34 protein-coding genes (2 of these 34 cut by a window edge) are annotated in these 57,671 nt (G+C 62.2%); 20 read left to right on the top strand and 14 right to left on the bottom strand.

The window, feature by feature from the left end; translation table 11 throughout:
* The 11 genes from QOM08_RS00810 to tssA form a co-directional block, all read right to left on the bottom strand.
* Positions 1–1,292: the 5' portion of a type VI secretion system tip protein VgrG gene (locus tag QOM08_RS00810; protein ID WP_139048767.1), read on the bottom strand. It extends 640 nt beyond the left edge of the window; 1,292 of the gene's 1,932 nt are visible here — the first part of the coding sequence; the start codon lies at positions 1,290–1,292; its stop codon lies off the left edge, out of view.
* Positions 1,293–1,467: 175 nt separating this feature from the next.
* Positions 1,468–4,146 carry a type VI secretion system ATPase TssH gene (gene tssH / locus QOM08_RS00820; RefSeq protein WP_139048768.1) on the bottom strand — a complete coding sequence of 893 codons (2,679 nt, stop codon included), beginning with the start codon at positions 4,144–4,146 and terminating at the stop codon, positions 1,468–1,470.
* A complete protein-coding gene (tssG, locus tag QOM08_RS00825; protein WP_047226766.1) occupies positions 4,139–5,191 on the bottom strand; it encodes a type VI secretion system baseplate subunit TssG in 1,053 nt (350 codons plus the stop codon). Before tssG ends, tssH begins: the two co-directional genes overlap by 8 nt.
* The gene (gene tssF / locus QOM08_RS00830; RefSeq protein WP_047226767.1) at positions 5,155–7,014 is read right to left on the bottom strand and encodes a type VI secretion system baseplate subunit TssF; all 1,860 of its coding nucleotides are present in this window, start codon (positions 7,012–7,014) and stop codon (positions 5,155–5,157) included. Before tssF ends, tssG begins: the two co-directional genes overlap by 37 nt.
* A complete protein-coding gene (tssE, locus tag QOM08_RS00835) occupies positions 7,011–7,523 on the bottom strand; it encodes a type VI secretion system baseplate subunit TssE (RefSeq protein ID WP_076383105.1) in 513 nt (170 codons plus the stop codon). The genes tssF and tssE overlap by 4 nt, the downstream gene beginning before the upstream one ends.
* Positions 7,517–7,957: a hypothetical protein gene (locus QOM08_RS00840; protein ID WP_139048769.1), complete on the bottom strand. Its 441-nt coding sequence runs from the start codon at positions 7,955–7,957 to the stop codon at positions 7,517–7,519. Before QOM08_RS00840 ends, tssE begins: the two co-directional genes overlap by 7 nt.
* Entirely contained in the window at positions 7,954–8,394 is a 441-nt protein-coding gene (locus QOM08_RS00845) for a type VI secretion system amidase effector protein Tae4 (RefSeq protein WP_139048770.1), read from the bottom strand. The genes QOM08_RS00840 and QOM08_RS00845 overlap by 4 nt, the downstream gene beginning before the upstream one ends.
* Positions 8,395–8,475: 81 nt before the next feature.
* Positions 8,476–8,964, bottom strand: a complete 489-nt coding sequence (locus tag QOM08_RS00850; RefSeq protein WP_047226771.1) for an Hcp family type VI secretion system effector — start codon at positions 8,962–8,964, stop codon at positions 8,476–8,478.
* A 225-nt stretch (positions 8,965–9,189) separates the two neighbouring features.
* Entirely contained in the window at positions 9,190–10,686 is a 1,497-nt protein-coding gene (gene tssC, locus QOM08_RS00855) for a type VI secretion system contractile sheath large subunit (protein WP_047226772.1), read from the bottom strand.
* Positions 10,687–10,701: 15 nt separating this feature from the next.
* Positions 10,702–11,217 carry a type VI secretion system contractile sheath small subunit gene (gene tssB, locus QOM08_RS00860; RefSeq protein ID WP_047226773.1) on the bottom strand — a complete coding sequence of 172 codons (516 nt, stop codon included), beginning with the start codon at positions 11,215–11,217 and terminating at the stop codon, positions 10,702–10,704.
* Positions 11,218–11,297: 80 nt separating this feature from the next.
* Positions 11,298–12,332 carry a type VI secretion system protein TssA gene (gene tssA / locus QOM08_RS00865; protein ID WP_316912436.1) on the bottom strand — a complete coding sequence of 345 codons (1,035 nt, stop codon included), beginning with the start codon at positions 12,330–12,332 and terminating at the stop codon, positions 11,298–11,300.
* 405 nt (positions 12,333–12,737) lie between these two features.
* Between tssA and tagH the strand changes: the two genes are divergently transcribed.
* The 13 genes from tagH to QOM08_RS00930 all read left to right on the top strand — a co-directional run bounded on the left by tagH (position 12,738) and on the right by QOM08_RS00930 (position 31,255).
* The gene (tagH, locus tag QOM08_RS00870) at positions 12,738–14,195 is read left to right on the top strand and encodes a type VI secretion system-associated FHA domain protein TagH (RefSeq protein ID WP_316912437.1); all 1,458 of its coding nucleotides are present in this window, start codon (positions 12,738–12,740) and stop codon (positions 14,193–14,195) included.
* A 50-nt stretch (positions 14,196–14,245) separates the two neighbouring features.
* Entirely contained in the window at positions 14,246–14,746 is a 501-nt protein-coding gene (tssJ, locus tag QOM08_RS00875; protein WP_047226776.1) for a type VI secretion system lipoprotein TssJ, read from the top strand.
* 15 nt (positions 14,747–14,761) lie between these two features.
* Complete coding sequence (gene tssK, locus QOM08_RS00880; protein ID WP_188252445.1) at positions 14,762–16,096, top strand: type VI secretion system baseplate subunit TssK; 1,335 nt, start codon at positions 14,762–14,764, stop codon at positions 16,094–16,096.
* Between the two features lie 6 nt (positions 16,097–16,102).
* Positions 16,103–17,422 (top strand): DotU family type VI secretion system protein, encoded by a 1,320-nt coding sequence (locus QOM08_RS00885; protein WP_316912438.1) that lies wholly within the window; start codon positions 16,103–16,105, stop codon positions 17,420–17,422.
* A complete protein-coding gene (gene tssM, locus QOM08_RS00890; RefSeq protein WP_316912439.1) occupies positions 17,419–20,919 on the top strand; it encodes a type VI secretion system membrane subunit TssM in 3,501 nt (1,166 codons plus the stop codon). Before QOM08_RS00885 ends, tssM begins: the two co-directional genes overlap by 4 nt.
* The gene (gene tagF, locus QOM08_RS00895; RefSeq protein WP_107323114.1) at positions 20,916–21,569 is read left to right on the top strand and encodes a type VI secretion system-associated protein TagF; all 654 of its coding nucleotides are present in this window, start codon (positions 20,916–20,918) and stop codon (positions 21,567–21,569) included. The genes tssM and tagF overlap by 4 nt, the downstream gene beginning before the upstream one ends.
* The gene (locus QOM08_RS00900) at positions 21,570–22,301 is read left to right on the top strand and encodes a PP2C family protein-serine/threonine phosphatase (protein WP_047226781.1); all 732 of its coding nucleotides are present in this window, start codon (positions 21,570–21,572) and stop codon (positions 22,299–22,301) included. It abuts the gene before it with no gap.
* Positions 22,298–25,348 (top strand): serine/threonine-protein kinase, encoded by a 3,051-nt coding sequence (locus tag QOM08_RS00905; protein ID WP_316912440.1) that lies wholly within the window; start codon positions 22,298–22,300, stop codon positions 25,346–25,348. Before QOM08_RS00900 ends, QOM08_RS00905 begins: the two co-directional genes overlap by 4 nt.
* Positions 25,348–26,064, top strand: a complete 717-nt coding sequence (locus QOM08_RS00910) for an ABC transporter ATP-binding protein (RefSeq protein ID WP_316913209.1) — start codon at positions 25,348–25,350, stop codon at positions 26,062–26,064. Before QOM08_RS00905 ends, QOM08_RS00910 begins: the two co-directional genes overlap by 1 nt.
* Positions 26,064–27,260, top strand: coding sequence for an FtsX-like permease family protein (locus QOM08_RS00915; protein WP_139048775.1), 1,197 nt, complete (start codon positions 26,064–26,066; stop codon positions 27,258–27,260). The genes QOM08_RS00910 and QOM08_RS00915 overlap by 1 nt, the downstream gene beginning before the upstream one ends.
* Complete coding sequence (locus QOM08_RS00920) at positions 27,253–28,980, top strand: formylglycine-generating enzyme family protein (protein ID WP_316912441.1); 1,728 nt, start codon at positions 27,253–27,255, stop codon at positions 28,978–28,980. The genes QOM08_RS00915 and QOM08_RS00920 overlap by 8 nt, the downstream gene beginning before the upstream one ends.
* Before the next feature lie 85 nt (positions 28,981–29,065).
* A complete protein-coding gene (gene tagQ, locus QOM08_RS00925) occupies positions 29,066–29,995 on the top strand; it encodes a type VI secretion system-associated lipoprotein TagQ (protein WP_316912442.1) in 930 nt (309 codons plus the stop codon).
* 900 nt (positions 29,996–30,895) lie between these two features.
* On the top strand, positions 30,896–31,255 hold the full coding sequence (locus QOM08_RS00930; RefSeq protein WP_316912443.1) for a DUF6124 family protein: 360 nt from the start codon (positions 30,896–30,898) through the stop codon (positions 31,253–31,255).
* 287 nt (positions 31,256–31,542) lie between these two features.
* On the opposite strand, the gene QOM08_RS00935 is transcribed toward QOM08_RS00930, so the two are convergent.
* On the bottom strand, positions 31,543–31,881 hold the full coding sequence (locus tag QOM08_RS00935; protein ID WP_047230543.1) for a hypothetical protein: 339 nt from the start codon (positions 31,879–31,881) through the stop codon (positions 31,543–31,545).
* A 139-nt stretch (positions 31,882–32,020) separates the two neighbouring features.
* Positions 32,021–46,459, bottom strand: a complete 14,439-nt coding sequence (locus tag QOM08_RS00940) for an immunoglobulin-like domain-containing protein (protein WP_316912444.1) — start codon at positions 46,457–46,459, stop codon at positions 32,021–32,023.
* 358 nt (positions 46,460–46,817) lie between these two features.
* Here QOM08_RS00940 and QOM08_RS00945 point away from each other — a divergent pair, with 358 nt between their 5' ends.
* The 3 genes from QOM08_RS00945 to QOM08_RS00955 are packed head-to-tail and all read left to right on the top strand — an operon-like array spanning position 46,818 to position 51,719.
* Positions 46,818–48,167, top strand: coding sequence for a TolC family outer membrane protein (locus QOM08_RS00945; RefSeq protein WP_139048780.1), 1,350 nt, complete (start codon positions 46,818–46,820; stop codon positions 48,165–48,167).
* A 38-nt stretch (positions 48,168–48,205) separates the two neighbouring features.
* A complete protein-coding gene (locus tag QOM08_RS00950; RefSeq protein WP_188251736.1) occupies positions 48,206–50,362 on the top strand; it encodes a type I secretion system permease/ATPase in 2,157 nt (718 codons plus the stop codon).
* Positions 50,352–51,719 carry an HlyD family type I secretion periplasmic adaptor subunit gene (locus tag QOM08_RS00955; protein ID WP_047230443.1) on the top strand — a complete coding sequence of 456 codons (1,368 nt, stop codon included), beginning with the start codon at positions 50,352–50,354 and terminating at the stop codon, positions 51,717–51,719. The genes QOM08_RS00950 and QOM08_RS00955 overlap by 11 nt, the downstream gene beginning before the upstream one ends.
* 162 nt (positions 51,720–51,881) lie before the next feature.
* Here QOM08_RS00955 and QOM08_RS00960 read toward each other — a convergent pair whose 3' ends face one another.
* Positions 51,882–52,571, bottom strand: a complete 690-nt coding sequence (locus tag QOM08_RS00960; protein WP_188251737.1) for an NYN domain-containing protein — start codon at positions 52,569–52,571, stop codon at positions 51,882–51,884.
* Between the two features lie 465 nt (positions 52,572–53,036).
* Between QOM08_RS00960 and QOM08_RS00965 the strand changes: the two genes are divergently transcribed.
* The 4 genes in view from QOM08_RS00965 to QOM08_RS00980 are tightly spaced (at most 9 nt apart) and all read left to right on the top strand, a layout consistent with a single transcriptional unit that may run on beyond the window.
* Positions 53,037–53,816: an efflux RND transporter periplasmic adaptor subunit gene (locus tag QOM08_RS00965; protein WP_047230440.1), complete on the top strand. Its 780-nt coding sequence runs from the start codon at positions 53,037–53,039 to the stop codon at positions 53,814–53,816.
* A complete protein-coding gene (locus tag QOM08_RS00970) occupies positions 53,813–55,132 on the top strand; it encodes an efflux RND transporter periplasmic adaptor subunit (protein WP_047230439.1) in 1,320 nt (439 codons plus the stop codon). The genes QOM08_RS00965 and QOM08_RS00970 overlap by 4 nt, the downstream gene beginning before the upstream one ends.
* A 1-nt stretch (position 55,133) precedes the next feature.
* Complete coding sequence (locus QOM08_RS00975; RefSeq protein ID WP_188251739.1) at positions 55,134–57,230, top strand: biotin/lipoyl-binding protein; 2,097 nt, start codon at positions 55,134–55,136, stop codon at positions 57,228–57,230.
* Positions 57,231–57,239: 9 nt separating this feature from the next.
* On the top strand, positions 57,240–57,671 hold the 5' portion of the coding sequence (locus tag QOM08_RS00980) for a GNAT family N-acetyltransferase (RefSeq protein WP_139048781.1). Its footprint extends 60 nt past the window's final position; only the first 432 of its 492 coding nucleotides appear in the window; the start codon lies at positions 57,240–57,242; the stop codon falls past the right edge of the window.

Below are 57,671 nucleotides of genomic sequence, written 5' to 3' on the forward strand. Positions count from 1 at the left end.
CCAATGCGCGGGATCTGCATCGAGCCCCAGTTTTTCCCGGCCCAGGACTGTGACACGCGAATCCAGCACGAGCTGTTTTCGTTGGACTGGTCGTGACGGTCCCAGTAGAAATGCACCTTCACCCGGCCGAACTGATCGGTCCAGATTTCCTCGCCCTTGGGGCCGACCACCAACGCGGTCTGCGGGCCTTTGACGATGGGGCGATGGGTTGTGGGCAGCGGCCGGTAGCTTTGTTGGGCGACGATGCAGGTCAGGTTGCTTTCGAACTGGGCCGAAGGTGCGCCGCCGCCGGTTTCACCGCTTTCCTGGGACACGTAATAGCGGGCGCCGACGATCAGGTATTCGCGGTTCTGGTCCTGGCGGGTGAAGCCGGTGAGGCTGAACAGGTGGCCCGAGCCCAGGCCGCGAGCGTTGCCGGCCAGCTCCACTTGCTCGTGCAGGGTCTGCAAGGCTTCGATGCGGGTGCGGGCGTAGTGTTCGCCGTCTTGGCTCTGCACGTAGGTGCCGGGGTAGTCGTACAGCGGATAGTCGCCGGCGGTGTGCGGGCGCGGCATGGCCGAACGCACATCAATGCGCGCGCTGGGGCGCTGGAAGTCGTAGTCGTTGAGTTCCAGCGAGCCGGGCTGCACTTCCTGGGCCAGGTGCCAGTCGTGGATATGGTCGCGCTCGCGCTGCTGTTCGTTCTTGGGGTAGTAGGGCACCGAGCCGTAGCCGGGCACCGTGGTATGGGCGCCATAGGCGTCGGCCAGCACCAATACATGACGGCCCTGTTCGTGGCGGAAGAAGTAGTAGATCCCTTCCTGTTCCATCAGGCGGCTGACGAAATCGAAGCTGGTTTCGCGATACTGCACGCAGTATTCCCACTCGCGATAGGGGCGGCTGAGGGCGTCTTCGAAGTCGGAGAAACCCAGGTCGCGAAACACCTGCTTGATGATCTGCGGGATGGTCAGGTTCTGGAAAATCCGGCAATCGGAGGTACGGGTCAGCAGCCATAGCCAGGGCCGCAAGGTCGCCTGGTAACTGGCGAACTGTCCCTGGTCAACGTTCTGGCTGAAGCGCGAAACGATGCCGTGGAAATGCCGCTCGCCGCCGCCGTCCAGTTGCAGGCTCACGCACATGGGTTTGCCGAGCACCTGGTTGAGGTCGATGGCGTTGTCCAGCGAGTGCAACTGCAACTCGTAGTTGAACAGCCGCCCCAGCTCTTCGCCGCCGCCCATGTCCTTGAGCAACAGCACCTCAGGTCCCAGGGGGCTGGTGATTTTGGCCAGGCGTGAGGCTTGGTTGAATAACATCGAGTGTCCCGTGCAAGTTGTAATAGCTGAAGGAACGCAACCCCCACTGTGGAAGATGCCACTGTGGGAGCGAGCTTGCTCGCGATGGCGGCGTATCAGTCAACATTGATGTTGAATGTACTTGCGCTATCGCGAGCAAGCTCGCTCCCACAGGGTTTTACGGTGTTCCTTACCGTCAGGCCGCGTCGCTGAAATCGTACTGCAATTCGTTATCCCGGGCGCTGATCCGCACGCCGGCCAGCGCCTTGCCTTCGAGCATGCGGGTCAGGAACTCGCGGCTCATGTCCGGCAGCAGGCTGTTGGTCAGGAGGGCGTCGATCATGCGTCCGCCGCTTTCGGTTTCGGTGCAGCGCGAGACGATCAGGTCGATCACCGCGTCGTCGTAGTCGAAGGCGACTTTGTGGGTGTTCTCTACGCGCTTCTTGATGCGGTTGAGTTGCAGGCGGGTGATGGCCTTGAGCATCTCGTCGCTGAGCGGGTAGTACGGAATCGTCACCAGGCGACCCAGCAGGGCCGGCGGGAAAATCTCCAGCAGCGGCTGGCGCAGGGCCTTGGCGATGTCCTCGGGCTCGGGCACGTTCTGCGGGTCTTTGCAGACCTGGGCAATCAGTTCGGTACCGGCGTTGGTGGTCAACAGAATCAAGGTGTTCTTGAAGTCGATCACCCGGCCTTCACCGTCCTCCATCACACCTTTGTCGAACACCTGGAAGAAAATCTCATGCACGTCCGGGTGGGCTTTTTCCACCTCGTCCAGCAGCACCACGCTGTACGGTTTGCGCCGCACGGCTTCGGTCAGTACGCCGCCTTCGCCATAGCCGATGTAGCCCGGTGGCGCGCCCTTGAGGGTGGACACGGTGTGGGCTTCCTGGAACTCGCTCATGTTGATGGTGATGACGTTCTGCTCGCCGCCATACATGGCTTCGGCCAGGGCCAGGGCGGTTTCGGTCTTGCCCACGCCGGAGGTGCCGGCGAGCATGAACACGCCAATGGGTTTGCTCGGATTGTCCAGGCCGGCGCGGGAGGTCTGGATGCGCTTGGCGATCATCTGCAAGGCGTGGTCCTGGCCGATGATGCGTTTTTTCAGGTGCTGGTCGAGGTTGAGCACCGTTTCCAGTTCGTTGCGAGCCATGCGGCCCACCGGGATACCGGTCCAGTCGGCGACCACCGAGGCCACGGCCTGGTAGTCCACGGTCGGCAGAATCAATGGGGTTTCGCCTTGCAGCGCGGTCAGGCGCTGTTGCAGGTCCACCAGTTGCTCGCGCAGTTCGTGGCTAGTCTCGCTGCCATCCTCGCTGTCTACCACGCCGACGCGCTCGCGCAGGGTGGCGCGGGTGGCGAGCAACTCGTCCACCAGGGCTTTCTCTTCGGCCCAGCGGCCTTCCAGTTCGGCCAGGCGTTCGCGTTCGGCGCTCAGCAGGTTTTCGCTCTGGGTCTGACGGCTGCCAATGGCAATGCCGATGGCGTGTTCACGGGCGATGATTTGCAGCTCGGTTTCCAGCGCTTCGATGCGCCGACGGCTGTCGTCCACTTCGGCCGGCACCGCGTGCAGGCTGATAGCGACACGGGCGCAGGCGGTATCCAGCAGGCTCACGGATTTGTCCGGCAACTGGCGCGCCGGGATGTAGCGGTGGGACAGTTTGACCGAGGCTTCCAGAGCCTCGTCGAGGATCTGCACCTGATGGTGTTTTTCCATGGTCGAGGCCACGCCGCGCATCATCAGCAGCGCCTTGTCTTCGGACGGCTCGGCCACTTGCACCACTTGGAAACGCCGGGTCAGGGCCGGGTCTTTTTCGATGTGTTTCTTGTACTCGGCCCAGGTCGTGGCCGCTACCGTGCGCAGGGTGCCGCGGGCCAGGGCCGGCTTGAGCAGGTTGGCCGCGTCACCCGTGCCGGCAGCGCCACCGGCGCCCACCAGGGTGTGGGCTTCGTCGATGAACAAAATGATCGGTTTGGGCGACGCCTGGACATCTTCGATGACCTGACGCAGACGCTGTTCGAACTCGCCTTTCATGCTCGCGCCGGCCTGCAACAGGCCGACATCGAGGCTGCGCAGTTCCACGTCCTTGAGCGATGGCGGCACGTCGCCGGCGACGATGCGCAGGGCAAAGCCTTCGACCACGGCGGTCTTGCCCACGCCGGCTTCACCGGTGAGGATCGGGTTGTTCTGCCGGCGGCGCATGAGGATGTCCACCAGTTGGCGGATTTCTTCGTCGCGACCGACGATGGGGTCGAGCTTACCGCTACGCGCCTGTTCGGTGAGGTCGACGGTGAAGCGCTTGAGGGCTTCCAGTTTGCCCATGGCGCTGGGGGCCATGGCGCCGCTGGCTTCGCCCGGCACGGCGCCGGCGTTGAAACCGTCGCTGGCGGTCAGGGCGTTTTCCGGGGAGTCGCCGACGTATTCGTCAAAGCGCTCGCTCAAGGCCTCGACCTTGACCTTGTCGAACTCCGACGACAGCCCCAGCAACGCATGGCGCAGGCTTGGCGTCTTGAGAATGCCCAGCACCAGGTAACCGGTGCGCACCTGGCTTTCGCCAAACATCAGGCTGCCGTAGACCCAACCGCGTTCCACGGCTTCTTCAACGTGGGAAGACAGGTCGGTGATGGAGGTCGAGCCCCGTGGCAGGCGGTCCAGGGCTTCGGTCAGGTCGCGGGCCAGGCGTGCCGGCTCGATATTGAACTGGCGGATGATGCGGTGCAGGTCCGAGTCCTGCAGTTGCAGCAACTGATGAAACCAGTGGGCCAGTTCCACGTAGGGGTTACCGCGCAACTTGCAGAACACGGTGGCGGCTTCGATGGCTTTGTAGGCCACGCTGTTGAGTTTGCCGAACAACGCGGCGCGACTGATTTCACCCATGCTCATGGCTCCTTGAGGTCTGTGAGGTGTTGGCCTGTTCGGCGTAATGCCGGGCCAGTATTAAATCCTTGGCATCTGTTTCGGGGCGTCCCAACCAGGTGTTGAACCCCAGGCGCAAACTGCCGTTGAGTTGCAGCGCCGGTACTTCGGGTTGTTCCAGGATCAGGTTCAGGTCCCAGTCCAGTTCATGGCCCAGGTATTCGGCGACCCAGGCCACCAGCTCGTTGAAGGGTTGGCTGCCGGGCAACATGCCCATGTAGTCATCGAGCTTGAGTGGCCCCAGGCGAATGCGGAATTTGTGCTGGCGATCCCACACGTAGCGGCCCAGGCAAAAGTCCACGCCCAACTGATGGGCGCTGACGCCCACGCGGCTGCGTTCTGGCAGTTCCAGCCATTGGCCGACGTATTCTTCGATCTCCACCGGCAGGCCGAAGTACTCGCTGATGATGGCCTTCAAGCCGTCCGGGTAGCGGGTTTGCGCCGACAAGTGGCCGCTGTAATGCAGCTTCGCCGTGTCGGGGATCAGCCCCTGCTTGAGCAGGCTCGGCATGCCCCGACCACTGAGGGCGGCCAGGCGCGCCGACCAGTAGTCATCGTCCGGGCGATCATGGCTGACCGTTGGCCGCGCTTCGGCCCAGGCCCGGTAGAACAGGCTGAGCAGGCGATGGTGGAACACATCGAGGAAACGTTTGCTGGTGCTGTCGGCGTTGTTGCGCTGACGTTCGCGCACGTATTCGGTGATGTGCAGCGGCAGCGGGCCGTTGGGGCCGCCGAGGCCGAAGAAGAACTGCTCCAGGCGTGCCGGCGCACCGTCGAGGCCCGGTTGCACCGAGGCCAGGGTCGCCGGGGCGAAGGTGCATTCGGCCTGTTGCCCCAGGCGCAGCGGGTCGTCGGCCAGGCGCAATGAATGGCCCAGGCGCGGCAGCTCGGGGGATTCGCACTCGATACGGCGCAAGGCCTGGAAGAAGTCGTATTCCCAGGGCTCCTGGTGCATCGCGTCCAGGGTACTCAAAGGGTCGGACGACGTCCGGGCTTGGCTTTCCATCGCATGATCTCGCCGCGTTCGGTGGTACGGATCACCGTCTCGGTAAAACTGTTGATCGACACGTAGCGTGCCAGGAAGCGCTCGAACACCGCGCCGAGCAAAAACACCCCGGTGCCGCGAAACGCGTTTTCATCGAATTCCAGGGTGATTTCCAGGCCCCGACCAAACACGATCGGGCCGGGCATCGGCAAGCGTCGGGTGCAGGCCTTGCTGCTGACTTCGCGCAGGCCTTCGATTTGCAACTGCACCGCCGCATCGTTGCTGTCGCCGTACAGGCGCAGCAGTTCGCGCAGGGCGGCGGCGCCCTGGCCTTGCTCGCTCAGGGACAGGTAATTGAGCGAGAGCTGGCTGATCAAACGCCAGGCCTTGGCGTCGTGGGCATGGCTGGCCCGTGGTCGACTGGGGCCGGCGACGCAACGAATCGCGCCGACGGGCGCGCTGTCTGCCAACGTGAAATCAGTCTTGCCGTTGCCCACACTCATGAACAACGGCAGGTCGCGGTTGGTGCACAGCGCCGTCACGCCCAGTTGGCGCAGGTCGTGGCGATAGGGCGCCTGCTGGCTGTCCACCAGGCTGACGAAGGTTTCGCTGCCCACGTAGGTCGAGCGCGGGCCGTTGCGTCGTTGGTCGCTGGACAATACTCGTGGCTCACGCCGTATTGTGTAATAGGCCTGGTCGCGGCCATAACGGGACGGATCGCGCACGGCATAGAACGGCAGGAACGGCTGCTCCGGCCCGGTGCCGTGGCCGGTGAGGCCGGTCAGCGAATGCACTTCGAAATCCATCGGTCGGGTGCGGTCGGCGATGACGTGATGTTCGTTGACCCGCTCCGAGAGGTGGATGCGATCCAGGCGCTTGGGGAACAGGTTGATCGCCGGGGTGCAGAACGGCAGGAACTGCGCGGCGCCGACGCTGCCCTCCAGGCTCGGGTCGTGCCGGTCGAACAGCACGATCAGCTCCAGCTCCTGACCGTCGCAGCGCTTGACCGCGCGGCTCAATTGGGTGAAGTCGACGAACAGGAACCGATGGGGCAGGGCGAAGTATTCCTGCAACAGGCGATAACCCTGGAAGGCGCGCGAGACCACGGGCAGCGCGGCATCGGCATCGTCGAAACCCCGCGAGCACAGCGCGTCCTGAGGCAAGCGTTCAACCCAATCGCCGCCGGGCTTGCGGGCGAACACCGCGCAAGCATTGCTCAGCAGTTGTTCGTAGAGACGGAAGGGCTGTTCGTCGGCACCGCTGAGGTACAGCGGCAGGTTGTCCAGGGGCAGGCTATTGAACGGCAGTTCGGCGCCTGTACGCAGGGTCAGGCGCAGGCCGGCCTTGGCCTTCGGTTCGCTGGCGGCCAGGCGTCCGAGCACGGCGGACGGATTGCCGAAGTACTCGGCCTGGCTGACCTGCAACGGCCACAACGTCACCGCGTGGGCGGTGCGGTACTCGCAGCAGGTCTGGGTTTCACGCCCCAGGGCGGCGCGCAGGACGGTGTCCCGGGGCAGCGCAAAGCCGCCGCTCAGCGAGCCCTCATCGGGGTCGGTCTGCAGTTGCACCACGGTCATCGACGGCGTGGGCGCCAGATAGTGGGGGTAGGCGATTTCCAGCAGGTTATGGGTGAAGGTCGGGTACTCGGCATCGAGCTTGAGCTGCACCCGCGCCGTCAGGTAGGCGAAGCCTTCCAGCAAACGTTCGACGTACGGGTCGGCGCAGTCCATCCCGGACAACGTCAGCCGACTGGCGATCTTGGGGTATTCCTTGGCGAACTCCGCCGCGCTTTCGCGCACGTGGTGCAGTTCCTGGTTGTACAGCTCCAGCAGGCGCGGATTCATGGGCGTCTCCGCTGGTCGGCATGGACCACGCGCACGTGGCCGGTTTCCAGGTCCAGGTCGGTTTGCAGCATCAGGCGCAGCGGCACGGGCTGCGCCCAGAGGTCACCCTCGATCTCGAAACTCAAGGCGTTGTGGTTCATCTCGGCGGTTGCTCGGGCTCGCACCCTCAGGGTGTGGCGCAAGATGCGCGGTTCGAACGTGGCGATGGCTTGGTGGATCAACGCTTCCAAGGCCGGCAGATCGACGTTCGATGCGCTGTTGCCGGCCAGCGCCGGCAACCCGAAATTGACCACAGATGTGCCTGCCGGGGTGTGCAGCGTGGCGTCGGTATCGAGCAGCGATGTGGTGTTGAGCAACCACGCCAAGTCACGCAGCACCGAGGCTTTCAACTGGGTGAGCGACAACACGCGCTTGTCGGCGCTTTCCTTGGGGTTGCTCGGATCGTCGTCGGTCAACCGGTCCAACAGGGACGGTTGCAGGCGATCGCGGGTGGCGATTTCGGTTACCACGTAAAAAGGGCCACAAAGTTTTTCTGGTCAAGGGCGCCGGCCATGCAACGGCCACCACTGGCCACAATCGATGCCTCCAGAAGGCCTTCGATTTGTCTGATGGCTTGGTATTGAGAGCGACACTCAGTGCTTGGCGCAGGTTCTGGTTCGAAATGCTGCACGATGATGATCAAGGCGTTGTTAAAACTTTCGACGCGTGGCAAGCCTTTGCGGTCAACGCTTAAGTGGCAGGGCCACGGCATGTCCAGGGTGAATAGGCTTTGGTCCGGTTTGCGCAAGGCACAGCGTTGATTATGGTTTTCCAGGGTCAGGATCTGACCGGCGAGATCGACCTGAACGTTTTGTGCCGCCGGAGGGTCGGTTTGTTCGGCGCAGGCGTTCAGGCTTAGGAAAAGACAGCTCGACAACGCCAATAGCAGCGCTCGCTTGATCATGTCAGCTCCCAAAACCAGACTTGCTTTGAACGATGAGCCTGATCGGCGAAGTCGCCAGTGGCCCTGCCGCGATTCCATAGATCGATATGGTCACCGGTGCGCGCCTCCTCGGATTGCCCGAGCCGTGCAAAACAGTCCTTGAAGAAAATGATTCCTGTCTTCTGATTGAGTGTGCGGCGGTCCTCGGCGCTTCCCGTGAGAATCGTTGGACGACCTAGATGATGACGCCAAAGCCAGTTGGCCAACGACTCGGCACCCCGAGCATGTTCGTGCGCACACTTGGGTTCGCTATAAGTCGACTTGTTGACCTTGATCGTTTGTTCCGCATTGAGCGTGATGCTCATCCTGATCGCGCATTGATTATCCCAAGGCCCATCGCAGGGCGTTGACGTTGCGGGATAACTGTTCCACAAATTGATAAACGAAGGCTTGGCCATGACTCAGATACCGGGTGGGAAAGGATTGGATTCGAGCAAGCACCAAACACCCCCGGCGCCTGGCACCGGGGGCGTGTTCGATTACACCTTGACGTTCTGACGGATGTTCCAGCCGAACTTGACCGGGCCGCCTTCCTTGGTGCCGTCGGCTTTTTGCGGCTGATAGTCGACCATCACCTTGGCGAAGTTCAGGGTGACGTTTTCGGTCAGGCGATCATCGTTGCCCGAGCCACCGGTGCTCAGGGACGTGATCAGCACTTCTTCCAGGTTGATGATCATGTACTCGACCTGGCTTTCACCACCGGCCTTGCGCACGGTCAGCTTGACCTTGTCGATGTGCTTGCCGCTGGCGCAATGCATCATCAGGTTGGGCGATGCCTTGTCGACGAACTTGGTCAGCGACAGGTCCTGCACGTTGACCTTGCCCGCGCCACCGCCACTGCCCACGTGCATGTTGCCGGACTGGGACATGCCCCAGCTCCAGTTCAGGACATCGATCTCGTCCTTGTGGGCCTTGTCCATGGACTCGCCCTTGATGTCGCCGATCTTGATGAAAATATCAACAGCCATGTTTTCTCCCTGTGTGGTCTCTACCACATTGTTTGATTGACGCCGACCTTGCGAAATCTGTTCTGCTGAACGCTACGAAGGCGATCTCCAACCCACTGAAGATCCGCTGTGGGAGCGAGCCTGCTCGCGATGACGGCGTGTCAGGCAACGCAGGTGGCGACTGATCCACCGCTATCGCGAGCAGGCTCGCTCCCACATGTTTACCGCGTACCGTTCAACAGGTTTTTACGCACCCTTGGCCGAAGGCAGTTTCGATACCAGGCGCAGCGACACAGTCAGCCCTTCGAGCTGATAGTGCGGGCGCAGGTAGAACTTGGAGTTGTAGTACCCCGGGTTGCCTTCGACCTCCTCGACGATGACCTCGGCGGCGGCCAGTGGGTGCTGGGCCTTGGTGGTCTCGGTGGAGTGCGCCGGGTCACCGTCGACGTAGTTGAGGATCCAGTCCTGCAACCAGCGCTGCATCTCGTCCTTCTCTTTGAAGGAGCCGATCTTGTCGCGCACGATGCACTTGAGGTAATGGGCGAAACGGCAGGTGGCGAACAGGTACGGCAGGCGCGCGGCCAGGTTGGCGTTGGCGGTGGCGTCCGGGTCGTCGTATTCGGCCGGTTTCTGCAACGACTGGGCGCCGATGAACGCGGCGAAGTCGGTGTTTTTCTTGTGCAGCAGCGGCATGAAACCGTTCTTCGCCAGCTCCGCTTCACGGCGGTCCGAAATGGCGATTTCGGTCGGGCACTTCATGTCCACGCCACCGTCATCGGTAGGGAAGGTGTGGGCTGGCAGGTTTTCCACTTCACCGCCGGACTCCACGCCACGGATGCGCGAGCACCAGCCGAAGTGTTTGAACGAACGGTTGATGTTCACCGCCATCGCATAAGCGGCGTTGGCCCAGGTGTACTTGGAGCTGTCGGCGCCGTCGGTGTTTTCTTCGAAGGCGAAGGCTTCCACCGGGTCGGTCTTGGCGCCGTACGGCAGGCGCGCCAGGAAACGCGGCATGGTCAGGCCGATGTAACGCGAGTCTTCCGATTCACGCAGCGAACGCCAGCCGGCATATTCCGGTGTGGTGAAGATCTTGGTCAGGTCGCGCGGGTTCGACAGTTCCTGCCACGAGCCCATGCCCATCACGGTCGGCGATGCGGCGGCAATGAACGGCGAGTGCATGGCGGCGCAGACTTTCGACAGCTCGCCCAGCAGTTCCACGTCCGGTGGCGACTGGTCGAAGTAGTAGTCGCCCACCAGGCAACCGTACGGCTCACCGCCGAACTGGCCGTATTCTTCTTCGTACATCTTCTTGAAGATCGGGCTCTGGTCCCACGCGGTGCCCTTGAATTTCTTCAGGGTCTTGTGCAGGTCGGTCTTGGAGATGTTGAGCACGCGGATCTTGAGCTGCTCGTCACTCTCGGTGTTGTTGACCAGGTAGTGCAGGCCACGCCAGGCGCTTTCCAGCTGCTGGAAGTCGGGGTGGTGGATGACCTGGTTGACCTGGGCGGTGAGCTTGGCGTCGATGGCGGCGATGATCGATTCGATCGACTTGATGGCGTCGTTGGACACCAGGTCAGTCTGCGCCAGGGCCTGTTCGGCCAGCGTGCGCACGGCCGTTTCGACGGCTTCGCGAGCGCGCTCGGTCTTGGGCTTGAATTCTTGCATCAGCAGCGAGGCGAACTCGCTGGGTACTTCGGTGGTGCCCAGGGCCTGGGACTGATTTTCACGTGCTGATTCGTTCATGATCATTCGTCCTGATTAAGCCTTGGGCTCGTTGTCGGCGGGCTTGGGCGCGCTGGCCAGGGCCTGCAACAGGGCAGGGTCCTTGATCGCTTTCATGATGATTTCTTCGGCGCCGGTCTTGCCGTCCATGTAGGTCAGCAGGTTGGCCAGTTGGGTGCGCGCTTCGAGCAGCTTGTTCAGCGAGTCGACCTTGCGGGCCACGGCCGCCGGGCTGAAGTCGTCCATGCTTTCGAAAGTCAGGTCCAGGCTCAGGTTGCCTTCGCCGGTCAGTTCGTTGGGAACATGGAACGCCACGCGAGGCTGCATGGCCTTGAGGCGCGAGTCGAAATTGTCGACATCGATTTCAAGGAATTTGCGATCGGCCACAGGTGCCAGAGGCTCGGCGGGCTTGCCGGCCAGGTCCGCCATCACCCCCATGACAAAGGGCAACTGGACCTTTTTCTCGGCGCCGTAGAGCTCGACGTCGTACTCGATCTGCACTCGAGGCGCACGGTTGCGCGCGATGAATTTCTGAGAACTTTGCTTCGCCACGTTGCTGCTCCTGGTCGCTTGAGCGACGGTGTTGGCGTCATCGGGGGTGCCGGTGACGTGACTGCGTGATCCGTTCGCTTTTATTCGCTGTCTGGGCCGCGCAGGTTTTCAAATTGACTCATGCCGTCGGGAATCAGGTTGCGCACGATGGTCGCAAAGTCGGCGTTCACCAGAATCTTGGCCCGATTCAACAGCACCGGCAGGGGGCTGGAGGGCTCTTGACGGGCGTAGTACGCGAGAATCCGGTCCAGGCTGCGCAGCACGTCGTCGCGGCTGTTGATTTCGCCAGGGGCGGTGCTGCGTGGCGCGCCCGCGCTCGGCGCGGTGGCGTGTTCAACCGGCGCGGTGTTGTCGTCGCCGCTAATGACCTCGGGCAGGGCGCTGTCGCCGCTCTGTGGGGCGAACTGGCCGAGAATCTGCAGGGCCATCTTGAGCGGTTGCTTCAGCGGGCCAAGGTCCACGCCTTGGGCGGAACCGACTTGATCGCTGACGTGTTGCTCGATGGCTTCGGCGGCGCTGCGGGCTTCCAACAGGGCGGCGCGGGTGATTTCCAGCTGCTCGGGATCACTGTCGAGCAGGGCTCCGGCGAGCTGTTCGGCGCCGAGGCTTTCATTCGGGAAACTTTGCAGGCCGCTGGCATTGGCGGCGGCGCGCAAGCTCACGGCACCGAAGGTGCGCGAGCGGGCCAGAATGCTTTCGCGCAGCAGGCCAATGGTGATATCGGATGTCAGGCCGGCGAGGGCGTTGATGCGCACGGTGGGATCGTTGTCGTCCTCGGCGTCCAGGCGCGGATGCAGCTCGGCCCAGTACTGCTTGAGCAATTCGCTGGTCAGCGTCAACACACGGGCCAGGCCCGGTATGCCTTCCAGGGCCAGGGAACTTTGCAGCAGGAAATGGGTGATGCGCAGGTCTTTGCTGCGTTGCAGCAGGTCCAGGCTTTGCTGCTGGATGCTGCGCCACTCAGGGGGTTCGGCAGGCAATATCGAATCGCCCATGCTGCGCTCGGGCTGACCTTGGGAATCGCGTTCCAGGCGCAAGAAATCCGCGTCATATTCCAAATCTTCACCGCACGGCGAAGTCGCGGATACGGCGGCGAGCAGCAGAGGCACATCCACTTCGTTCGATCTCCCTATCGCCCGCTGAATAACTCGGGCAGTGCACACGCAAGTTCCGAATGGAACTCCACATGTTCCTTGAGGCTAATGGCTCTTTAGATGCTTAATGATCTTAAAGTGACATCACGTATATTCAAGAAGTTGTGCATTTTTGGTGTAGTACTTATGGCTTGTCAAGGTAAGCTATTTCCCCTGTGTGACAGTTGTGAGGCGCTTAACAACCTGCGCGACCAGTAGGTCAAGGCAGGCACTGATGCAGGTTTTTTGTCATGCAGGCGGGTTAATATCAGCAATCATGCTGGCAAAAAGCCGTTTCGCAGTCGGTTGCAAAGGTTTGTCGGCGAGTCGTTCGGGCGTAGATCCCGGCACTCGATCGCATGCGCAAGTGTTCAGCAAGGAGGCAAGATGGCGCTGTGTTTGACTATCACTAGTTATCACAAGATTACCCCGGGCCAGTGTTCTGAAAAGTCCATGGATCAGGGAGTGATGGCAATTGGCCGTAATTCCGATAATGACTGGGTATTACCGGACCCTGAGCGCCTGGTTTCCGGCAAACATTGCGTTATTCAATACAAAGATGGACGTTATTACTTAACCGATAACAGCACTAATGGTGTGGAATTGGTCAAGGCCGGTGTCCGTTTGCGCAAGGGCAACAGTGAGCCGCTGCAAGACGGCGAAGTTATCCGCATTGGCGATTATGAAATCCAGGCGCGGGTGGATTTCAACCTGCCAGTCTCCGACAGCAATCCGTTCGCTGAGGCGCCCAGCAGCTTCGAAGCCTTGATGGGGCATCAGGGGGCCGGCTTGAATACACCCACGTCGATGCCCGTGGCTCCCCCGGCCCATTTCCAGGGTGCCTCGGCCATGGACACCTTGCCCGACCTGTTCGATTTCCTGAGCCCGGGCAGTGTCCCGCCGGCCACCCAGCCTGACCATGTGCCGGCCCAACAGCATGATTTCCGTCCACCGACGCCCATTGCTCCTCTCAGCCCGCCGCCGGTGATCGAGCCTGTGGCGCAGGCCTCGGCCTCGGTGATACCGGAGGACTGGGACCCGTTCAGCGACAAGCCCGCGCCCGTGGCAGTTGCTCCGATTCCTGTCGCTTCGCCACCGGTTGCGCCACCGCCCGTTGTCGAGCGGCCTGTCGTAGAGCCGGTGCCGACACCCCCGCCTCAGGTCCACGCCACCGCCGAACCTGCGCCGCTGCGCGAGGCGCCGGTGACCAGCGTTCAAACCCCGGCCACGCCGCCCAAGCCGCTCGACGCCGCCCAACCCGACCTGTTGCAAGCCTTCCTGCGCGGCGCCGGGCTGGATCAGTTGCGCCTGGACCAGGCCCAGGCCGAGGCGCAAATGGAAAGCATCGGGCGCAGCTATCGGCTGATGGTCGAAGGCTTGATCGATGTCCTGCGTGCCCGCAGCAGCCTCAAGGGCGAGTTCCGCATTCAGCAAACGATGATCCAGCCGGTGGAAAACAACCCGCTGAAGTTCGCCCCCAATGTCGAGGAGGCCATGTTGTTGCTGCTGCGCCATGGCAACCAGGCGTTCATGGCGCCGGATGTGGCGGTGCGTGACAGCTTCGACGACCTGCGCGCTCACCAACTGGCAGTAATGGCCGGCGTGGAAGCGGCCATCAAGCATTTGCTGGCGCGCTTTGAGCCGGCGCAACTGGAAGAGCGCATGGGCAAACCCGCTGGCCTGTCGAGCATTTTCAACGGCTCGCGACAGGCTCAGTACTGGCAGCAATTCACCGAGCTCTACAGCAACATTTCCCGGGAAGCCCAGGAGGATTTCCAGGACCTGTTCGGACGCGAATTCAGTCGCGCCTACGAAGAGCACAGCGCGCGACAGCGCCGCCTATAACACTTTTAAAAGCAATCAACGGATAGCTCAAACGTCATTGAGGACGCAGGATGATTTTCAGGTTTTTACTCGCAGTCGCCACCGTGCTTCTGCTGACGGCATGCGCCAAGGATGCGGCCGATCCACAGTCCGAAGAGGCTGACACCGCCGCCGTCGAACTGCACTTTCACGCCATTGCCGGTCTCAACCCCGGCGCCACCGGCCATCCGGCGCCGGTCCGGGTGCGTATTTTCGAACTGAAAAATGCCGCCACCTTCGCCCGCTCCGATTATTTCGCCCTGGCCGAACGGGCCCAGGCGACCCTCGGTGCCGACCTGATCGATCAGGACGAAGTGCTGGTCCAGCCCGGTCAGCAGTTGAGCCTGCAACGCGATCTCGATCCGGCTACCCGCCATATCGGCGTGCTGGTGGGCTATCGCGAACTGGACCGGTCACTGTGGCGCACGGTGATGAATGTCCCACCGCGCCAATACACCGAATACCAGATCAGCCTCGACGTGCGCGCCGTGCGCAGCGCCGTCGTCGTTCCCCCATCCAGCCCTGCCCAATAAGCAATCGGAGCCCCCATGTCCTGGAACAATCGCGTGGTCTGGTCGGAAGGCATGTTCATTGGAACGCAGCACTTCCAGCAGCATGACCGTTACCTGGAAAACCTCATCGACGCCCGCAGCCGCCCGCTGTCGGCCGGCGCCTGGGGTTTTTCCCAATTGCTGATCGACCAGGGCCTGCTGGCCCAGGGCAAGCTGGCGATCGTTTCGGCGCGGGGCCTGCTGCCGGACGGCACACCGTTCAACATCCCCGAGGATGACTTGGCGCCGCCTGCGCTGAACGTCGATGACAACCTGCGCGATGGTCTGGTGTACCTGGCTTTGCCGCTCAAGCGTGCCGGTGCGCGTGACACCGTTGACGAAGGTGAAGCCCTCGGCGCTGCGCGCTACGTGAGCCAAGTGTGCGAAGTGCGTGACGATAACGCACCGTTCGAGAACCGTGCGCCGGTTGCCTTGGGTTCGCGGGCCTTGCGCCTGTTGACCGCGCAGGACGGCATCAGTGACTACGCCGCCATCGGCCTGGTACGCATCAAGGAGAAACGCGCCGACCGCGCCCTGGTGCTGGACGACAGCTACATCCCGCCGCTGCTGGATGTGGCCGCCTCCAAACCGTTGGCCGCGTTTCGCAGCGAACTGTTGGGCCTGCTCCATCAACGCGGCGAAGCCCTCGCCGGGCGGGTGGTGGCGTCCGGTGCCGGGGGCGCCTCGGAGATCGCCGATTTCATGCTGCTGCAATTGGTCAACCGCGCACAGCCGCTGATCCAGCACCTGAGCCAGTTGAGCCCGTTGCACCCCGAACGGTTCTACAGCGAGCTGCTCAGCCTGGCCGGTGAGTTCTCGACCTTCACCGCTTCGGGGCGTCGGCCGCAGGAGTATCCGCAATACCAGCACGATGACTTGGCGCTCAGCTACGCGCCGGTCATGCAAGCCCTGCGTGAGGCCCTGTCGATGCTGATCGACAGCAAGGCCACGCCGATTCCGATTGTCGAGAAAGCCTACGGCATCCACGTGGCGATGCTGGCCGACAAAACCCTGCTCGAGAGCGCCAGTTTCATCCTGGTGGTGCGTGCCGATGTCCCAGCCGAAACCCTGCGCGGTCGCTTCGGCCAGCAGAGCAAGGTCGGTTCGGTGGAGCACATTCGCGATCTGGTCAACCTGCAGTTGCCGGGCATCGGCCTGCTGCCGTTGCCGGTGGCGCCACGCCAGCTTCCGTATCACGCCGGCTCCACTTACTACGAACTCGACCGCGGTAGCGATCACTGGCAGCAATTGAGCAACTCCGGCGGGTTCGCGTTCCACATCGCCGGCCAGTTCCCGGGGCTGAATCTGGCTTTCTGGGCGATCCGAGGATAAACCGCGATGAGCAACGACGATCGTACTCAGTTCATGCCGACGCCCGGTGGCCGTGGCGCCGACCCATTCCGCCCGGACTCTGGCCGTCCGGACCCTGGTCGTCCACAGCCGGCGCCCGCACCGCTGTCGATGCCGGCCGCCCCGGTCCTGACCGGTAAGGCCCAAGGCCTCAACCCGCTGGAAAGCGCGGCCGGTCCGCTGCTGGCGCTGTTGACGCGCCTGCGCAACACCATTGCCCATCCGGCTCCGGCCAGCCTGCGGGCGCAGCTGTTGGCGTACCTGCGTCAATTCGAGGAGCGCGCCGAAGCCGCCGGCGTGGTGCGCAATGACGTGCTGCTGGCTCGTTACGCTCTGTGCACCGCCCTGGATGAAGCCGTGTTGAGTACCCCCTGGGGCGGCACCAGCGACTGGGGCAAACAGAGCCTGCTGATCACCGTGCACAACGAAGCCTGGGGCGGCGAGAAGGTGTTCCAGCTTCTGGAGCATTGCCTGCAAAGCCCACGGGAGCGCTTGTACCTGCTGGAGCTTCTGTACCTGTGCATGTGCCTGGGTTTCGAAGGGCGCTACCGGGTGATGAACGACGGGCGCAGCCAACTGGAAGCCTTGCGCGAGCGCACCAGCGCGCTGATCCGCAGCGCCCGTGGCGACTACGAACGTGAGCTGTCGCCGCACTGGCGCGGCGTTACCGTGGCCCGGGATCGGCTGGCGCAATTCATGCCGCCGTGGATCGCCGTGGCCATCGGCGCGGCCTTGTTGCTGGCGCTGCTGTTCGGTCTGCGCATGAAACTGGCTTCCGATGCCGAGCCGGTGTTCAAGAACATCCATGCCCTGGGAGAAATCCCGGTGCAGGCCATCGACCGCCCCGTGGTGCAGCCCAAAGTGATCGAACGACCACGCCTGGCCGGTTTCCTGGCCGATGAAATCCGGGCCGGTCGGGTCGCGGTGGAAGATGCCGTGGATCGCTCGGTGGTGACCATCCGTGGCGATGAACTGTTCGCCTCGGGCAGCGCCAGCATCTCCGATGATCTGGAGCCGCTGATGCTGCGCATCGCCGATGCCATTCGCAAGGTCAAGGGCCAGGTCCTGGTGACCGGCCACAGCGACAATCGCCCGATTGCCACCCTCAGGTTCCCATCCAACTGGGCGTTGTCCGAAGCGCGGGCCAAGTCGGTGCTGCAAATCCTTTCGGCCAAGACCGGCCAGGCCGAGCGCTTCAGCGCCGAAGGCCGCAGCGACACCGAGCCGTTGGCTTCCAACGCCACCACAGAGGGGCGTGCGCGCAATCGTCGGGTTGAAATCACAGTATTGGCGGAGGGGGTCGAGTGAAGGCGTTTTTCAGTTTTATGATCCGCTGGGTCATCCCGCTGCTGGGGCTGATCGCCCTGAGCCTGATCATCTGGTTCGTCGGCCCGTTGCTGGACTGGCTGGTGCCCGAAGGTCGCCGTTGGGCGTTGATCATCCTGGTGTTCGCGGTGTGGGTCGCCTACCGGGTGTTTCGCATCATCCAGGCGCGCCGGCAGGCCGCCGAAGTCATGCGCAGCCTGGCCGCGCAAACCCCGCCCGACCCTACCAGCATCGCGACGGCCGAAGAACTCGAAACCCTGCGCCAGCGCATGGACGAAGCCTTGGCGCTGTTGAAGAAAGCCAAGCTGGGTGGGGACGAGCGCCGCAACCTCTACGAACTGCCGTGGTACGTGATCATCGGCCCGCCGGGTTCGGGCAAGACCACTGCGCTGGTCAGCTCCGGGCTGCATTTCCCGTTGGCCGCGCAACTGGGCGCAGGCGCGGTACGCGGCGTGGGCGGCACGCGCAACTGCGATTGGTGGTTTACTGACCAGGCGGTGCTGCTCGACACCGCTGGCCGCTACACCACTCAGGACAGTGACGCGACTGTCGACAAGGCCGCGTGGCTGGGCTTTCTCGGGCTGCTGAAAAAACAACGCGCCCGTCGCCCGATTGACGGTGCGTTCATTGCCATCAGTCTGTCGGACCTGCTGCTGGGCAGCGACGCCGAGCGCGCGGCTCATGCTGCGGCGATTCGCTTGCGCATCCAGGAGCTGTACACCCAACTGGGCGTACGCTTCCCGATCTACCTGATGCTGACCAAGCTCGACCTGGTGCCCGGGTTCATGGAGTTCTTCGACAGCCTGAGCAAGGAAGAGCGCGCCCAGGTCTGGGGCATGACCTTCGCCCTGGACGATGGCAAGAGCAACGACAGTCCGTTGGCGCATCTGCAAAGCGAATTCGCCGGCCTTGAGCAGCGCCTCAACGACCGCCTGGTGGAACGCTTGCAGCAAGAGCGCGACCCGGCGCGGCGCGACTTGATCTACGGTTTCCCGCAACAGTTCGGCGCGCTGAAAGATTGTCTGCAAAGTTTCCTCGAAGGCGTGTTCAAACCCAACGCCTTCGAAGAACGTGTGCTGCTGCGCGGGGTGTATTTCACCAGCGGCACCCAGGAAGGCAGCCCGATCGATCGCTTGATCGGTTCCATGGCCCAAAGCATGAACCTGGACCGCCAGCACCTGGCACGTCAGACCGGCACCGGGCGCAGTTACTTCATCGAAAAACTCTTCACCGCCGTGGCGTTCGCCGAGCGTGGGTTGGTGGGCGTCGATCCCAAGGTCGAGCGTCGGCGCAAGTGGATCGCCCGGGGCGTATTGGCCTCGACCGTGGCTTTGGTGCTGGTGGTTTCGACGTTGTGGTGGATCAGCTATCGGGCCAACCAGGCGTACATCACCCAGGTCGATCAGAAAGTCGCGCCGCTGGGTCAGGCCGTGCAGAGCCTCAGTCCGGCACAACGCGATGTCCTCGCCGTATTGCCATTGCTCAACGCCGTGAAGCACCTGGCCGACGACGCGCCCGATTGGGCCGAGGGCCTGGGTCTGTATCAAGGCGACATGCTCGAAGCCGAGTCCGGCAGTGTCTATCGCAAGCTGCTGATCGCCGTGTTCGCGCCACGCTTGCTGACGCGTATCGAAGAGCAACTGCACAGCGGCGGCAGTTCGGATTTCCTCTATGAAGGATTGAAGGCCTACCTGATGCTCGCTGACAACGAGCACTACGATGCCGACTTCATCAAGGCCTGGGTTGCTCTGGATTGGGACCGCAGCCTGCCGCGTGACCTGCCGGCCGATCAACGTCTGGCCCTGGGCGAGCATTTGCAGGCGCTGTTCGAGCGTCGTCCGCCCACCGCCCGCCTGGACCCGCGCTTGATCGAAGACCTGCGCCGGCAGTTGCAGCAACTGCCCGTGGCCCAGCGCGTCTATGACCGGGTCAAGCGCCAGAAACTGCCCGAGGGCATCGCCGTTTTTCGCCTCAACGAAGCCGCCGGGCGCGACGCTGCGCTGGTGTTCAGCCGCAAGAGCGGCAAACCCTTGGGCGAGCCACTGAGCGGGTTCTTCACGGTCAAGGGCTACCGCCAGGGCTTTTTGCTCACCAGCCTGAACCAGGCTGGAACGCTGGCTGAAGAGCAATGGGTGTTGGGGCGCGACGAGGCCGGGCAGCAGGACGTCGCCAGCCTGGCCGCCGAAGTGCGCCGCCTGTATTTCCAGGACTATCAGCGCCAATGGGACGCCTTGCTGGCCGACATCGACTTTGTGCCGATCACCAGCGTGGCTCAGGCCGCCGATGTCTTGCGGGTTCTGTCCGGGCCAAGTTCGCCGTTGAAAAAACTGCTGGTGGCGGTGGCGAAAGAGACCGACCTACAGCAGGAGGAACGCTTGCTGGCGGCCCAAGGCGAGCAGGTCGAAGGCGGTGTGGACAAGCTCAAGGAGCGCCTGGGCAGCTTGCTCGGCCAGGAGCAGGCGGCACAAAACGCACCCCAGGCCAGCGTTGACCCGGTCACTGCGCATTTCGCCGAGCTCAACAGCATCGTCAGCAAAAACGAAGGCGAACCGGCGGCTATCGATGGCCTGCTCGCCGACATGAATGCCTTGTACGTGCAGGTCAGCGCCATGGTCGGCGCCAGCGGCGACGCCCTGCTCGGCGAAGCCAAGAACCAGGCCCAGGCTGCTGCCACACGGGTCAGCCTCAACGCCGAACGCCAGCCGCCGCTGGTGCAAGGCCTGGTCAAATCGGTGGTCAACTCCACCACCAACAGCATGATGGGCGGGGTGCGCAATCAACTGAACGCCGCCTGGACCAGCGAAGTGGTGAACATCTACCGCCAATCCCTGGCCGGTCGTTATCCCATGTCGCCGGGCAGTGCGCGGGACGCAACCCTGGACGACTTCGGTCAGTTCTTCGGCGTCGGCGGGGTGATGGACAACTACTTCCGCAAATACCTGCAGCCCTACGTCGACACCTCGACCCCGGCCTGGCGCTGGCAGCCGGGTGCGGCACAGAAGCTCGGTATCGCCCCTGGCGTGCTGCAAACCTTCCAGCGTGCGGCCACCATCCGCGATGCGTTTTTCCGTTCCGGCGGCACCCAGCCGATGGTGCGCTTCGAGCTCAAGCCGGTTGCGATGGACTCGACCATCACCCAGTTTTTGCTCGACCTCGACGGCCAGCAGCTGAGCTACGACCACGGCCCGAGTCGTCCGACCGCCATGCAGTGGCCCAACCCCGGCAGCATCGGCGTGGTACGGATCTCGATCCTGCCGCCCTCGGCCAATGGCCGCTCCGGTATCACTCTGGACGGCCCGTGGGCCTGGTTCCGCCTGTTGGAACAATCGGACCTGACCGCCGGCAACTCGCCAGACCGCTTCAACCTGCGGCTGCGGGTCGACGGCGCCAGCGCCTCTTACGAGCTGCGGGCCAACAGCGCCTTCAACCCGTTCAAGAGCCGCGTGCTCAGCGGCTTCAGCCTGCCGGAGCGTCTATGAGTACACCGGGCTTCTATGGAAAGTTGGCCAGCCGCGGGGACTTCGTCAGCCGGGGCTTGCCCCAGAGTTTTATCGGCCCGTGGGATTCGTGGCTGGCGGCGGGGTTGCTCGCCAGCCAGACCGGCTTGGGCGAGCGTTGGCTGGATGCCTATCTGGTCAGCCCGCTGTGGCGCTTCATGGTCGCGCCCGGGGTCTGTGGGCCCGACGCCGCCGTGGGCGTGGTGATGCCGAGTATCGATCGGGTCGGCCGCTATTTTCCGCTGACCGTCGCGGTGCTGCTGGAGCCCGACGCGGACCCGGCGTCCGTGGTGGGCGGTGCGGACGAGTGGTTTGAGCGGGTGGAGAACCTGTTGCTGAGCACGTTGAGTGTGGAGGCCAGTTTCGAAGCGTTCAACGAACAGTTGGAGACCCTCGGCAGCCCGATGTATCTGCCGCGCACGCCGAGCAGCCGCTTTGCCAGCCTGCATCGCTTCGACGCCACCGACCCGCAGCGGCGCATGAGCGCCCTGGCCGAAGCGGCCTGCGAAGGCGTGAGCGTGTGGTGGGGCCAGGGTTCGGAACGTATCGCGCCCGGTCTGATGCGCTGCCAGGGTTTGCCGGCCGCCGCTGATTTTGCGCAATTTTTGCTCGGCCAAGAAGGTGTTGTGTAGATGCGTCCAAGTGCTGGGAAAGCCTTCAAGTCTGCAAGCAAGAGCCATGTCGGCATGGTTCGCCAGGTCAACGAAGACGCGTGCCTGGAACTGCCGGAAAACGGCCTGTGGGTGGTCGCCGATGGCATGGGTGGGCACGCGGCGGGCGACTACGTCAGCAGTCTGATCGTCGACAGCCTGCGCGGCATTGCCGCGGGCCGTTCGCTGGACGAATACGTCGCCGCACTGCACAGCGACTTGCTGCGGGTCAACGCCGCCGTGCGTGAAGAAACCGCCAACCGTGGCGTGACCATGATGGGCAGCACTGTGGTGGTGCTGGTTGCGCGGGACCTGCGCGGCATGTGCCTGTGGGCCGGTGACAGTCGTTTGTATCGCCTGCGCGACGGCAAGCTCGACAGCATCTCCCGCGATCACAGCTACGTCCAGGACCTGCAGGACAGTGGCCTGCTCAGCGAAGCCGAAGCCCGGGTGCATCCACGGGCCAACATCGTTACCCGTGCCATCGGGGTCGAGGCGCAACTGAATCTGGCGATGGTCGAGCTGCTGCTGGTGCCCGGCGACAGTTACCTGCTGTGCAGCGACGGGCTGACCAAGACCGTCGAGGACGATGAAATCCGTGAAGTCCTGAACCACGATGATCCCGGCGAGATCGCCAGTAGCCTGGTGTCCCTGGGCCTGATGCGTGGCGCGCCGGACAACATCACCGTGGTTGTCGTGAAGGTGCCGTCATGAGCTTGACCTTGAACATTGTCATCCCTGGCTACGACATCGAAGGGCCGATCGGTGAAGGCGCGATGGCCAGCGTCTACCTGGCGACCCAGCGTTCCCTGGAGCGCAAGGTGGCGTTGAAAGTCATGGCGGCCGCGTTGGCTGCCGACCCGACGTTCTGCGAGCGCTTCCTGCGCGAAGGCAAGACCCTGGCGCGTCTGTCCCACCCGCACACGGTCACCATCCATGACATCGGCAACGTCGGTGAGCTGTATTACATGGCCATGGAATACCTGCCCAACGGCACGCTCAAGGAGCGCATCGCCGCCGGCCTGTCGCCGGAGCAGGGCCTGATCTACATCCGCCAGATTGCCTCGGCCCTGGGCTACGCCCATGGCTTGGGTCTGGTGCACCGTGACGTCAAGCCGGCCAACATCCTGTTCCGCGCTGACGGTACGGCGGTGCTCTCGGACTTCGGCATCGCCAAGTCCCTGGACGACCGCACCCAATTCACCCAAGCCGGTTTCGCCGTCGGCACGCCCAGCTACATGAGCCCGGAACAGGCCCGTGGGCAAGACATCGACGGTCGGGCCGACCTGTATGCCCTGGGCGTGGTGCTCTACGAAATCCTTGTCGGCAAACTGCCGTATACCGGCAACGACGCGCTGTCCACGGCCCTGGCGCACTTGACCGAACCGCTGCCGGAGTTGCCGGTGCATCACGGTCATTACCAGGACGTACTGCGCAAACTGCTGGCCAAAGACCCGGCGGAGCGTTTCCCGGATGCAGCGGCTCTCTTGCGGGCGCTGGACAATCTGCCTGAGGAATCGGCGCAAGCGACGCTGATCCGGCCGTTGCCGCTGCCCGTGTCGTCGCCTCCGAGCGGCGATGACCTGGCTGGATTGACCCCGGTGTCCATCGATATTCCGACAGGGCCGGCACAGCCGCAATCCCAGCCCAAGCCAACCCCGCCGCCGGTGAACCCGACTCAACGCCCTAGCGTTTCGTCGCAGCCCAAGACTCCGCTGTTCGCCCTGGCCGCCGTTGCGGTGGCCGTTGCGCTGGCGTTGGGGGGTGGGGCTTATTGGTGGCTGTCGGGCGATGGTGGAGAAGCCACGAAGCCGCCGATTGTCTCGACGCCGCCGGTAAATCCACCGCCGGTGAAAACTCAAGATGTGCCCCCGGCAAAACCGCCTGTGGCAACGCAGGCCGATGGCGGCCAGCGTCCATTGTTGATGGCTGGCAAGAAAACCCTGTTCCAGCGAGTGCTGAGCAAACCGGGCGCCAAGCTCACTGAAGAAGCGGGCGCTGCGCCGGGCAAGGCGTTGCCGGCGTTTTCCGTGCTCTACGTGTATGAGCGCAAAGACCTCGATGGCAGCCCCTGGTTGCGGGTCGGCGCGGCCACGGACGGGCGCAGCGACGGTTGGTTGCCGGCCACGCAGGTCAGCGACTGGAAGCAAAGCCTGGTGCTCAAGTTCACCGAACGTTCCGGCCGTGCGCCGGTAATGTTCCTGCGCCAGCCCGGCGAAGTGGAAAAGCTGCTGGCCGACCCTTCAGCGGCCAGGAATGTCTTGCTCAAGGCCCAGCAGAACCGTGAAGACAATCAGCAAGTGCTGGCCCTGGAACCGGCCGCCAGCGCCGTGCCGCAGAATCAGTTCTACCTGTTGCCGATCTTCGATTCCCGCGAAAGCTTCGATGAGACCGGCCAACCGGTGCAGCTGCTGAACGTGGCGTCCATCGACCCCGGCAACACGCCGAAGGCTACCCCCAACACGCCCATCAGCACCGCCAACGCCGACGCGTTCCGTACCGCCGTGGTGCTGGTGGTGGACACCACCGTGTCGATGCAGCCCTACATCGATCAGGTCCGCGACGTGGTCCACGAGCTGCAAAGCCGCATCGCCGAGCGTGGCGAGCTGGACAGTGTCAGCTTCGGCATGGTGGGTTTTCGCAGCAGCACCCAGAAAACCCCCGGCCTGGAATACGTCGCCAAGACCTTGATCACCTTGGAGCAGGGTCGCGACCCGCAACGCTTCATGGAGATGGCGCGACAGGTCAAGGCGTCCACGGTGTCGAGCCATTCGTTCAATGAGGATGCGTTTGCCGGTGTCATGGAAGCGGTGGAGGGCATGGACTGGTCCGGTTATGGCGGGCGCCTGATCCTGTTGGTCACCGATGCCGGCGCCCTGCGCAAGAACGATCCGTTTGCCGCCACGCAAATGAACGAAGCCGAAGTGAGACAAGCGGCGCTGGGCAAACAGATCAAGATCTACGCCCTGCACTTGCTCAGCGACGCCGGCAAGAAAACCCACGGCGGTGCGCAGAGCCAATATCGCACCCTGACCGCTGACGCCAACCCGCAGATCGGTGACCTGTACATTCCGGTGCCGGGCGCCGATGTGCGTAAGTTGGGTGAGCGCGTCGACGAGATCGGCTCGGTGTTCGCCGACTTGGTGCATCAGGTGCGCAGCAACAAGCCGCAAAGCGTACCGCAGTTGGGCGCGGCGCCGAGCCTGAGCGATAAATCGGCGGCGGTGGGCTACGCGATGCACATGGACTTTTTGGGGCGCAAATCTGCCAGCCAGGCCCCGCAACTGGTCAGCGCCTGGACCGCCGACCGTGACCTGACCAACCCGGCGCTGCCGGCGTTCCAGGTGTGTGTGATGCTGACCAAACTGCAACTCAACGACTTGCAGCAGTCGCTGAAGCTGATCGTCGATGCGGCGCGCAAGACCCAGACTTCGCCCAAGGATTTCTTCCAGGAAATCGCCAGCGCCAGTGCCTACATGAGCCGCGATCCTTCGGCGTTGCGCAAGGGCGGCAACCTGGCTGACGGTGGGATTCTCGGCGAGTACCTCGAAGGGCTGCCTTACCGCAGCAAGTCGCTGAACATGACCCAGGATTTGTGGCTGTCCCTGAGCGTGGCCGAGCAGGAAGATTTCATCGACGAGCTGGATTCGAAAATCCGCCTCTACGAGACCTTCCACAACGATCTGGCCAACTGGGTGCGGTTCGGCGATGCCGAGCCGGGCGATGCCCTGTACCGCGTTCCGTTGTCGACGCTGCCGTGATGCTGAATATGAGCGCCGTACACAAAAGCCGGGGCGCCGGCAGCCAGCGCTACAGCCTGGTAATTCCACGGCTGCAATTGCGTGCCGGCGAACAACTGGCGGTGGTCGGCCCCAGCGGTTGCGGCAAGAGCACCTTGCTGGATCTGCTGGCCTTGGTGCTGGCGCCGGATCAGGCCGGGCAGTTCGATTTCACGCCGGCTAACACGCCGTTGGACATCGCCGCGCTGTGGCGTGCGGGGCAGCAGGGCGCCTTGGCGGACCTGCGCAGCCGGCATCTGGGTTATGTGCTACAGACCGGTGGTTTGCTGGGTTTTCTGGACGTGCGCGGCAACATCGAGTTGTCGCGCAAACTGCTTGGCATGGCGGATGACGGCAGCGTCACGCGCCTGGTCGGGCAACTGGACATCGCCGACCAGCTGGGCAAGAAGCCGGCGGATTTGTCCGTCGGCCAGCGCCAGCGAGTCAGTTGCGCTCGCGCCCTGGCGCATAGGCCGCGCCTGTTGCTGGCGGATGAACCCACCGCCGCCCTCGACCCGCTGAACGCTGAGCGGGTCATGCAGTTACTGGTGGCCCAGGCCCGCGATCACGGTGTGTGTTGTGTGGTCGCCACCCACGATGAGTCACTGGCCCGCGCCAGCGGTTTGCAGGTGCGGCGCATCAGTTGTCGTCGCGACGCCGATGGCGGCGTCACCGCGACCCTTGGGGAGGCTTGCTGATGCGCGGCGCGCTGGTGGCTTCCCTGGCCTGGCAGGATTACCGCAACGATGCCTGGCTGTCGGCCTGTTCGGTGCTGGCGCTGGTGGCGGTGGTCGCGCCGTTGCTGGTGCTGTTCGGCCTGAAATTCGGCCTGGTCAGCAGCCTCACCGAGCGCCTGGAGAATGACCCGGCTACCCGGGAAATCATCCCGTTGGGCGGGGGGCGGTTCAGCGCTGAGTTCGTCGAGCAATTGGGCCGGCGCAACGACGTGGCGTTTGCCCTGGCCCGCACGCGGCAGATTGCGGCCACTGCGGATTTGAGCCGCGAGGCTGAGCCCGTCACCGTCGAGATGATCCCCACGGCGGCCAATGATCCTTTGTTTGAGCGCCTGCCGGTGCCGCAAGGCCTGGATCAAGTGGTGCTCAGCCACACCGCCGCCGAAAAACTCGGCGCCAGGGCCGGTGATTGGCTGCAGGCCAGTTTCGCTCGGCAGGTGGCTGGTCGTAGCGAGGCGCAGCGCACGCGCGTGCAGGTGTTGCACGTACTGCCGCTGCAAGCCTTTGCCCGGGATGGTTTGTTCGCGCCGCTGGCGCTGCTGGAAGCGGCCGAGGATTACCGCGACGGTCGCGCCGTGCCCGCGTTCGGCTGGCCGGGCGACGCGGTGGGGCAGAGCGCGCAGCGGGTCTACCCGGCGTTTCGCCTGTACGCCCGCAGCCTGGGTGATGTGGAGCCGCTGCGCGAGTATTTCGCGGCACAGAACCTGTTGGTGTCTACCCAGGCCCAGACCATCGCACAGGTGCAATCGCTGAGCCGCAATCTGTCGATCGTGTTCTGGATCATCGCCGGGTTGGCGTTGGCGGGAGCGTTCGCGGCGATTTTTGCCGGTGCCCTGGCGGCGGTCGAGCGTAAGCGCCGGGAACTGTCGGTGTTGCGCCTGCTGGGGGTTTCTACGGCGGCGCTGTTGTTGTTCGTGGTGTTGCAGGCGCTCTACAGCGCCGCACTGGCGGCCTTGTTGAGTGCCGGGCTGTATGGCCTGGCGCAGTCGGGCCTCAATTATTTATTTGCGCAGTTGCCGGGCGAGTACGCCAGCCATCTGTTGCCGCGTCACTACACCTTGGCCCTGGTGGCCGTGCTCGGCGTCAGCGCCGTGGCGGCGGCCTGTGGTGGCTGGCGGGTGGCGCGCATCCAGGCGTGTGAAGGAATTCGCGATGTATAAGTTATTGGGCGCCGCCGTGGCGCTGAGCCTGGCCGGTTTAACCTGGGCCGATGAAAGCACCGACAAACTGGACAACCCCAAACCGCTGCCCGGTGACGTCAGCCTGCCGCTGCCGTGCGAAGGGCAAATGGTGTTCCGTTACGTCTACATCCTCGCCCAAGGCACCCTGGATGATCGGGAGATCAGCCTTGGCTACCCGTTCAGCGAGGGCGAGGCCGGCTATAAGCAGTCGTTCATTTCCGGTTATCGTCGGGACTTCATCAACGGCCAGTTCACCCTCAAGGACCTGCCCAAGGACTGGAACAAAACCATCGCGCCGTTGATGCCCAAGGCTGACGCCAAGACCCCGCTCAAACCGATGCTGTACTTCATCGGTAAATACGAGGTCACCGCTCGCCAATACGCCCAGGTCATGGCCCAGGCGCAGTCGTTGGCTAGCGGCGAACCCGCGCCGGCCTGCGAGACCCTCAAAACCGAGCTGCCCCAAGGCATGGCCGGGCGTTTGCCCAAGGTGAAACTGTCCAAGTTCGAGGCCGAACGTTTTGCGGCGGTGTATAGCGCCTGGCTGATGAAATACCACAAGGATCTGCTGCCGGTGAGCGGTCGCGGCAGCTCCGCCGAGGACGGTGGGCTGGGCTTCGTGCGTTTGCCCACCGAAGTCGAGTGGGAATTCGCCGCCCGTGGCGGGCAAGCCGTCAGCCGCCAGGACCTGGAGGGGCGCTTGTTTCCCCGGCGTCTGGAAGGCAGTGAAAGCGACGGACCACTGGCTGACTGGGCGGTGTTCAATCAGGTCGCTGGCGGCACCGGCCAGGCGGCGCGGCTGATGCCCGTTGGCATCAAACTGCCGAACCCCATCGGTTTGTTCGACGTGATTGGCAACGCCGCCGAGATGGTTCAGGAGTCCTTCCAACTGGTGCATGCCGGTCGCCGCCAGGGCGCCTACGGTGGCTTCGTGGTCAAGGGCGGCAACTACCTGGAAGGCGAAGGCACGCTGTTCACCGGGATGCGCCGCGAGTATCCGTTGTTCGCCGCCGACGGCACCGAGCAAAGCAACGAAACCACCGGGTTCCGCGTGGCGGTCGGAGCGCTGTCGGCTCCGCGCTCACGTTACAAAGAGCTGTTCGCTCAATGGGAGAAAGAAGGCCGCCTAGCATCCCTGACCGATGCCATCGATGAAGCCGAAGACCCGACCAAGCGCCTGGACAGCATCATCGCCGCCAGCGTCGACCCGCGCCTGCAGGCCGAGCTGGGGCTGGTCAACGAAGAGCTCAAGCGCAACGTCTCGCTCATCGCCCAGCAGCGCGAGGAAGCGGCGGGCAACCTGATCCAGTCGGCGGCCCTGGTGGTCGAGACCATCAATAACTACAACATTCGCCTGACCAATTTGCAGAACAGTCGCCAGCAGGCCTTGGACGCCAAGGACGAGGCCAGCGCCAAGCTGTTCGCCACGGCCATCAACAACGGCCGCAGCGCGCTCGATGGCGCCGTGGCGATTTACATCGACAACCTGGCCACCGGCACGCGTTACACCGATGCCGTGATCCAGGCGCAGTTTCAACGCATCAAGGAGGAATTGGAGCGCAAGCCGGTGCTGGGCAAGAGCCTGGTGGCGCGCGCAACGTTATTCGTTCGCCATGTCGGTCAGTATCGTCAGCAAAAACGAGCCGACCCGGCGGCGATATTGAAGGAACTGCTCGCATCGAGCAGTCAGCGGTCTTGATCGTTGATTGTCAGCGAGCTTGGAAGGGACTCAGACGGCGGTGGGCCGTGCTGAGCTGGTCAACACTTAAAAAGAGAACACAATCATGCTTTTCTCCCGTAAACCTTTTGCTTCGGTTTCCAAGCGTCACCTGCTGATGGTCGCTGTCGGCTTCAGCACCGTACTGACCGGCTGCGCTACGTCGCCGACTTCCAAGGTCGCGTCGAGCACCAAGGTCGAGTACTACCCTAACTGCTACGAGCCGGTGCAGCACTTGCGCTCCACCGAGGGGAACATGACCAAATCGGTACTCACCGGCGCAGCCGTCGGTGCGGTCGGTGGTGCCCTGTTGGGTGCGCTGACCGATTCGGAAAACCGTGGCCGCAACGCCGCCATCGGTGCCGCCGGTGGTGCCTTGGCCGGTGGCGCAACCGGTTACTACACCGAGCGTCAGAAGCAGATCGCCGATGACAACCAGCGCATCGCCTCCTACGCCGCTGACGTCGACAAAAGCGCCGCCGATATCGATCGCAGCACCGCGTACGCCAAGGCTTCGCAGCAGTGCTACCAGAGCGCGTTCACCAAGCTGGTGGCCGACCGCAAGGCCAAGACCGTCAACGAAACTGAAGGCCGCAAGCGCCTGGCAGAAATCGTCTCCGGCCTGAAAGAGTCCAACGACCTGATCGTCGCGGTCAACGGCAAAGCCGCCGAAGACCTGAACAACTACACCCAGGCCTATGAAAAAGACCTGCAGCAAGTGGGTGTGCAGCGTACTGACGTGGTGACCGTGGCGACCGCCGAAACCAAGCCGGTTGTGGCTTCGACCAAGACCAAAAAAGCTGTGAAACCGGCGAAAAAACCGGTGTTGCCAACCGTGCCGAAAGAAGCGGTAACCACCGAGAAAACCCTGCAGACCGCCAAGGCCAAGCAGGATGAAAGCAAGCAGGTCGCCAGCGCCGGCACCAGCCAGGTCAACAGCATGTGCAAAAACCCGGACCTGGGTGACTGGGCACCGGTGCCTTGCCCGAATGTTTGATTGACTGTTGCTGATCATTCCCTCGAGGGAGTGATCAGCGCACAAAAACCTGTGGGAGCGAGCCTGCTCGCGATAGCGGTGGTTCAGTTGACATCAATGTTGACTGATACGCCGCTATCGCGAGCAGGCTCGCTCCCACATTTGTTTTGTGTTGGTTTGAATATCCGCGACTGCTCTCAATCCCCTGTGGGAGCAAAGCTTGCTCGCGAGGCGGCCTTACAGCCGACCCGGCTCTCCCGGTTGTACGTCGATCAAACTGTGGGAGCGAGCCTGCTCGCGATGGCGGCCTGATAGCCGGCCAGGATTTGGTTGACTGGGTACATATCCGTTGCTGCGGTAGCGGCTGCTGGCGGTTCCGCTCTTACAGCGGGTCACTTTTGGCAAACGCCCCAAAAGTAACCAAAAGGTCTTGCCCCACCACTCGGCACCGAGCCTAAGCGAGGTGCCGAGTGGTGGGGCAAAAGCGCTTTGGTTACTTTCGCCTGGGCCGGCTTCCGGATTTTCGAAAGTGACCCGCTGTAAGAGCGGAACCGCCAGTAGCCGTTACCGCAGAAACGGATATACACCCCCTCTAAAAGTTAGGTCCTAGGAGATTTCCTTCGAGTTGTGGCGAACTTGGTGAACTTGTCCGGCGTCTGCCCCGTGGCTAGTCTGGGTTTGTCACTGAAAAAACGGTGACACCGGCGTGCAAGCCGGTTAGAAAGACGCCCAACAATATCACCAGCCACTTATCGTGCATTCGTGCTCATGTTTTATGGCAGCTGTGTGCGGGAGACCTTCGGGTCTGCCGAGGTTTTTGGGCGTTGTCTTACTCGGTCTTGCACACTCGCACATAGCTGCCACCCTTCATCGCGTGCAAGCGAGCCAGGGCGGCTCTGAATTGAATAGGAAGCCCAAACCATGTTCAAAGCTACGCCTAACCCTCCACAGCCCTCATCCAAATCCCGAGTCGAAACCCTGCAAGCAAAAAAACTCGACGAAGCCGCCGAGCGCGCTCTCGACTACTATCTCAAATCCAAACCCGTCGACGAGGCCCAAGCAGGCCAGCTCTTCATCGTATCCCCGAACATCGACACCGAAACCCTACTGGCCAATGCCTCCGAAGACCTGCTGTCCATCAGCGCCATCGCCGCCGACCTGGCTGATGACGTCGACGGCTCGCGCCGCAGCGTGATCCTGGCGATCAGCCGAATGGCCGACGGGGTGCATTTGTTGGTGGAGCGGGCGATGGATCGGCTTGAGGTTCAAACGTCGAACTGACAGGCCTGTGGCGGATTGAAGATGGCCATCGCGAGCAGGCTCGCTCCCACAAGAGATCTGTTGGCGAATGGAAAATTGCGCTCTGACACAAATCCAATTGTGGGAGCGGGCTTGCTCGCGAAGGCGTCGGCACATCCAACATCATCGCAAACTGACCCACCGCTTTCGCGAGCAAGCCCGCTCCCACATAAGAACTGCGTGACGGCAATATCCGCGACTTGCCCCATCCCCCCTGTGGGAGCGAGCCTGCTCGCGATGAGGGCAGCCCCGACACCGATGAACCAGGCTTAGATCAACCCTTTCTCATCATCATCGATCAACCGGCTCAACCCGCCCAAGGCTTCCCGGGCCTGGTTGCGGTCCATCAGCTTGGCCTGGGCCGCGGGGGGCAGGTCGGTGACGCGGATGACGCCTTTGCTGGTCAGCACCTGGATCAAGTCGTCGAGTACCCGGATCATTTCCAAGTCGCTCTGCTTGAGCTGCTTGAGGCTGTTTTCTACCGCCTGGTTGGCGAACCAGTCCTGGATTTCGTGGCTGTCGGCCGGCAGGGTTTCGGTGGCCTCCGCATAAGCGGTGGCTTCCACGCGCACCAGCAGGCCTTGTGCATCGCGTTGCACATAAAACATCGGGCATCCCTCATGTATGAAGCGGCGTCATGCTGGGCAGCATAGGCCAACTGTGCGCGAGTATGGAGGGTGGCGACAAAATCGTCATCCTGGATGCAGCCCGGTACGACCGCCCCTAAGGGCGGCCGTTAAGCCACGGTCAGCTGTTGTTGTGATCGACCTTGATGGTCGGATCACTGCCGGCGATCAACGAGTTCAGGTTGATGTTCGACCAGTTGTTACCTTCCAGCTTGATCGTCACATCAGGGGTGGCCGCTGCGGCGTCGCCCGCGTTGAACTTGCCGGAGGTGCTGACCTGCAGCGACGACACGCCATCGACCGTGCTGATCTTCAGGAAGTTGTCGATGGTGCTGCCGGTTTCGCCCTGCAACAGATCCCGCAGGTCGATCCGGTCACCTTCGCTGGCCTTGAAGTCCTTGATCACGTCGGTGCCGGTGTCGCCGGACTTCCAGACAAAGGTGTCGCCACCCAGGCCACCGATCAGGGTGTCATTGCCCTGGCCGCCGATCAGCGTGTCGTTGCCTTTGCCGCCGAGCAGGATGTCATTGCCCTTGCCGCCGTTGAGCAGGTCGTTGCCGCCCTGGCCGAAGATGATGTCATTACCGGCACCGCCCAGCAGTGTGTCATTGCCATCGTTGGCACCGGACACATCGAAAGCGTTGTAGTGTTCGGTGATGTACTGGTGCACGTTGCTGGTGGTGACTTTGCTGACTTCCACACCGCTCTGCTGGGCCACGAAGGCCTGAATGGACTGATAACCTTCGCCGGCGATGCCATTGAAGCTCACCAGGTCGCCGAACAGGATGTCGTTGCCGTCTGCCCCGTTGACTGTGTCAGCGCCCGGCAGGGTCGCTTCGGTGTGTCCGATGATGGAGTCGGCCAGGTTCTTGGGATCGATGTTGGTCTGCGGAGTTTTGTCCGAGTCGTAGTCCTTCAGGTCGTCCAGCGTCACGCCTTTGTTCAGGCCGATGGCTTCCACGCCAGACACCGAACTCAACAGCGCGAAAGCGCTCAGGGAGTTGCTGGTGGTGGTCGAGCTGGTGCTGCTACCAGTGCCGTCGCGGTACGACAACTCGTAGGTACCATCACCTTGGGCGCGCAGAGTGCCCAGCTCCTCACTGCTCCAGTAACCGCCCCAGGACTTGTGCCAGGACTGCAGCGTGACGTTGCCGTCCGTGTCGACCTGGATGCGATGCTTGCTGTCCAGGTCGGCGCTGAACGTCTGGCCCAGCTTGTAGTTGGCTGTCGTGATGAGGCTGTCGAGCTTCACGTCGCCATACAAGGTCGGGTTCGTCTGCTCGCCGGACTGGTAGTAGGTCGGCTGGCCGTCGGTGATGAAGTACGTCAGGTTGGTCGCGCCGGTGTTGCTCAGCGCTTCGCTGCTCTTGAACCAGTTGGCCGTGGTCTTGAACACGTCCTCGTAGTTGGTGCCGCCGCCGGACACCATCGAGTCCAGCACGCTTTTGAGCAGCACGAGGGCGTTCGGGTCATTGAGGTTGACCGATACGGTTTTATTCACCTGGCTGTCGAAGTCCGCCAGGAAGATGTTCACCGTCCCGGAGTTGCCGCCCATGCTCTGTTTGAGGGTGTTGAACACCGACGTCAACGAGTCCTTGGCGGCTGTGACGGACGATGCGCTCATGCTGCCGGAGCTGTCGACCATGAAGGCGATGTTGTAGTTGACGCCTGGCACGACGGTCAGCCCGCCGATGTCGGCGACCACAATGTCGTTGCCGTCGGTGCCGGTGACGTTGTCACTGCCAGAGGTGGCCGTGGCGGAGTTGTAGACCGCCGGATAAATCGTGACCGGAATCTGCGCCGTGGTGGTTGCCGAGCCGCCGAGGGCTTCGGTGGAGGTCGAGGTTACGGTCAGGTTGAACTGGCCGTTGTAGTACGTCGGTGGCGTCAGGGTCAGGCTGCCCAGGTTCCAACCGGTGACCGAGGCTTCGCCATTGCTGCCCACGGTTGCGGTGTGGCCGGCCCCGTCACTCAGCACGCTGCCTTCTGGCATCCCCCCGATTTTCACGCTCAGGCTTTCCGAGCCATCGGTATCGGTCAGCGCCGTGGTGATCTTCGACAGGTTCACACTGCCGCCTTCGGCGCCTTCGTTGAGCTTGAAGCCGTCGTAGTAGCCTTCACCATTGGTGCCGTGCAGGTCCGAAACAGTCACGCCCGCATTCACCAGATCAGCCACGCCGGTATACAGCGGCACGCCGGCACTGCTCAGGTCGGTCGGGGTGCTGCCGTTGACCGACAGGTTCACGTCATAGCTGCCCGGGCCGGTCTGGTTGTGGTGGTAGATGTCCAGGGTGTAGTAGCCGCTGGTGGTCGGGGTGAACGAGCCATTGAGCTTGCCGCCCGCTCCCCAGGTGATGCCCGCGACATCCTTGCCACCGATGGTCACCAACAGGCTGTCATCGCCGGTACCGCTGAAGGTGTAGGTCTTGCCAGCTTCGAGGAAAATCAGGCCCGAGGTTTTCGACGCGGTGCCCGGATTCACGTTGCTGTCGGACTGCACGTTGTTCACGGTGGTGCTGCCGTTGGGGGTTCCGGCGGCATCGATCACCGACTTCAGCGTACCGGACGGCGCGCCGCTGCCATCGGTGCCCAGGCCCGACAGACCGGTCCAGACTTCCTTGACCAGACCAGTGGAGGTCACGGCGTTCCCGGCTACGTTGAGGGTTGGTGCGTCAGCGACCGGCGTGATGTCGATCTTCACGGTGCCGGTAGTGCCCAGCGCCTGACCGTCGGTTGGCTGGAACTTGATCTGCGCGTAATCGGATTTCTGATCGCCCACGCCGTTCGCGTTGCCGTTGGCGCCGGACTCATGGGTATCCGGTGTGAAGCGCAGTTTGCCGGCGTCGATGTCGGCCTTGGTGAAGGTCTGGTTGTTGGCCACGTCCTTCCACGTTGCACCGTCCAGATACTGCAACTTGCCGTCAGCGGGCAGTCCGGTGATTTTTACCCCAAGGCTGGATGCCGAACTGTCCACATCGCTGACACCAAAGGTCGACCAGCCAAGAATCAACGAGGTGTCTTCGGTACCGGTCACCGCGCCGCCGGTTGCGACCGGCGCATCGTTGACCCCGACCACGTTCACGGTGGTGGTGGCCGTGTTGGAGTAGTTTGTGCCGTCGGTCACCGTCACGGTGATGATGCGCGGCACGGTGCTCGGGTCGTCGCTGCTGTTGGTGAAGCTGATGTTCTTGATTTGCTGCATGTAGTCGGCCAGCGTCGCATTGCCCGACAGGGTCAGGGTGACCGTGCCGTTGGTGCTGTTGGCGTTGATGCTGATGCCGTTGACGCTGTTACCCAGGTTCAGCGCATCGCCGGGCTGACGGTTGGTCAGCACGATGGTGGCGCCGGTCAGCATCGTGCTGTCCGGGTCGGTGATTTTTAGGTCGGTGTCGCCGATGGACACGCCCGGACCGGTGGTGCCTTCGGTGAAGGTCACCTGGTAATCGGCGCCGGTCTTGCCGCTGGAGTTGTTGGCATCCAGGTCCAGTACCGGCGGTGCATCGTTGTCGATGATCGAGGTACTGACGCTGCCGTTGGTGCCGCTGACGGCCAGGTTTTCGAAGTTGCCGCCGGTGGCCGAGTCGATCTTGACCACGAAGTTTTCGGTACCTTCGGTGATCTTGTCGTCCAGCGTCGCCACGTTGAAAGTGGCGCTGGTGGCATTGGCCGGAATCTTCACGGTGTAGACGCCGGTGAAGTCCGTACCGTCGGCGGCGGTACCGCTGTAGACGATCTTGAGCGTCACTTCGGTTTGCGCCGGGTTCGTCAGGCTGACGGTGTACGTCGCGGCCTGGCCTTCGGTGACCGAGGTGCTGCCGGTGATGCTGACGATGGTGTTATCGACGGTATCGGTCACGTCGGTGACGGCTGGGGTGGTGCTCGGGACGAGGTTCTCGAAGTTGCCACCGGTGGCGTTGTCGATGCTGACTTCGACTTTGCCGGCGTCTTTGTAGACGTCGTCTTTTGGCGCTGCGACGGTGACGGTGCCAGTGGTGGCGCCGGCAGCGATGTTGATTACGGCGCCATTGCTCAGGGTCACGGTGACCGGAGTGCCAGCGGCGTTGGTCAGGGTTGCGGTGTAGGTGATTTGACCACCTTCGGCAACCGAATCGGTAGCGCTCAGGCTCAGGCCGGTCGAGTCCTGCACATCGGTAACGGTGGTGTCCGCTGGAGTGGCATCGATGTCCAGTTTTTCGTAGTTGCCGCCTTGAGCATCATCAATCTTGACGCTCAGGTTGTCGCCGCCGGCAAGGGCGTCGTTCTGGGTAACGAAATTGACCGAACCGCTGCTCGAACCGACCGGGATGGTGATGCTCTGGCCGTTCGACAGGGCGATTACCAGCGGAGCGCCGGTGACCGGAGCGTTGACCGAAGCGGTGTAAACCACGGTGCCGCCTTCGGCCACGGAGGAGGTCGCGGTCAGGCTGACAGTCGACGTGTCGATGGTATCGGTGACATCAGTCACTGCCGGAGTCGTGCTCGGAACGAGGTTCTCGAAGCTACCGCCAGTGGCGTTATCGATGCTGACTTCAACCTTGCCGGCGTCTTTGTAGACATCCTCGGTCGGAGCATCGACGGTGACGGTGCCAGTGGTGGCGCCGGCAGCGATGTTGATTACGGCGCCGTTGCTCAGGGTCACCGTGACTGGCGAGCCAGCGGCATTGGTCAGGGTTGCGGTGTAAACGATCGAACCGCCCTCAGCAACAGTGTCAGTGGCCGAGAGCGTCAGGCCAGTCGTGTCCTGCACATCTGTAACGGTGGTGTCAGCCGGAGTCGCGTCGATGTCCAGTTTTTCGTAGTTGCCGCCCTGGGCGTCGTCGATCTTCACGCTCAGGTTGTCGCCGCCGGCGAGGGCATCGTTCTGGGTCACGAAGTTGACCGAACCACTGCTGGAACCGACTGGAATGGTGATGCTCTGACCGTTCGACAGGGTGATCACCAGCGGAGCGCCGGTCACGGGAGCGTTGACCGAGGCGGTGTAAACGACAGTGCCGCCTTCAGCTACATTCGCGGTCGCAGTGAGCGAAACCGTGCTGGTATCAATGGTGTCGGTCACGTCGGTGACGGCTGGCGTGGTGCTTGGTATCAGGTTTTCGAAGTTACCGCCGGTGGCGTTATCGATGCTGACTTCAACCTTGCCGGCGTCTTTGTAGACGTCGTCAGTCGGCGCATCGACGGTCACGGTGCCAGTGGTGGCGCCGGCAGCGATGTTGATTACAGCGCCGTTGCTCAGTGTCACGGTGACCGGAGTACCAGCGGGGTTGGTCAGGGTTGCGGTGTAAACAATCGAACCACCTTCAGCAACAGTGTCAGTGGCCGAGAGCGTCAGGCCGGTCGTGTCCTGCACGTCAGTGACAGTCGTGTCCGCTGGAGTGGCATCGATGTCCAGTTTTTCGTAGTTGCCGCCCTGGGCGTCGTCGATCTTCACGCTCAGGTTGTCGCCGCCGGCGAGGGCATCGTTCTGGGTCACGAAGTTGACCGAACCGGAGCTGGAGCCGACCGGAATGGTGATGCTCTGGCCGTTGCTCAACGTTACGACCAGCGGAGCGCCGGTAACCGGAGCATTGACCGAAGCGGTGTAAACCACGGTTCCGCCTTCGGCCACGGAGGAAGTCGCGGTCAGGCTGACAGTCGAAGTGTCGATGGTATCGGTCACGTCGGTGACGGCTGGCGTGGTGCTTGGTACCAGGTTTTCGAAGTTACCGCCGGTGGCGTTATCGATGCTGACTTCAACCTTGCCGGCGTCTTTGTAGACGTCGTCAGTCGGCGCATCGACGGTCACGGTGCCAGTGGTGGCGCCGGCAGCGATGTTGATTACAGCGCCGTTGCTCAGTGTCACGGTGACCGGAGTGCCAGCGGGGTTGGTCAGGGTTGCGGTGTAAACAATCGAACCACCTTCAGCAACAGTGTCAGTGGCCGAGAGCGTCAGGCCGGTCGTGTCCTGCACGTCAGTGACAGTCGTGTCCGCTGGAGTGGCGTCGATGTCCAGCTTTTCGTAGTTACCACCCTGAGCATCATCGATCTTGACGCTCAGGTTGTCGCCGCCAGCGAGGGCATCGTTCTGGGTAACAAAGTTGACCGAACCGCTGCTGGAACCGACCGGAATGGTGATGCTCTGGCCGTTGCTCAACGTTACGACCAGCGGAGCGCCGGTCACCGGGGCGTTGACCGAAGCGGTATAAACCACGGTGCCGCCCTCAGCCACGGAGGAAGTCGCGGTCAGGCTGACGGTCGACGTATCGATGGTGTCGGTGACATCAGTTACTGCCGGAGTCGTGCTCGGCACCAGGTTTTCGAAGTTACCGCCGGTGGCGTTATCGATGCTGACTTCAACCTTGCCTGCGTCTTTGTAGACATCGTCAGTCGGCGCATCGACGGTCACAGTGCCAGTGGTGGCACCAGCAGCGATGTTGATTACAGCGCCGTTGCTCAGTGTCACGGTGACCGGAGTGCCAGCGGCGTTGGTCAGGGTTGCGGTGTAAACAATCGAACCGCCTTCGGCAACGGTGTCAGTTGCCGAGAGCGTCAGGCCGGTGGTGTCCTGCACGTCAGTGACAGTTGTGTCCGCTGGAGTCGCGTCAATGTCCAGTTTTTCGTAGTTGCCGCCCTGAGCATCATCAATCTTGACGCTCAGGTTGTCGCCGCCGGCAAGGGCATCGTTCTGGGTCACGAAGTTGACCGAACCACTGCTGGAACCGACTGGAATGGTGATGCTCTGGCCGTTGCTCAACGTTACGACCAACGGAGCGCCGGTGACTGGCGCGTTGACCGAGGCGGTGTAAACCACGGTGCCGCCTTCAGCCACATTTGCGGTCGCAGTGAGCGACACGGTGCTGGTGTCGATGGTGTCAGTGACATCGGTCACCGCTGGTGCGGTGCTCGGCACCAGGTTTTCGAAGTTACCGCCCGTTGCATTGTCGATGCTGACTTCAACCTTGCCAGCGTCTTTGTAGACGTCGTCCTTTGGCGCAGCGACGGTCACGGTGCCGGTGGTGGCGCCAGCAGCGATGTTGATTACGGCGCCGTTGCTCAGGGTCACGGTGACTGGCGAGCCAGCAGCGTTGGTCAGGGTTGCGGTGTAAACAATCGAACCGCCTTCGGCAACGGTGTCAGTTGCCGAGAGCGTCAGGCCGGTGGTGTCCTGCACGTCAGTGACAGTTGTGTCCGCTGGAGTCGCGTCAATGTCCAGTTTTTCGTAGTTACCGCCCTGGGCGTCGTCGATCTTGACGCTCAGGTTGTCGCCGCCGGCGAGGGCGTCGTTCTGGGTGACGAAGTTGACCGAACCACTGCTGGAACCGACTGGAATGGTGATGTTCTGACCGTTCGACAGGGTGATCACCAGCGGAGCGCCGGTAACCGGTGCGTTCACCGAAGCGGTGTAAACCACGGTGCCGCCTTCAGCCACGGAGGAAGTCGCGGTCAGGCTGACAGTCGACGTATCGATGGTATCGGTGACATCAGTCACTGCCGGAGTCGTGCTCGGAACGAGGTTCTCGAAGCTACCGCCAGTGGCGTTATCGATGCTGACTTCAACCTTGCCGGCGTCTTTGTAGACGTCGTCTTTTGGCGCATCGACGATGACGGTACCAGTTGTGGCGCCGGCGGCGATGTTGATTACAGCGCCGTTGCTCAGGGTCACGGTGACTGGCGAACCCGCGGCGTTGGTCAAGGTTGCGGTGTAAACGATCGAACCACCTTCAGCAACGGTATCGGTTGCACTCAAGGTCAGGCCGGTGGTGTCCTGCACGTCAGTGACAGTCGTGTCCGCCGGAGTGGCATCGATGTCCAGCTTTTCGTAGTTACCGCCCTGAGCATCATCAATCTTCACGCTCAGGTTGTCGCCGCCAGCAAGGGCGTCGTTCTGGGTCACGAAGTTGACCGAACCGGAGCTGGAGCCGACCGGAATGGTGATGCTCTGGCCGTTGCTCAACGTTACGACCAGCGGAGCGCCGGTAACCGGAGCATTGACCGAAGCGGTGTAAACCACGGTTCCGCCTTCGGCCACGGAGGAAGTCGCGGTCAGGCTGACAGTCGAAGTGTCGATGGTATCGGTTACGTCGGTGACGGCTGGAGTGGTGCTTGGCACCAAATTCTCGAAGTTACCGCCGGCGGCGTTATCGATGCTGACTTCGACCTTGCCGGCGTCTTTGTAGACGTCGTCTTTTGGCGCATCGACGGTCACGGTGCCGGTGGTGGCGCCGGCAGCGATGTTGATTACGGCGCCGTTGCTCAGAGTCACGGTGACTGGAGTGCCAGCGGCGTTGGTCAATGTCGCGGTGTAAACAATCGAGCCGCCTTCAGCAACGGTGTCAGTGGCCGAGAGCGTCAGGCCAGTGGTGTCCTGCACGTCAGTGACAGTCGTGTCCGCTGGAGTGGCATCGATGTCCAGTTTTTCGTAGTTGCCGCCCTGGGCGTCGTCGATCTTGACGCTCAGGTTGTCGCCGCCAGCGAGGGCATCGTTCTGGGTAACGAAGTTGACCGAACCACTGCTGGAGCCGACCGGGATGGTGATGCTTTGGCCGTTTGACAGGGTGATCACCAGCGGAGCGCCGGTCACGGGGGCATTGACCGAGGCGGTGTAAACGACAGTACTGCCTTCGGCCACATTCGCGGTCGCAGTGAGCGAAACGGTGCTGGTGTCGATGGTGTCAGTGACATCAGTCACCGCTGGTGCAGTGCTTGGCACCAGGTTTTCGAAGTTACCGCCCGTTGCGTTATCGATGCTGACTTCGACTTTGCCGGCGTCTTTGTAGACGTCGTCAGTCGGCGCATCGACGGTCACGGTGCCGGTGGTGGCGCCGGCGGCGATGTTGATTACTGCGCCGTTGCTCAAGGTCACCGTCACTGGCGAACCAGCGGCGTTGGTCAATGTCGCGGTGTAGGTGATTTGACCGCCTTCGGCAACGGTGTCAGTGGCCGAGAGCGTCAGGCCAGTGGTGTCCTGCACGTCAGTGACAGTCGTGTCCGCCGGAGTGGCATCGATGTCCAGCGTTTCGTAGTTACCGCCCTGAGCATCATCAATCTTCACGCTCAGGTTGTCGCCGCCAGCAAGGGCGTCGTTCTGGGTAACGAAGTTGACCGAACCGGAGCTGGAACCGACTGGAATGGTGATGCTCTGGCCGTTGCTCAACGTTACGACCAACGGAGCGCCGGTGACTGGCGCGTTGACCGAGGCGGTGTAAACCACGGTGCCGCCTTCAGCCACATTTGCGGTCGCAGTGAGCGACACGGTGCTGGTGTCGATGGTGTCAGTGACATCGGTCACCGCTGGTGCGGTGCTCGGCACCAGGTTTTCGAAGTTACCGCCCGTTGCATTGTCGATGCTGACTTCAACCTTGCCAGCGTCTTTGTAGACGTCGTCCTTTGGCGCAGCGACGGTCACGGTGCCGGTGGTGGCGCCAGCAGCGATGTTGATTACGGCGCCGTTGCTCAGGGTCACGGTGACTGGCGAGCCAGCAGCGTTGGTCAGGGTTGCGGTGTAAACAATCGAACCGCCTTCGGCAACGGTGTCAGTGGCCGAGAGCGTCAGACCGGTGGTGTCCTGCACGTCCGTGACAGTTGTGTCAGCTGGAGTCGCGTCGATGTCCAGTTTTTCGTAGTTGCCGCCCTGAGCGTCGTCGATCTTGACGCTCAGGTTGTCGCCGCCAGCAAGGGCGTCGTTCTGGGTCACGAAGTTGACCGAACCGGAGCTGGAGCCGACCGGAATGGTGATGCTCTGGCCGTTGCTCAACGTTACGACCAGCGGAGCGCCGGTAACCGGAGCATTGACCGAAGCGGTGTAAACCACGGTGCCGCCTTCAGCCACATTTGCGGTCGCGGTGAGCGAAACCGTGCTGGTGTCGATGGTATCGGTTACGTCGGTGACGGCTGGAGTGGTGCTTGGCACCAAATTCTCGAAGTTACCGCCGGCGGCGTTATCGATGCTGACTTCGACCTTGCCGGCGTCTTTGTAAACGTCGTCTTTTGGTGCATCGACGGTCACGGTGCCGGTGGTCGCGCCGGCAGCGATGTTGATTACTGCGCCGTTGCTCAGGGTCACGGTGACTGGTGAACCGGCGGCGTTGGTCAGGGTTGCGGTGTAAACAATCGAACCGCCTTCAGCAACGGTATCGGTTGCACTCAAGGTCAGGCCGGTCGAGTCCTGTACATCGGTAACGGTGGTGTCAGCGGGAGTCGCGTCGATGTCCAGTTTTTCGTAGTTGCCGCCCTGAGCATCATCAATCTTGACGCTCAGGTTGTCGCCGCCGGCAAGGGCGTCGTTCTGGGTGACGAAGTTGACCGAACCACTGCTGGAACCGACTGGAATGGTGATGCTCTGACCGTTCGACAGGGTGATCACCAGCGGAGCGCCGGTAACCGGTGCGTTCACCGAAGCGGTGTAAACCACGGTGCCGCCTTCAGCCACGGAGGAGGTCGCGGTCAGGCTGACGGTCGAAGTATCAATGGTGTCGGTGACATCAGTTACTGCCGGAGTCGTGCTCGGCACCAGGTTCTCGAAGTTGCCGCCGGTGGCGTTATCAATGCTGACTTCGACTTTGCCGGCGTCTTTGTAGACGTCGTCTTTTGGCGCATCGACGGTCACGGTGCCGGTGGTGGCGCCGGCAGCGATGTTGATTACGGCGCCGTTGCTCAGGGTCACGGTGACTGGTGAGCCAGCGGCATTGGTCAATGTCGCTGTGTAAACGATCGAACCACCTTCGGCAACCGAATCGGTAGCGCTCAGGCTCAGACCGGTGGTGTCCTGCACGTCAGTGACAGTCGTGTCAGCCGGAGTGGCATCGATGTCCAGTTTTTCGTAGTTGCCGCCCTGAGCATCATCAATCTTGACGCTCAGGTTGTCGCCGCCGGCAAGGGCATCGTTCTGCGTAACGAAGTTCACCGAACCGGAGCTGGAGCCGACTGGAATGGTGATGCTCTGACCGTTCGACAGGGTGATCACCAGCGGAGCGCCGGTAACCGGGGCATTGACCGAGGCGGTGTAAACCACGGTGCCGCCTTCAGCCACGGAGGAAGTCGCGGTCAGGCTGACGGTCGAAGTATCAATGGTGTCGGTGACATCAGTGACGGCTGGCGTGGTGCTTGGCACCAAATTCTCGAAGTTGCCACCGGTGGCGTTATCGATGCTGACTTCGACTTTGCCGGCGTCTTTGTAGACGTCGTCCTTTGGCGCATCGACGGTCACAGTGCCGGTGGTAGCGCCGGCAGCGATATTGATCACTGCGCCGTTGCTCAGAGTCACGGTCACTGGTGAACCAGCGGCGTTGGTCAGGGTTGCGGTGTAAACAATCGAACCACCTTCGGCAACGGTGTCAGTGGCCGAGAGCGTCAGGCCAGTGGTGTCCTGCACATCAGTAACGGTGGTGTCCGCCGGAGTCGCGTCGATCTCCAGTTTTTCGTAGTTGCCGCCCTGGGCATCATCAATCTTGACGCTCAGGTTGTCGCCGCCGGCAAGGGCATCGTTCTGCGTAACGAAGTTCACCGAACCGGAGCTGGAGCCGACTGGAATGGTGATGCTTTGGCCGTTGCTCAAGGTTACGACCAACGGAGCGCCGGTGACTGGCGCGTTGACCGAAGCGGTGTAAACCACGGTGCCGCCTTCAGCCACGGAGGAAGTCGCGGTCAGGCTGACAGTCGACGTATCGATGGTATCGGTGACATCAGTCACTGCCGGAGTCGTGCTCGGAACGAGGTTCTCGAAGCTACCTCCCGTGGCGTTATCGATGCTGACTTCGACCTTGCCGGCGTCTTTGTAGACGTCGTCTTTTGGTGCATCGACAGTGACCGTGCCAGTGGTGGCGCCAGCAGCGATGTTGATTACGGCGCCGTTGCTCAAGGTCACCGTCACTGGCGAACCAGCGGCGTTGGTCAAGGTTGCGGTGTAAACGATCGAACCGCCCTCAGCAACAGTGTCAGTGGCCGAGAGCGTCAGGCCAGTCGTGTCCTGCACATCTGTAACGGTGGTGTCAGCCGGAGTCGCGTCGATGTCCAGTTTTTCGTAGTTGCCGCCCTGGGCGTCGTCGATCTTCACGCTCAGGTTGTCGCCGCCGGCGAGGGCATCGTTCTGGGTCACGAAGTTGACCGAACCACTGCTGGAACCGACTGGAATGGTGATGCTCTGGCCGTTCGACAGGGTGATCACCAACGGAGCGCCGGTGACCGGTGCGTTGACCGAGGCGGTATAAACGACGGTGCCGCCTTCAGCCACATTCGCGGTCGCAGTGAGCGACACGGTGCTGGTGTCGATGGTGTCAGTGACATCGGTCACCGCTGGTGCGGTGCTCGGCACCAGGTTTTCGAAGTTACCGCCGGTGGCGTTATCGATGCTGACTTCAACCTTGCCTGCGTCTTTGTAGACATCGTCAGTCGGCGCATCGACGGTCACAGTGCCGGTAGTAGCGCCGGCAGCGATGTTGATTACAGCGCCGTTGCTCAGTGTCACGGTGACCGGAGTGCCAGCGGGGTTGGTCAGGGTCGCGGTGTAGACAATCGAACCGCCTTCGGCCACTTCAGTGGAAGCTGACAAACTCAGGCCGGTGGCGTCCACCGAGTCGGTAATCGTCGTCACGGCAGGTGTAGTGCTTGGCACCAGGTTTTCAAAGTTGCCGCCCGTTGCACCGGTGATGGTGGTGCTGACGGTGCTGCCATTGTTGTAGACGTCGTTGGCCGGGGTATCGACGTTGACGGTACCGGTGGTTTGTCCGGCGGCGATGGTGATGACCGAGCCATTGCTCAAGGTCACGGTCACCGGCGTCTGGGCCGGGTTGGTCAGGGTGGCGGTGTAGGTGATCTGGCCGCCTTCAGTGATGGTATCGCTGGCGGTCAAAGTCAGGCCGGTGGCGTCCACGGAATCGGTGATCGTCGTCACGGCAGGTGTAGTGCTTGGCACCAGGTTTTCAAAGTTGCCGCCCGTTGCACCGGTGATGGTGGTGCTGACGGTGCTGCCATTGTTGTAGACGTCGTTGGCCGGGGTATCGACGTTGACGGTACCGGTGGTTTGTCCGGCAGCGATGGTGATGACCGAGCCATTGCTCAAGGTCACGGTCACCGGCGTCTGGGCCGGGTTGGTCAGAGTCGCGGTGTAGGTGATCTGGCCGCCTTCGGTAACGGTGTTGCTGGCGGTCAAGGTCAGGCCGGTGGCGTCCACCGAGTCGGTGATCGTCGTAACGGCAGGCGTGGTGCTCGGCACCAAGTTCTCAAAGTTGCCGCCCGTGGCGCCGGTAATGGTGGTGCTGACGGTGCTGCCATTGTTGTAGACGTCGTTGGCCGGAGTGTCGACGTTGACGGTGCCGGTGGTTTGTCCGGCGGCGATGGTGATGACCGAGCCATTGCTCAAGGTCACGGTTACCGGCGTCTGGGCCGGGTTGGTCAGAGTCGCGGTGTAGGTGATCTGACCGCCTTCAGTGATTGTGTCGCTGGCGGTCAAGGTCAGGCCAGTGGCGTCCACCGAATCGGTGATCGTCGTCACGGCAGGCGTGGTGCTCGGCACCAGGTTCTCAAAGTTGCCACCCGTTGCACCGGTAATAGTGGTGCTGACGGTGCTGCCGTTGTTGTAGACGTCATTGGCCGGGGTGTCGACGTTGACGGTGCCGGTGGTCTGGCCCGCAGCGATGGTGATGACCGAGCCATTGCTCAAGGTTACGGTCACTGGCGTCTGGGCCGGGTTGGTCAGGGTGGCGGTGTAGGTGATCTGGCCGCCTTCGGTGACGGTGTTGCCGGCCGTCAAAGTGACGGTGGTGGTGTCCACAGTGTCGGTGATCTGGGTCACTGCCGGTGTGGTGGGCAAGGTCACGGCAATGCCGGTGCCGCCGGTAGTGCCGGTGACCGTGACGCTGATCTGGCTAGGGTCGTTATAGACGGTGTCGTTCGGCGCCAGGGGGACGTTGACGCTGCCGGTCAGTTGCCCGGCGGGAATCACGATCACTGCGCCGTTGGACAAGGTTACGGTCAGGTTGGTCTGAGGCGCCTGGGTGACGGTCGCGGTGTAGACCAGCACGCCGCCGGCCTCGGTCAGGGTCGGGGTGGCGCTCAGGGTCAACGTCGAATCAAGCACCGCGTTGGCAGTGGTATCGGCGTCGGTGTCGCCGCCGGTGATGTCATCGTCAGCGGCCGCGGCTGCGCTCAAACCCTCAGTCGGGAACCCGATGGTCGGGTCGACGCTGCCAGCGGTGGCATCCAGCATCACAACGCTGTGGCCGCCACCGGCGGCCCCACCCGTACCTGCAGCAGTGGCGCCAGCGGCGGTGGCTTCAAGGGCGGTCGTCGGGTCGACGCCGGCGGCAATGGCCTGCTGCAGTTCTTCTACCGACGGCGCAGCCTGGGCTGTGGCCTGGGCGAGATCGGTGGAGGAGTCCGGGGCATTGGCGCTCCACTGGGTGTCGCGACCCAGGTCCAGCGTGCGCCCATCGGCCAGTTCCAATGTAACGGCGCCAGCAGCGCCGGTGTCCAATTGATCGCCTGTGGACAGGCGGTCACCTTCAATGAGCACACGCCGGATGCCTTCGGGGGATACGACGAAAACCTGACCAACAATGCTTTTGACGACGGCAATAACACTGCTCATTGAAGACTCTCCGGGTGCCACGTTCAGTAGACTTCCATGTACCGAACAGCCTCTGGCTGCGCCGGTCTGGACGCTCTTGCTTCGCTAAATAAGGTTGTTTTGACGCTTCATGACGTCAATATTTTGGCTTGTTTTTTTGATTTTTTTGTTTATGCCAAACTATTGACCTTCTGCTGGCCATCCTAAACAATCGCTTCAGTAATGTCACATTGATATTTAAGCGGCGACCTGTTCTTTCGGTGCATGATTCACTGCCTGTTTCGAACTTTCCGACATACGGTCATCCCGGTTGCCATCATCCGATGCAGCGCCACCTTTCGCTGTGATTCAAGACAAGAGTTTCGGGAATAATCCAACCATGCGTTTGCACCTGTTCAAGGCTTTACCTTTCGCCCTCGCCGCCAGTTTCGTACAAGCACAAACCTTGCCGCAGGCTATGCAACAGGCGCTGGATGTCCATCCTGAGATTCAGGCCGGTGTGAACAGCCGGCTGGCGGCGGACTACCAACTCAAGGCCGCTAAAGGCGGCTACCTGCCTAGAGTGGACCTTGCGGCGGGGTACGGTCGCGAAGGTACTGACAGTGTGACGACCCGCTCGGGCAGCAATAATCATTGGGAAACCTTGAACCGTAGCGAGTCCAGCCTGCGCCTGACGCAAATGGTTTTTGACGGTTTTGCGACGTCCAGCGAAGTGGGGCGTCAACAAGCCACCGTGAATGCCCGTGCCTATTCCTTGCTGGACGCGTCCGAGCGCACCGGATTGACCGTGGCCCAGGTTTATCTGGACGTGCTGACCCGACGCGAGTTCGTACGTCTGGCTGAGGAAAACCTCAAGAGTCACGAGCGCATCTTCGATCAAATCAAGCTGCGCACCGACCGTGGCGTGGGCAGCGGCGCCGATCTGGATCAGGCTGAGGCGCGCATGGCCCAGGCCCGCAACAACCTGATCACCGAGCAGACCAACCTGGCCGACGCCGAGACCAACTACCTCAGCGCCGTGGGCCAGATGCCCGACCAGCTGGAACGTCCCGCCGATTTTCTGGCGCTGTTGCCGGCCAACCTGAACGAAGCCCGTGCCCAGATGCTGGAGAACAGCCCGGTGTTGCGTTCCGCCGAAGCCGACATCGCGGCCGCCGAGCAACAGTACGAAGCCGCCAAGTCGAGCTTCTACCCCCGCTTCGACGCCGAGTTGGGCCGTACCGCCGACAACGATCTGGATGGTCAGAACGGTCACAACAACGAATGGCAAGCCATGCTGCGCATGCGTTTCAATCTGTACGCCGGTGGTAGCAACAAGGCGGATCTGGAGTCCAAGTCGTATCTGTCGAGCCAGGCCCTGGACATCCGCAACAACGCCCTGCGTCAACTGACTGAAGAGTTGGGCCTGGCCTGGAACGCCCTCAACAACGCCAACGCCCAGGTACCGATTGCCCAGCAGTACGTCGATCACAGCGCCAACGTACGCACCGCCTACCAGCGGCAGTTCGGTCTCGGCGAGCGGACCCTGCTCGACTTGCTCGACAGCGAAAACGAGCTGTTCAGCGCCTCCCGCCGCCTGGCGGAGATCAAGAACGTGCAGTTGTTCAGCCAATACCGGATCAAGGCAACCATGGGGCAGTTGCTCAAAAGTCAGGGGGTTGTCGCGCCGTTGGCATCCGTTGTGCAGAATGACGTCAAGCCCAGGGTCCAGTTGCCTGGGATGAATTGAGTCATCCATCCCGTTTTGATCAGCAAAGAGTGCCCAGCGTGGAATCAGAAGTCAGTCGAGCCGAACTCATCCATGATCCACGCACGCTGCACGACGACCCATTGCTGGACGGCTTGCTGGCGCTTTGCATGCTCCATCAGAAGCCGGCCAGCGCGGCGATGCTCACCACCGGCCTGCCGTTGCCCAAGCAACGGCTGAGCGTCGAATTATTGTCGCGAGCGGCAGCACGTGCCGGTCTGCAAGGCCGGGTGCTGCAACGCAAGCTCGAGCAGATACCGACCATCGCCATGCCGGCCCTGCTGTTGCTCAAGGATGGTCGTAGCGCGGTGTTGCTCGGCTGGGTCGGCGATGACCAGGCGCGTCTGCTGCTCAGCGAAAGCGATGGCGGCGAAGTGACGGTCAGCCGTGAACTGCTGGCCGACGACTACAGCGGTAAAGTGTTCTTCGCTCAACCGCAACACAAATTCGACGTGAACCACGGCACGCTCATTCCTCGGGCGCGTTCGTGGTTTCGCGACACGCTCAAGCGGTCGCGCTGGCTGTACGCCGACGCCATCGCTGCCAGCTTGCTGATCAATATTATCGCCATGGCGGCGCCGCTGTTCGTGATGAACGTTTACGATCGCGTGGTACCGAACCAGGCCGAGTCCACCCTGTGGGTGCTGGCGATCGGTATTACCGGCGCCTATGTGTTCGACCTGATCCTCAAGATGTTGCGCAGCCTGTGCCTGGACCTGGCCGGCAAGAAAACCGACCTGATCATTTCGGCTACGTTGTTCGAGCGCATCGTTGGCATGGCCATGAAGTATCGCCCGGCACGGGTGGGCAGCTTTGCCCAGAACATCCATGAATTCCAAAGCCTGCGGGACTTTCTCGCCTCGCTGACCCTTACCAGCCTGATCGACCTGCCGTTCACCTTGCTGATTTTCATGGTCATCGCGATCCTCGGCGGGCATCTGGTATGGATTCCGGTGCTGGCCTTTCCGATTGCCCTGCTGATCGGCTACGCCTTGCAAAAGCCCCTGGTGGCGACCATGGAGCGAACCATGGCCCTGGGTGCCGAGCGTCAATCCAGCCTGATCGAAACCCTGGCCGGCCTGGATGCGGTGAAGGTCAACAACGCCGAGAGCGAGCGCCAGTATCAGTGGGAACAAACCATTGGCACCCTCAGCCGCCTCGAGCTGCGGGTCAAGATGCTGTCCGGCCTGGCGATGAACATCACCTTGCTGATCCAGCAGTTGGCCGGGGTGATCATGATTGTCTTCGGCGTCTATCAGATCATTGCCGGCAACCTGAGCATGGGTGGGTTGATCGCTTGCTACATGCTCAGTGGCCGCGCCCTCAGCCCGCTGGCGTCGCTGTCGGGGCTGCTGACTCGCTACCAGCAGGCGCGGGTGACCATGGTTTCGGTCGATCAGATGATGGAGCTGCCTCAGGAACGCAATTTCGAAGAGCGCCCGTTGAGCCGCAAGGTCTTGCAGGGTGCCATTGAATGCCGTCAGTTGAATTTCACCTACCCCAACCAGCAGAACGCTGCGCTGAAGAACATCAACCTGGTGATCAAGCCCGGGGAAAAAATCGGCATCATCGGTCGTAGCGGCTCGGGCAAGAGTTCCCTGGCCAAGTTGCTGGTGGGCCTGTATCAACCGGACGACGGGGCACTGTTGGTGGATGGCGTGGACATTCGCCAGATCGACGTCAGTGAGCTGCGCCATAACATCGGTTACGTGCCACAGGATATCCAGCTGCTGGCCGGCACCTTGCGGGACAACCTGACCTCCGGCGCCCGTTACGTCGAGGACGAACTGGTGCTCCAAGCCGCCGAACTTGCCGGTGTGCATGAGTTCGCACGCCTGCATCCGCAAGGCTATGAGCTACAAGTTGGCGAGCGCGGGCAGAACCTGTCCGGCGGCCAGCGACAGAACGTCGCCCTGGCCCGCGCGCTGCTGCTCAACCCGCCCATCCTGCTGTTGGATGAACCCACCAGCGCCATGGACAACACCGGTGAGGAACGCTTGAAACAGCGCCTGGCCGCTGTGGTGGAAAACAAGACCGTGCTGCTGGTGACGCATCGGGCATCCTTGCTGTCGCTGGTGGACCGCCTGTTGGTGATCGACCGTGGGCAGATCCTCGCCGACGGCCCGAAAGCCGCGGTGATGGAAGCGTTGAAGAAGGGGCAGATCAGTGTTGCTTAAGTCGGGTTTGAAAAATGCCGTGGGCCGCTATTTCAAGGGCTCGGATTCGCTGCATGGCCAGCCTCTGCCTGAGGTCAACAAAGCCCTGATCGAAGACGCTCCGCGAGTGGTGCGGCTGACGATCTGGGGGATCATCGGCTTCTTTGTCTTCCTGTTGCTGTGGGCCAACTTCGCGCAGGTCGACGAAGTGACCAAGGGCGACGGCAAGGCGATTCCGTCGTCCAAGATCCAGAAGATCCAGAACCTGGAAGGCGGGATCGTTGCCGAGCTGTTTGTCAGCGAAGGGCAGATCGTCGAGGCCGGCGCGCCGTTGATTCGCCTGGATGACACTCGGTTTGTCTCTAATGTGGGGGAGACCGAGGCTGATCGCTTGTCCATGTTGTTGCGGGTCGAGCGGCTGAGTGCCGAAGTCGATGACCGGCCGCTGAACTTCCCGGAGGACGTGCTCAAGGCGGTTCCGCGCCAGGCCGCCAGCGAAGAGTCGCTGTACATCAGCCGCCGCCAGCAACTGCACGATGAAATCGGCGGGTTGCAGGAGCAGTTGATCCAGCGTCAGCAGGAGTTGCGCGAGTTTGTTTCCAAGCAGTCGCAGTACCGCTCCGCCCTGTCGTTGCAACGCCAGGAGATCAACATGTCCGAGCCGCTGGTAGCCCAGGGCGCGGTGTCACCGGTGGAAGTGCTGCGGCTCAAGCGGGCTGAAGTCGAAACCCGTGGACAACTCGACGCCACGACACTGGCGATTCCCCGCGCTGAATCGGCGATCAAGGAAGTGCAGCGCAAGATCGATGAGACGCGTGGCAAGTTCCGCAGCGAAGCCCTGACCCAACTCAATGAGGCGCGTACCGACCTGAACAAGGCCCAGGCCACCGGCAAGGCTTTGGAGGATCGGGTAAGCCGTACACTGGTCACCTCGCCGGTGCGGGGTATCGTCAACAAGTTGCTGGTGAACACCATCGGCGGGGTCATCCAGCCCGGCAGTGACCTGGTGGAAATCGTGCCCCTGGACGACACCCTTCTGGTGGAAGCGAAAATCCGTCCCCAGGACATCGCCTTCCTGCACCCCGGCCAGGACGCCACGGTGAAATTCACCGCGTACGACTACACCATTTACGGTGGGCTGAAAGCCAAGCTGGAGCAGATCGGCGCCGACACCATCACCGACGAAGACAAGAAAACCACTTACTACATCATCAAGCTGCGCACCGAGCGCAGTCATCTGGGTACCCCTGAAAAACCCCTGTTGATCATCCCGGGCATGGTGGCCTCGGTGGACATCATCACCGGCAAGAAAACCGTACTCAGTTACCTGCTCAAACCCATCATCAAGGCCCGGGCCGAGGCGTTGCACGAGCGGTAGTGTTTGAGCGGGCCTCCTCGTCACAATTGCTGAGTTGTCTGGGCTGACGTCGTCGCGAGCAGGCTCGCTCCCACAGGGTGACTGGCTGTGTCGCGATAGTGCTTTGCCACGGTAGGACTAGAGGTATCGGAGCTGGGCGTCGGTATATCCGGCTGCAGGGGGTTACCAGTAATCCGGTTTGATAGCGGGGGCTTTGTGGGTGGGTACTCGGGTGGGGAACTGGTGGGATTGGAGTTCCTCGCAGGTGACAACGCGGCGTGTCCAGTGGGCGTGCTGCTTTAGCGAACCTGGAGACGGGCGATTCAGCTCGGCTCTGTGGGGAAGAATGACGCCGACGGTTATTTCAGGAAAGTCTTCTCGTACGGCTCTCAAGGCCGGCGTCATGTCGGTGTCGCTGGATACAAGCACCAACTGCTCCAACCGTTCATGATGCTTCAGTTTCGTTTGCTTGGCAGCGGTTCGATACATGCTGATTGCCATGTGAACGTCCGTTTCTTTCTCCTCCAGCTTCCAGATGTCGACTTTGTCGTTGCGAGACGCTTTCGTCTTTCTATCAATAAAGCGAGGGGCCTTGGCAGGTTCAAGTTGATGGTGACCGTAATGGACACAGATATGGGTGCTTTTCAAGGCGCGAATATAAGTGTCTTGCGCTTCTTTTGATGCTTGACCCCGGGTGGCCAATGACGGTTTGACCGAGGAGGTGAAGTAATCAACCGAGGAAGTGGTGCTCTGCGGATTTTCGATATGCGCGATATGCGACAACAGACTTCGCAGATCCAGCCACTTGTAAGGTGTGTCCGCGAGCAGCCCATAGAACAGGTTGTAGCCATCTACAAAAAATGCGGTTCGCACAAGCTCAATCCCCAGAAACGAAAAAACCGGCCTAAGCCGGTTTTTTCACCCCAACGGCCAGAAAATTGAATCTCTGCGTACGGGGTTGAGTAAAGCCATCCTAAGTTGAGCGTGACATGGCGTCAACTGCTGTTTGGTTTACCTTTTTTCACCGGCAGATCAGTGTTGAGCGTATGCGCGGTGGGAGGTCAAACTCATTCTTTGTTTGATCTGTCAGCGTTTGTTACGAAATTGAGGGCTCCTGCGGAGAATACGAGAGATCCATCACCGAAAGCCGTTTTGTATGAGTGGAAGCTCTCAAGATTCTGTGGGATTTGATACCGACTCATCTCAGCAAAAACCGAGCGCTTTTTGATCTCCTCTTTGGTCTTTTTGAAACAAGAGATTGCTTCCTCCTCCCTGCTACTCCCTTGACGCCCCCCACCGCTGTCGTAGACTCCGCCCATCCGTCAGGGAGTAACGGTTATGCGGCGTTCAGGTAGTTGGGTTTGGGGGTTGGTCTTTGTAACGTGCTGGGTGCAGGCGCAGACGCCTGTTTCCGATGATCCGCTGCTCGAGAGCGGCGTCAGGGCCAGTGCACCGAGCGGCAATGAGGCGCGTGGCGTGCTTCGGGCACGGGATCAGGCGGTGCTTGCCAGTGAGTTGGCTGGACGAATTGTCGAGTTGCCGTTCAGTGAGGGGGAGTCGTTCAAGCAGGGCGATACCCTGGCGCGTTTCGATTGTTCAGCGTACCAGGCTCAGCTCAATGCAGCTCGGGCCGCGAGCCGTGGTGCCAGTGAAGAACTGGCCCATAACAAGCAATTGGCGGCGTTGAAATCGGTCGGGCGTTTCGAAGTGGCACGCGCCGAGGCCAGGCTCAGCGAAGCGCAGGCGCAGTCCCAGGTTTATCAGGTCCAGGTCAAGCGCTGCAGCGTGATCGCGCCGTTCGATGGACAGGTGGTGGCGCGCGAGGTCCAGCGCTATGAAAGCGTGGCCGCCGGCGCGCCGTTGCTGGACGTGGTGGACAACCGCACCCTGGAAATCCATCTGCTGGTGCCTTCGCGCTGGATGGGCAGGCTCAAGCCGGGCCAGTCCTTCACCTTTGTCCCCGATGAAACCGGCCAGCCGCTGCAAGCGACGGTCAAACGCCTTGGCGCGCGCATCGACGAGGGCAGCCAGACTTTGCTGCTGGTGGCGACGCTGCCTGACGCCAAGGGGCTGTTGTCCGGCATGAGCGGTACGGCGCGTTTCGCGGAGTTCAAGTGAACGCGCCGATCACGGGCAGCGCCGAACAGGTATTTGCCCGTTTCCTCGACCTGGAGCGCCAGACGCGGGCCGCGCGTACCCCGGCGCAACTGAGCTACAGCCTGGTCAACGATGGTCAGGCCCTGTTCGGGTTTCGCCATGCTGCGCTGTTGATCGCCGGCAAGGTCCAGGCGGTGACCGGCGTCAGTGCCGTGGATCCGAACGCACCGTTCGTGGCGTTTGTCGAGCAGGCGGTGGCGCAGCTGTTCAAAAAAGGCTTGCTGAACCAGGCCCGGGTAATTGCCGCCGATGGGGTGAGCGACTCCATTCAGGCGGACTGGCGAAGCCTGTCGGCGGGGCAGGTATTCTGGCTGCCGTTGATCGATCATCAGGGGCAGGTGTTCGGCGGTTTGTGGCTGGCCCGTGACCTGCCATGGCCCCCCTCTGAACAAGTGCTGCTGTCGCAACTGGGCGACACCTATAGCCACGCCTGGCTGGCGCTGCAACCGCGCAAACCGTGGCGCTTGCGCTGGACCCGCAAACGTCAGGTCGCCTTGGTGGCGGTGCTGCTGTTGGGCTTGCTGGTTCCTGTCCGTCAGTCGGTATTGGCCCCGGCCGAAGTGGTGCCGCTGGGCGGGCAGGTGGTGGCGGCGCCTTTGGACGGGGTGATCGCCCAATTCCTGGTCAAACCCAACCAGAGCGTCAAGAGCGGCGACTTGCTGTTGCGCTTCGAAAGCACCAGTCTCAAGGCCCAGGCCGATGTGGCCGAGCGCGTGTTGGGCGTGGCCGAGGCGGAACTCAAGGCCAATTCCCAGCGCTCGTTTGCCGACGCTGAATCCAGTTCGAAGATTGATCTGTTGGCCGCTCGCGTCGAGCAGAAACGCGCCGAACGCGACTATGCAATCGAGTTGCTCAAGCGCAGTGAAGTGCGCGCCGAACGGGACGGTATTGCGGTATTTGCCGATGCAGAGCGTTGGCTCGGCAAGCCGGTGCAGACGGGGGAGCGGTTGATGGAAATCGCCGACCCGAACCAGGCCGAATTGCGTATTGAGCTGGCGGTGGGCGACGCGATTGACCTGGCCCCCGGTGCCCAGGTGGCGTTGTTCCTCGACAGCGACCCGTTGCAGCGACACCTGGCCAGGCTCGAACGTTCGGCCTACGAGGCGCAACCCACAGCTGCCGGGCAACTGGCGTATCGCCTGGACGCGCGTTTCGATGACGCGGCGCCGCGCATCGGCCTGCGGGGCACGGCGAAAATTTTCGGCGATCGCGCCCCGCTGGCGCTGTACCTGTTGCGTCGACCACTGGCCGGCTTGCGCCAGAGCGTGGGTCTGTAGCATGGGACTGCCGAGCCTGCGGCCAGACCTGCAATTGTCCCCGGCGGCCCCGGACCCGGACGGCTCCCCTCAATGGACCCTGGCCGATCCGGTACGCGGGCGCTATTTCAAGCTTGGCGCGGCGGCGATGCGCATGCTGCGGCACTGGTCCCTTGGTGAGCCGGAACAGGTGCTGCAAGCCGCGAACCGTGAGCCGGGCCTTCCGCTCAATAATGAGTCGCTGGAGCAATTGCTGGGCTTTTTGCGAGGTCACGATCTGATCAGCGCCATGGACCCGCAACAGCGCGACAGCTATCAGTTCAAGACGGCCGCCCAGCGCCAGAGCCTGTGGCAGATCCTGCTGCACCAGTATCTGTTTTTTCGCATTCCGTTGTGGCGCCCGGATGCTTTTCTCAACCGCGCCTGGCCTTTTCTCGCGCGGTACGGGCCCGCCATCCTGCGGTATGGCATGCCGCTGACCCTGGGCGTGGGTATTTTTCTGGTGTCGCGGGACTGGCAGCGCTTCGTGGCGACGTTTCCGCACCTGTTCAGCCTGGGTGGCGCGCTGGCGTTCGCGGTGGCGTTGTTCTTCGCCAAGTTGTGCCACGAGTTCGGTCATGCCTTCATGGCCAAGCGCGCCGGTTGCCGTGTGCAGAGCATGGGCGTGGCATTCATGGTGCTGTTGCCGATGTTCTACACCGACGTCAGCGACGCCTGGCGGGTCAATGATCGTCGTGCCCGGCTGCTGATCGGCGCCGGCGGTGTGCTGGCCGAATTGCTGCTGGCGTGCATCGCGTTGCTGGCCTGGTCGCTGTTGCCCGACGGACCGGCCCGCACCGCAGCGTTCATGTTGGCCAGCGCCACCTGGATCACCACGTTGATCATCAACCTTAACCCCTTCATGCGCTTCGACGGTTATTTTTTGCTCAGTGATTTCTGGGCAGTGGATAACCTCCAGGGGCGAGCATTTGCGTTGTGCCGCTGGCGTTTGCGTGAAGCCTTGTTCGGTTATGGCGCGCCGGTTCCGGAACCCTGGACGCCGACAATGCGTCGTCGCTTGCTGGTGTGGGGATACGGCGCCTGGTTATGGCGCGCGGCGTTGTTTTTGGGTATTGCCCTGGCGGTCTATCACCTGTTCTTCAAGGTGCTGGGCATTTTCCTGATGTTGGTGGAATTGGTGTGGTTCATTTTTATGCCCATCGTGAACGAATGGCGGCAGTGGTGGAGCCGGCGCGAGCAGGCCAATGGTCCGCGAGTGCTGCTCAGTGGCCTGGTGTTACTGGCGTTGGCGTTGGTGCTGCTGTTGCCCTGGCGTAGCGCCGTGGAGGTACCGGTCATGCTCGAGGCCGGTCGCGCCAGTGCCTTGCATGCGCCGGTGGCGGCGCGGATCAAACAGGTGAATGTGCATGACGGCCAGACCGTGGCCCAGGGCGATGTGTTGATCGAGCTGGAGTCGCCTGACATGGCCTCGCGCCTGGCGATTGTGCGTCGGGAAATCGAGATCCAGCAGTTACAGATGCGTCGCCAGGCCGGCCGCAGCGAAACCGCCGCCGATGCCGGTATCGTCGAACAACAACTGGCCGAAGCGGTGGCCGAATACCGGGGCCTGGTCGCCCAGCGTGAGCGCCTGCTGTTACGCGCGCCCCATGCCGGACAGGTGCGTGATCTGTTACCACAGTTGTCGGTGGGGCGCTGGTTGTCGCCCACACAGCCGCTGGCGCGGGTGGTACAGGCCGACTCCCGCTTACGCGGCTACCTGACCGAAGCCGAGCTTTGGCGGGTCGAGCCCGGGGCCACGGGCCGTTTCATTGCTGACGATCCGATGCACCCCTCGATTGCCGTGCAATTGAACGAGATCGACACCAATGGCGTGGCCTGGGTCGAGCAACAGGCGTTGACGTCCGATCACCACGGGCCGATCGCGGTACGGCGTGACTCGCAGCAGCGGGCGGAGCCGGTGCAGGCGCAATATGGCGTGCGTTTGAGCGCTGTTGATAACACGCCTGCGCCGGCGCAACCGCTGCGTGGCGTAGTGGTGTTGCAGGGGCACGGTGAGTCGGTGTTGGGAGCGACCTGGCGTCGGCTGGCGGCGCTGGGTGTCAGGGAAAGCGGGTTTTAAGGAGCGAGCATGAATTCAGTGGCGGCGGAGGGGTTGGTGGTACGGCCATCGCAGGTCAGCGATGGGCCGTTTTTGCAGAGTCTTTACCAGACGGCGCGAGCGGATCTGCAATGGATCGACGGCGAGCACGAGCAAGTACAGCAGGTGGTTGCTCAGCAATTTCAGGTGCAGGAGCAAGGGCTTGGGGATAACTTCCCCAACGCCATGCATTACGTCGTGGAAAAGCTCGGTACCGCCATTGGCGCCTTGAGTACTGATTTTGGCCCCAATGAAATCCGTGTGTTGTACCTGGCGTTCATTCCCCAGGCGCGCGGGCAAGGTTACGGTCGGGCCGTGTTGCAAGGGGTACAAAAAGCCGCACAACAGATCCGCTGCCCGGTGGCGACCGTGGTCTGGAGCAGTAACCCGCACGCACGCCAGCATTACCTGGCATTGGGCTTT

This window comes from Pseudomonas sp. P105 (assembly GCF_032614175.1).
Lineage (GTDB): Bacteria > Pseudomonadota > Gammaproteobacteria > Pseudomonadales > Pseudomonadaceae > Aquipseudomonas > Aquipseudomonas rhizophila.

Excerpts from the sequence above, each read along its gene's own strand:
- tssJ (WP_047226776.1), top strand. The coding sequence starts at position 14,246 with ATGATTTTCAGGTTTTTACTCGCAGTCGCCACCGTGCTTCTGCTGACG.
- tagQ (WP_316912442.1), top strand. The coding sequence starts at position 29,066 with ATGCTTTTCTCCCGTAAACCTTTTGCTTCGGTTTCCAAGCGTCACCTG.
- QOM08_RS00920 (WP_316912441.1), top strand. The coding sequence starts at position 27,253 with ATGTATAAGTTATTGGGCGCCGCCGTGGCGCTGAGCCTGGCCGGTTTA.
- QOM08_RS00945 (WP_139048780.1), top strand. The coding sequence starts at position 46,818 with ATGCGTTTGCACCTGTTCAAGGCTTTACCTTTCGCCCTCGCCGCCAGT.
- QOM08_RS00885 (WP_316912438.1), top strand. The coding sequence starts at position 16,103 with ATGAGCAACGACGATCGTACTCAGTTCATGCCGACGCCCGGTGGCCGT.
- QOM08_RS00845 (WP_139048770.1), bottom strand. The coding sequence starts at position 8,394 with ATGGCCAAGCCTTCGTTTATCAATTTGTGGAACAGTTATCCCGCAACG.
- QOM08_RS00930 (WP_316912443.1), top strand. The coding sequence starts at position 30,896 with ATGTTCAAAGCTACGCCTAACCCTCCACAGCCCTCATCCAAATCCCGA.
- QOM08_RS00915 (WP_139048775.1), top strand. The coding sequence starts at position 26,064 with ATGCGCGGCGCGCTGGTGGCTTCCCTGGCCTGGCAGGATTACCGCAAC.
- tssK (WP_188252445.1), top strand. The coding sequence starts at position 14,762 with ATGTCCTGGAACAATCGCGTGGTCTGGTCGGAAGGCATGTTCATTGGA.
- QOM08_RS00940 (WP_316912444.1), bottom strand. The coding sequence starts at position 46,459 with ATGAGCAGTGTTATTGCCGTCGTCAAAAGCATTGTTGGTCAGGTTTTC.
- QOM08_RS00975 (WP_188251739.1), top strand. The coding sequence starts at position 55,134 with ATGGGACTGCCGAGCCTGCGGCCAGACCTGCAATTGTCCCCGGCGGCC.
- QOM08_RS00900 (WP_047226781.1), top strand. The coding sequence starts at position 21,570 with ATGCGTCCAAGTGCTGGGAAAGCCTTCAAGTCTGCAAGCAAGAGCCAT.
- QOM08_RS00965 (WP_047230440.1), top strand. The coding sequence starts at position 53,037 with ATGCGGCGTTCAGGTAGTTGGGTTTGGGGGTTGGTCTTTGTAACGTGC.
- tssC (WP_047226772.1), bottom strand. The coding sequence starts at position 10,686 with ATGAACGAATCAGCACGTGAAAATCAGTCCCAGGCCCTGGGCACCACC.
- tagF (WP_107323114.1), top strand. The coding sequence starts at position 20,916 with ATGAGTACACCGGGCTTCTATGGAAAGTTGGCCAGCCGCGGGGACTTC.
- QOM08_RS00910 (WP_316913209.1), top strand. The coding sequence starts at position 25,348 with ATGCTGAATATGAGCGCCGTACACAAAAGCCGGGGCGCCGGCAGCCAG.
- tssH (WP_139048768.1), bottom strand. The coding sequence starts at position 4,146 with ATGGGTGAAATCAGTCGCGCCGCGTTGTTCGGCAAACTCAACAGCGTG.
- QOM08_RS00905 (WP_316912440.1), top strand. The coding sequence starts at position 22,298 with ATGAGCTTGACCTTGAACATTGTCATCCCTGGCTACGACATCGAAGGG.
- QOM08_RS00840 (WP_139048769.1), bottom strand. The coding sequence starts at position 7,957 with ATGATCAAGCGAGCGCTGCTATTGGCGTTGTCGAGCTGTCTTTTCCTA.
- QOM08_RS00850 (WP_047226771.1), bottom strand. The coding sequence starts at position 8,964 with ATGGCTGTTGATATTTTCATCAAGATCGGCGACATCAAGGGCGAGTCC.
- tssG (WP_047226766.1), bottom strand. The coding sequence starts at position 5,191 with ATGGAAAGCCAAGCCCGGACGTCGTCCGACCCTTTGAGTACCCTGGAC.
- tssF (WP_047226767.1), bottom strand. The coding sequence starts at position 7,014 with ATGAATCCGCGCCTGCTGGAGCTGTACAACCAGGAACTGCACCACGTG.
- QOM08_RS00935 (WP_047230543.1), bottom strand. The coding sequence starts at position 31,881 with ATGTTTTATGTGCAACGCGATGCACAAGGCCTGCTGGTGCGCGTGGAA.
- tagH (WP_316912437.1), top strand. The coding sequence starts at position 12,738 with ATGGCGCTGTGTTTGACTATCACTAGTTATCACAAGATTACCCCGGGC.